Annotated in this window: 56 protein-coding genes (1 of these 56 only partly in view); 27 read left to right on the top strand and 29 right to left on the bottom strand. The window is 71.9% G+C overall.

What is annotated here, in order from left to right; all coding sequences use genetic code 11:
• The 3 genes in view from AC07EG_RS12370 to AC07EG_RS12360 are tightly spaced (at most 29 nt apart) and all read right to left on the bottom strand, a layout consistent with a single transcriptional unit that may run on beyond the window.
• Positions 1 to 825 carry the 5' portion of an adenosylmethionine--8-amino-7-oxononanoate transaminase gene (locus tag AC07EG_RS12370; RefSeq protein ID WP_478253149.1) on the bottom strand. Its footprint begins 459 nt before the window's first position, so only the first 825 of its 1,284 coding nucleotides appear in the window; it begins with the start codon at positions 823 to 825; its stop codon lies off the left edge, out of view.
• 26 nt (positions 826 to 851) lie between these two features.
• Entirely contained in the window at positions 852 to 2,069 is a 1,218-nt protein-coding gene (locus tag AC07EG_RS12365) for a cytochrome P450 family protein (RefSeq protein ID WP_478253148.1), read from the bottom strand.
• A gap of 29 nt (positions 2,070 to 2,098) precedes the next feature.
• On the bottom strand, positions 2,099 to 2,581 hold the full coding sequence (locus AC07EG_RS12360; protein WP_478253147.1) for an HXXEE domain-containing protein: 483 nt from the start codon (positions 2,579 to 2,581) through the stop codon (positions 2,099 to 2,101).
• 59 nt (positions 2,582 to 2,640) lie between these two features.
• Between AC07EG_RS12360 and AC07EG_RS12355 the strand changes: the two genes are divergently transcribed.
• Genes AC07EG_RS12355 through AC07EG_RS12345 form a run of 3 tightly spaced genes read left to right on the top strand, consistent with a single transcriptional unit; the run spans position 2,641 to position 4,795 of the window.
• Positions 2,641 to 3,207: a TetR/AcrR family transcriptional regulator gene (locus AC07EG_RS12355; protein WP_478253146.1), complete on the top strand. Its 567-nt coding sequence runs from the start codon at positions 2,641 to 2,643 to the stop codon at positions 3,205 to 3,207.
• Entirely contained in the window at positions 3,200 to 3,826 is a 627-nt protein-coding gene (locus tag AC07EG_RS12350; protein ID WP_478253145.1) for a nucleoside/nucleotide kinase family protein, read from the top strand. The genes AC07EG_RS12355 and AC07EG_RS12350 overlap by 8 nt, the downstream gene beginning before the upstream one ends.
• A 39-nt stretch (positions 3,827 to 3,865) precedes the next feature.
• Complete coding sequence (locus AC07EG_RS12345) at positions 3,866 to 4,795, top strand: sigma-70 family RNA polymerase sigma factor (RefSeq protein WP_478253144.1); 930 nt, start codon at positions 3,866 to 3,868, stop codon at positions 4,793 to 4,795.
• On the opposite strand, the gene AC07EG_RS12340 is transcribed toward AC07EG_RS12345, so the two are convergent.
• Positions 4,713 to 5,858, bottom strand: a complete 1,146-nt coding sequence (locus AC07EG_RS12340) for a glycosyltransferase family 4 protein (protein ID WP_478253143.1) — start codon at positions 5,856 to 5,858, stop codon at positions 4,713 to 4,715. The genes AC07EG_RS12345 and AC07EG_RS12340 overlap by 83 nt on opposite strands.
• A 73-nt stretch (positions 5,859 to 5,931) precedes the next feature.
• On the bottom strand, positions 5,932 to 6,984 hold the full coding sequence (locus tag AC07EG_RS12335) for an NlpC/P60 family protein (RefSeq protein ID WP_478253142.1): 1,053 nt from the start codon (positions 6,982 to 6,984) through the stop codon (positions 5,932 to 5,934).
• A 517-nt stretch (positions 6,985 to 7,501) separates the two neighbouring features.
• On the opposite strand from AC07EG_RS12335, the gene AC07EG_RS12330 reads away from it, so the two are divergent.
• Positions 7,502 to 8,146, top strand: coding sequence for a maleylpyruvate isomerase N-terminal domain-containing protein (locus tag AC07EG_RS12330; protein ID WP_478253513.1), 645 nt, complete (start codon positions 7,502 to 7,504; stop codon positions 8,144 to 8,146).
• A 133-nt stretch (positions 8,147 to 8,279) separates the two neighbouring features.
• Here the strand turns inward: AC07EG_RS12330 and AC07EG_RS12325 are convergent, their stop codons facing one another.
• The 5 genes from AC07EG_RS12325 to AC07EG_RS12305 form a co-directional block, all read right to left on the bottom strand.
• The gene (locus AC07EG_RS12325; protein WP_478253141.1) at positions 8,280 to 10,061 is read right to left on the bottom strand and encodes an NlpC/P60 family protein; all 1,782 of its coding nucleotides are present in this window, start codon (positions 10,059 to 10,061) and stop codon (positions 8,280 to 8,282) included.
• Between the two features lie 129 nt (positions 10,062 to 10,190).
• On the bottom strand, positions 10,191 to 12,503 hold the full coding sequence (locus tag AC07EG_RS12320; RefSeq protein ID WP_478253140.1) for an FtsX-like permease family protein: 2,313 nt from the start codon (positions 12,501 to 12,503) through the stop codon (positions 10,191 to 10,193).
• Entirely contained in the window at positions 12,500 to 13,180 is a 681-nt protein-coding gene (locus tag AC07EG_RS12315; protein WP_478253139.1) for an ABC transporter ATP-binding protein, read from the bottom strand. The genes AC07EG_RS12320 and AC07EG_RS12315 overlap by 4 nt, the downstream gene beginning before the upstream one ends.
• A complete protein-coding gene (locus AC07EG_RS12310) occupies positions 13,177 to 13,701 on the bottom strand; it encodes a PadR family transcriptional regulator (protein WP_478253138.1) in 525 nt (174 codons plus the stop codon). Before AC07EG_RS12310 ends, AC07EG_RS12315 begins: the two co-directional genes overlap by 4 nt.
• 111 nt (positions 13,702 to 13,812) lie before the next feature.
• On the bottom strand, positions 13,813 to 15,186 hold the full coding sequence (locus AC07EG_RS12305; RefSeq protein ID WP_478253137.1) for an NYN domain-containing protein: 1,374 nt from the start codon (positions 15,184 to 15,186) through the stop codon (positions 13,813 to 13,815).
• 108 nt (positions 15,187 to 15,294) lie between these two features.
• On the opposite strand from AC07EG_RS12305, the gene AC07EG_RS12300 reads away from it, so the two are divergent.
• Both AC07EG_RS12300 and AC07EG_RS12295 read left to right on the top strand, forming a co-directional pair.
• Positions 15,295 to 17,013: a DEDD exonuclease domain-containing protein gene (locus tag AC07EG_RS12300; RefSeq protein WP_478253136.1), complete on the top strand. Its 1,719-nt coding sequence runs from the start codon at positions 15,295 to 15,297 to the stop codon at positions 17,011 to 17,013.
• A 57-nt stretch (positions 17,014 to 17,070) separates the two neighbouring features.
• A complete protein-coding gene (locus AC07EG_RS12295) occupies positions 17,071 to 17,349 on the top strand; it encodes an Lrp/AsnC family transcriptional regulator (RefSeq protein WP_478253135.1) in 279 nt (92 codons plus the stop codon).
• An 817-nt stretch (positions 17,350 to 18,166) separates the two neighbouring features.
• Here the strand turns inward: AC07EG_RS12295 and qcrB are convergent.
• From qcrB to ctaE, 4 genes are read right to left on the bottom strand one after another with little or no spacing between them, the layout of a single operon-like run.
• A complete protein-coding gene (gene qcrB / locus AC07EG_RS12290; protein WP_478253134.1) occupies positions 18,167 to 19,855 on the bottom strand; it encodes a cytochrome bc1 complex cytochrome b subunit in 1,689 nt (562 codons plus the stop codon).
• Positions 19,852 to 21,000 carry a cytochrome bc1 complex Rieske iron-sulfur subunit gene (gene qcrA / locus AC07EG_RS12285; protein WP_478253133.1) on the bottom strand — a complete coding sequence of 383 codons (1,149 nt, stop codon included), beginning with the start codon at positions 20,998 to 21,000 and terminating at the stop codon, positions 19,852 to 19,854. The genes qcrB and qcrA overlap by 4 nt, the downstream gene beginning before the upstream one ends.
• Before the next feature lie 3 nt (positions 21,001 to 21,003).
• On the bottom strand, positions 21,004 to 21,828 hold the full coding sequence (gene qcrC, locus AC07EG_RS12280; protein ID WP_478253132.1) for a cytochrome bc1 complex diheme cytochrome c subunit: 825 nt from the start codon (positions 21,826 to 21,828) through the stop codon (positions 21,004 to 21,006).
• A 44-nt stretch (positions 21,829 to 21,872) separates the two neighbouring features.
• Entirely contained in the window at positions 21,873 to 22,499 is a 627-nt protein-coding gene (gene ctaE / locus AC07EG_RS12275) for an aa3-type cytochrome oxidase subunit III (protein WP_478253131.1), read from the bottom strand.
• 153 nt (positions 22,500 to 22,652) lie between these two features.
• Here ctaE and AC07EG_RS12270 point away from each other — a divergent pair, with 153 nt between their 5' ends.
• Both AC07EG_RS12270 and trpD read left to right on the top strand, forming a co-directional pair.
• On the top strand, positions 22,653 to 23,069 hold the full coding sequence (locus tag AC07EG_RS12270; RefSeq protein WP_478253130.1) for a hypothetical protein: 417 nt from the start codon (positions 22,653 to 22,655) through the stop codon (positions 23,067 to 23,069).
• On the top strand, positions 23,069 to 24,118 hold the full coding sequence (gene trpD, locus AC07EG_RS12265; RefSeq protein ID WP_478253129.1) for an anthranilate phosphoribosyltransferase: 1,050 nt from the start codon (positions 23,069 to 23,071) through the stop codon (positions 24,116 to 24,118). Before AC07EG_RS12270 ends, trpD begins: the two co-directional genes overlap by 1 nt.
• A gap of 62 nt (positions 24,119 to 24,180) precedes the next feature.
• On the opposite strand, the gene AC07EG_RS12260 is transcribed toward trpD, so the two are convergent.
• Together AC07EG_RS12260 and ctaC are read right to left on the bottom strand one after the other, a co-directional pair.
• Positions 24,181 to 24,600: a cytochrome c oxidase subunit 4 gene (locus tag AC07EG_RS12260; RefSeq protein ID WP_478253128.1), complete on the bottom strand. Its 420-nt coding sequence runs from the start codon at positions 24,598 to 24,600 to the stop codon at positions 24,181 to 24,183.
• A 58-nt stretch (positions 24,601 to 24,658) separates the two neighbouring features.
• Positions 24,659 to 25,606: an aa3-type cytochrome oxidase subunit II gene (gene ctaC / locus AC07EG_RS12255; protein ID WP_478253127.1), complete on the bottom strand. Its 948-nt coding sequence runs from the start codon at positions 25,604 to 25,606 to the stop codon at positions 24,659 to 24,661.
• A 142-nt stretch (positions 25,607 to 25,748) separates the two neighbouring features.
• Between ctaC and asnB the strand changes: the two genes are divergently transcribed.
• On the top strand, positions 25,749 to 27,683 hold the full coding sequence (asnB, locus tag AC07EG_RS12250) for an asparagine synthase (glutamine-hydrolyzing) (RefSeq protein ID WP_478253126.1): 1,935 nt from the start codon (positions 25,749 to 25,751) through the stop codon (positions 27,681 to 27,683).
• 56 nt (positions 27,684 to 27,739) lie between these two features.
• On the opposite strand, the gene AC07EG_RS12245 is transcribed toward asnB, so the two are convergent.
• From AC07EG_RS12245 to AC07EG_RS12230, 4 genes are read right to left on the bottom strand one after another with little or no spacing between them, the layout of a single operon-like run.
• Complete coding sequence (locus tag AC07EG_RS12245; protein ID WP_478253125.1) at positions 27,740 to 28,762, bottom strand: ABC transporter substrate-binding protein; 1,023 nt, start codon at positions 28,760 to 28,762, stop codon at positions 27,740 to 27,742.
• Complete coding sequence (locus AC07EG_RS12240; RefSeq protein WP_478253124.1) at positions 28,759 to 29,568, bottom strand: ABC transporter permease; 810 nt, start codon at positions 29,566 to 29,568, stop codon at positions 28,759 to 28,761. The genes AC07EG_RS12245 and AC07EG_RS12240 overlap by 4 nt, the downstream gene beginning before the upstream one ends.
• Positions 29,543 to 30,358, bottom strand: coding sequence for an ABC transporter ATP-binding protein (locus tag AC07EG_RS12235; RefSeq protein WP_478253123.1), 816 nt, complete (start codon positions 30,356 to 30,358; stop codon positions 29,543 to 29,545). Before AC07EG_RS12235 ends, AC07EG_RS12240 begins: the two co-directional genes overlap by 26 nt.
• 31 nt (positions 30,359 to 30,389) lie before the next feature.
• Positions 30,390 to 31,178, bottom strand: coding sequence for an IclR family transcriptional regulator (locus AC07EG_RS12230; protein WP_478253122.1), 789 nt, complete (start codon positions 31,176 to 31,178; stop codon positions 30,390 to 30,392).
• A 385-nt stretch (positions 31,179 to 31,563) separates the two neighbouring features.
• Between AC07EG_RS12230 and AC07EG_RS12225 the strand changes: the two genes are divergently transcribed.
• Positions 31,564 to 32,211, top strand: a complete 648-nt coding sequence (locus tag AC07EG_RS12225) for an acyl-CoA reductase (protein WP_478253121.1) — start codon at positions 31,564 to 31,566, stop codon at positions 32,209 to 32,211.
• A gap of 65 nt (positions 32,212 to 32,276) precedes the next feature.
• On the opposite strand, the gene AC07EG_RS12220 is transcribed toward AC07EG_RS12225, so the two are convergent.
• On the bottom strand, positions 32,277 to 33,263 hold the full coding sequence (locus AC07EG_RS12220) for a carbohydrate kinase family protein (RefSeq protein WP_478253120.1): 987 nt from the start codon (positions 33,261 to 33,263) through the stop codon (positions 32,277 to 32,279).
• Between the two features lie 154 nt (positions 33,264 to 33,417).
• Between AC07EG_RS12220 and AC07EG_RS12215 the strand changes: the two genes are divergently transcribed.
• On the top strand, positions 33,418 to 33,591 hold the full coding sequence (locus AC07EG_RS12215) for a hypothetical protein (RefSeq protein WP_478253119.1): 174 nt from the start codon (positions 33,418 to 33,420) through the stop codon (positions 33,589 to 33,591).
• Between the two features lie 59 nt (positions 33,592 to 33,650).
• Here AC07EG_RS12215 and AC07EG_RS12210 read toward each other — a convergent pair whose 3' ends face one another.
• Positions 33,651 to 34,025 carry a HesB/IscA family protein gene (locus AC07EG_RS12210; RefSeq protein ID WP_153030464.1) on the bottom strand — a complete coding sequence of 125 codons (375 nt, stop codon included), beginning with the start codon at positions 34,023 to 34,025 and terminating at the stop codon, positions 33,651 to 33,653.
• A gap of 157 nt (positions 34,026 to 34,182) precedes the next feature.
• Here AC07EG_RS12210 and AC07EG_RS12205 point away from each other — a divergent pair, with 157 nt between their 5' ends.
• Together AC07EG_RS12205 and AC07EG_RS12200 are read left to right on the top strand one after the other, a co-directional pair.
• Positions 34,183 to 34,836 carry a DUF3043 domain-containing protein gene (locus tag AC07EG_RS12205; RefSeq protein ID WP_478253118.1) on the top strand — a complete coding sequence of 218 codons (654 nt, stop codon included), beginning with the start codon at positions 34,183 to 34,185 and terminating at the stop codon, positions 34,834 to 34,836.
• Between the two features lie 95 nt (positions 34,837 to 34,931).
• Positions 34,932 to 35,921 (top strand): aldo/keto reductase family protein, encoded by a 990-nt coding sequence (locus tag AC07EG_RS12200; protein ID WP_478253117.1) that lies wholly within the window; start codon positions 34,932 to 34,934, stop codon positions 35,919 to 35,921.
• A gap of 22 nt (positions 35,922 to 35,943) precedes the next feature.
• Here AC07EG_RS12200 and AC07EG_RS12195 read toward each other — a convergent pair whose 3' ends face one another.
• A complete protein-coding gene (locus AC07EG_RS12195; RefSeq protein ID WP_478253512.1) occupies positions 35,944 to 36,621 on the bottom strand; it encodes an IspD/TarI family cytidylyltransferase in 678 nt (225 codons plus the stop codon).
• Positions 36,622 to 36,672: 51 nt separating this feature from the next.
• On the opposite strand from AC07EG_RS12195, the gene cobT reads away from it, so the two are divergent.
• Positions 36,673 to 37,725, top strand: coding sequence for a nicotinate-nucleotide--dimethylbenzimidazole phosphoribosyltransferase (gene cobT / locus AC07EG_RS12190; RefSeq protein WP_478253116.1), 1,053 nt, complete (start codon positions 36,673 to 36,675; stop codon positions 37,723 to 37,725).
• Between the two features lie 45 nt (positions 37,726 to 37,770).
• Here cobT and AC07EG_RS12185 read toward each other — a convergent pair whose 3' ends face one another.
• Positions 37,771 to 38,874 (bottom strand): branched-chain amino acid aminotransferase, encoded by a 1,104-nt coding sequence (locus tag AC07EG_RS12185; protein ID WP_478253115.1) that lies wholly within the window; start codon positions 38,872 to 38,874, stop codon positions 37,771 to 37,773.
• A 73-nt stretch (positions 38,875 to 38,947) separates the two neighbouring features.
• Here AC07EG_RS12185 and AC07EG_RS12180 point away from each other — a divergent pair, with 73 nt between their 5' ends.
• On the top strand, positions 38,948 to 39,253 hold the full coding sequence (locus AC07EG_RS12180) for a hypothetical protein (protein WP_478253114.1): 306 nt from the start codon (positions 38,948 to 38,950) through the stop codon (positions 39,251 to 39,253).
• 9 nt (positions 39,254 to 39,262) lie between these two features.
• Here AC07EG_RS12180 and AC07EG_RS12175 read toward each other — a convergent pair whose 3' ends face one another.
• Together AC07EG_RS12175 and AC07EG_RS12170 are read right to left on the bottom strand one after the other, a co-directional pair.
• A complete protein-coding gene (locus tag AC07EG_RS12175; protein WP_478253113.1) occupies positions 39,263 to 39,868 on the bottom strand; it encodes a DUF402 domain-containing protein in 606 nt (201 codons plus the stop codon).
• On the bottom strand, positions 39,865 to 40,788 hold the full coding sequence (locus AC07EG_RS12170) for a hypothetical protein (protein ID WP_478253112.1): 924 nt from the start codon (positions 40,786 to 40,788) through the stop codon (positions 39,865 to 39,867). Before AC07EG_RS12170 ends, AC07EG_RS12175 begins: the two co-directional genes overlap by 4 nt.
• Before the next feature lie 96 nt (positions 40,789 to 40,884).
• Between AC07EG_RS12170 and AC07EG_RS12165 the strand changes: the two genes are divergently transcribed.
• Entirely contained in the window at positions 40,885 to 42,387 is a 1,503-nt protein-coding gene (locus AC07EG_RS12165) for a leucyl aminopeptidase (protein ID WP_478253111.1), read from the top strand.
• A gap of 30 nt (positions 42,388 to 42,417) precedes the next feature.
• Complete coding sequence (locus AC07EG_RS12160; RefSeq protein WP_478253110.1) at positions 42,418 to 43,419, top strand: SMI1/KNR4 family protein; 1,002 nt, start codon at positions 42,418 to 42,420, stop codon at positions 43,417 to 43,419.
• Positions 43,420 to 43,425: 6 nt separating this feature from the next.
• Here the strand turns inward: AC07EG_RS12160 and AC07EG_RS12155 are convergent, their stop codons facing one another.
• Complete coding sequence (locus AC07EG_RS12155) at positions 43,426 to 43,782, bottom strand: oxidoreductase (protein WP_478253109.1); 357 nt, start codon at positions 43,780 to 43,782, stop codon at positions 43,426 to 43,428.
• A 184-nt stretch (positions 43,783 to 43,966) separates the two neighbouring features.
• On the opposite strand from AC07EG_RS12155, the gene lpdA reads away from it, so the two are divergent.
• From lpdA to lipB, 7 genes are all read left to right on the top strand, one after another.
• The gene (gene lpdA, locus AC07EG_RS12150; protein WP_478253108.1) at positions 43,967 to 45,340 is read left to right on the top strand and encodes a dihydrolipoyl dehydrogenase; all 1,374 of its coding nucleotides are present in this window, start codon (positions 43,967 to 43,969) and stop codon (positions 45,338 to 45,340) included.
• Between the two features lie 61 nt (positions 45,341 to 45,401).
• Entirely contained in the window at positions 45,402 to 47,294 is a 1,893-nt protein-coding gene (sucB, locus tag AC07EG_RS12145) for a 2-oxoglutarate dehydrogenase, E2 component, dihydrolipoamide succinyltransferase (protein ID WP_478253107.1), read from the top strand.
• A 115-nt stretch (positions 47,295 to 47,409) separates the two neighbouring features.
• Positions 47,410 to 48,477, top strand: coding sequence for a serine hydrolase (locus AC07EG_RS12140; RefSeq protein ID WP_478253106.1), 1,068 nt, complete (start codon positions 47,410 to 47,412; stop codon positions 48,475 to 48,477).
• Positions 48,478 to 48,493: 16 nt separating this feature from the next.
• Complete coding sequence (locus tag AC07EG_RS12135; protein WP_478253105.1) at positions 48,494 to 48,961, top strand: ArsR/SmtB family transcription factor; 468 nt, start codon at positions 48,494 to 48,496, stop codon at positions 48,959 to 48,961.
• A gap of 38 nt (positions 48,962 to 48,999) precedes the next feature.
• On the top strand, positions 49,000 to 49,881 hold the full coding sequence (locus AC07EG_RS12130) for a TIGR01777 family oxidoreductase (RefSeq protein ID WP_478253104.1): 882 nt from the start codon (positions 49,000 to 49,002) through the stop codon (positions 49,879 to 49,881).
• Complete coding sequence (locus AC07EG_RS12125; protein ID WP_478253103.1) at positions 49,878 to 50,531, top strand: phosphatase PAP2 family protein; 654 nt, start codon at positions 49,878 to 49,880, stop codon at positions 50,529 to 50,531. Before AC07EG_RS12130 ends, AC07EG_RS12125 begins: the two co-directional genes overlap by 4 nt.
• Positions 50,532 to 50,540: 9 nt before the next feature.
• The gene (lipB, locus tag AC07EG_RS12120) at positions 50,541 to 51,281 is read left to right on the top strand and encodes a lipoyl(octanoyl) transferase LipB (protein WP_478253102.1); all 741 of its coding nucleotides are present in this window, start codon (positions 50,541 to 50,543) and stop codon (positions 51,279 to 51,281) included.
• Here lipB and AC07EG_RS12115 read toward each other — a convergent pair whose 3' ends face one another.
• Together AC07EG_RS12115 and AC07EG_RS12110 are read right to left on the bottom strand one after the other, a co-directional pair.
• The gene (locus AC07EG_RS12115) at positions 51,282 to 52,217 is read right to left on the bottom strand and encodes an LLM class F420-dependent oxidoreductase (protein ID WP_478253101.1); all 936 of its coding nucleotides are present in this window, start codon (positions 52,215 to 52,217) and stop codon (positions 51,282 to 51,284) included.
• Between the two features lie 11 nt (positions 52,218 to 52,228).
• Complete coding sequence (locus AC07EG_RS12110; RefSeq protein WP_478253100.1) at positions 52,229 to 52,831, bottom strand: TetR/AcrR family transcriptional regulator; 603 nt, start codon at positions 52,829 to 52,831, stop codon at positions 52,229 to 52,231.
• A 142-nt stretch (positions 52,832 to 52,973) separates the two neighbouring features.
• Here AC07EG_RS12110 and AC07EG_RS12105 point away from each other — a divergent pair, with 142 nt between their 5' ends.
• The 3 genes from AC07EG_RS12105 to AC07EG_RS12095 form a co-directional block, all read left to right on the top strand.
• Positions 52,974 to 53,450 carry a hypothetical protein gene (locus AC07EG_RS12105; protein WP_478253099.1) on the top strand — a complete coding sequence of 159 codons (477 nt, stop codon included), beginning with the start codon at positions 52,974 to 52,976 and terminating at the stop codon, positions 53,448 to 53,450.
• A gap of 160 nt (positions 53,451 to 53,610) precedes the next feature.
• On the top strand, positions 53,611 to 54,558 hold the full coding sequence (locus AC07EG_RS12100) for an oxidoreductase (RefSeq protein WP_478253098.1): 948 nt from the start codon (positions 53,611 to 53,613) through the stop codon (positions 54,556 to 54,558).
• A 36-nt stretch (positions 54,559 to 54,594) separates the two neighbouring features.
• Positions 54,595 to 55,206: lipoyl synthase (locus tag AC07EG_RS12095; RefSeq protein WP_478253097.1), on the top strand; the 612-nt coding region annotated here is incomplete at its 3' end.

Genomic DNA, 55,206 nt, shown 5'->3' with positions numbered 1-55,206 from the left:
GAGGCAGAGCACGTCGGGGGTGATCCCGGCGTGCTCCGCGGCGAACAGCGCTCCGGACCGGCCGAATCCGGTGGCGATTTCGTCGAGGATGAGCAGCACGCCGTTTTCCGCGGTGATTTCGCGGAGCGCGCGGACGTAGGCGGGGTTGTGGAAACGCATTCCACCGGCGCCCTGCACCACCGGCTCCACGACCACCGCGGCCAGCTCGTGCGCGTGCGCCGCGATCCGCTCGGCCAGCATGTCCACATAGGACTGGACGACCGGGGCGCCGAAGCCGCCCGGCGGTTCCGGCACGAAGACCTGCTCGGCCAGCGTGCCCTTCCACAGCGAGTGCATGCCGCCGTCGGGGTCGCAGACGCTCATCGGCTGGAAGGTGTCGCCGTGGTAGCCGCCGCGCCAGGTGAGCAGCCGTCGCTTGACCGGTTGCCCGGTCGACTGCCAGTACTGCATGCACATCTTGACCGCGACCTCGATGGAGACCGAGCCGGAGTCGCAGAGGAAGACGTGCTCGAGGCCGTCCGGGGTGATCTCGACCAGGGTGCGGGCGAGCGAGATGGCCGGTTCGTGGGTGAGGCCGCCGAACATCACGTGGCTCATCCGCCCGGCCTGCTCGGCCAGCGCCGCGTCCAGCACCGGGTGCCGGTACCCGTGCACGGCGGCCCACCACGAGGACATGCCGTCCACCAGTTCCCGGCCGTCGGCCAGCCGGAGCCGCACCCCTTCGGCCTCGCGCACCAGCAACGGCGGCACGGTGCCCGGCATCGGCCCGTAGGGGTGCCACACGTGCCGCGCGTCGAGCGCGAGCAGTTCCTCCTGGCTCGTCATGCTGGCACCCTACGGGCCCCGGTGATTCACCCCAGGCGGACCGGCAGCTTCTCCAGGCCGTGCATCAGGGTGCTCGCCCGCCACCGCAGCTGTTCCGGGGTGCCGGCCAGCTCCAGTCCCTCGAAGCGCGCCAGCAGCCGTCCGATGGCGATCTCCGCTTCGACCCTGGCCAGCGGGGCGCCGACGCAGTAGTGGATGCCGTGGCCGAAGGCGAGGTGGCCGCCGGTGGGGCGGGTCAGGTCGAGCCGGTGCGGGTCCTCGAAGCGCTCGCCGTCGCGGTTGGCCGCGAGCAGTGAGATCAGCACGAACTCGCCTTCGCCGATCTCGGTGTCGCCGACGCGCACCGGTTCGGTGGTGAACCGCAGCGTGGCCAGGTTCACCGGGCCGTCGATGCGCAGGAACTCCTCGACCGCCCCGGGCAGCAGCGACGGGTCGGCCCGCAGCGCGGCCAGCTGCTCCGGGTTGCGCAGCAGCGCCAGCACACCGTTGCCGATCAGGTTGACCGTGGTCTCGTGCCCGGCGACCAGCAGCAGGAACACCATCGGGGCCAGCTCGTGCTCGGCGAGGCGGTCGCCGTCCTCGGAGAGGTGCACCAGGTCCGAGAGCAGGTCCGGCCCCGGTTCGGCGCGCTTGCGCGCGATCAGCTCGCCCAGGTAGGCCGCCAGCTCACCGGCGGCCTGCTCGATCGGCGCCGCCGGGTCCGCCGAGACCAGCGTGTTCGACCAGTCGCGGAACCGGTCGCGGTCGGCCTCCGGCACACCGAGCAGCTCGCAGATCACCGTGATCGGCAGCGGGAAGGCGAACGACTCCAGCAGGTCGACCTCGCCGCGCGCGGCCATCTCGGCCAGCAGCGCGTCGGTGATCTGCTCGATCCGCGGCCGCAGCCGCTCCACCGACTTCGGCGTGAACGCCCGGTTCACCAGCTTCCGCAACCGCGTGTGCTGGGGCGGGTCGGAGTTGAGCATGTGCGCGGTCAGCGCGGCGGCGAACGGCCGCGACCCGCCCTGGTCGTCGGGGTGGACCTGGGTTTCGAACAACGCGGAGATGCGCTCGGCGTCCTTGCTCAGCCGCGGGTCGGCGAGCAGCGCCCGCGCCTCCTGGTAACCGGTGATCACCCAGCCGCGCAGCCCGCGCGGCATGACCACCCGCCGCGCCGGGCCTTCGCGGCGGAACACCTCGGCCATCGCGTGCGGATCCTGCATGAACGCGTCGTCGAGCCGGACCGGTTCCACGACTGCCGCCATCTTGGGCCCCCTGTTCCGTAACAGTGTTGTCAATCGGTCAACGCCGCGGGAACCGGTTTGGTGCCCCGCGTCACCAGAAAAGCCCAACCGTGCACCGCGCCGAGCAGCACCGGCAGGAGCGCCAGGCTCCGCCACGACGTCTCCGGCTCGATACCCGCCGCGCGCAAGCGCTTGCGCGCCCAGGCGGCGAACGGAAGCACCACCAGCGGGGAGGTCACCACACCCGGCGAGTACCCCCGGGTGGCCGCCGAAGCGGCCAGGTGCGCCCAGCCGTGCCAGCCGAACCCGGCCAGGGCCGCCTGGTAGAACCGGCTCCGGCCACCGGTGCGGGCCCCGGCCACCGACGCCGCCGCGACCACCCCGCCCATCAATCCGATCGCCACCGCCGCGTGCCTGCGCGACACCCCGGCCCAGGCCGGCATGGTGGCCAGTTCCTCCAGGTCGTGCACCAGCCACGCACCGAACAACCCCAGCGTCGCCGCCTTCGGCACCTCGGCCATCGCCACCCCCATCCATAAACGCAACGCACCGTTGCGTTGCTATATTAGCCACGACGAGCAGGAGGAAGTCAATGCCGGAAGCACGCGGGCCACGGCGCGCGCAGGAGATCTTCGCCGCGACCCTGGAACTGTTCGCCGAACTCGGCTACGACGGGCTGACCGTGGAGGGCGTCGCCGCGCGGTCCGGGGTGAACAAGACCACGCTCTACCGGTGGTGGGCCTCGAAGGACGCGCTGCTCGGCGCGGCACTGCTGGACACGCGCATGTTCGAACTATCCATTCCGGACACCGGATCGCTGCGCGGTGACCTGGAAGCCCTGCTGCGCCAGGTGAACCGCCTGCTCACCGGGCCGAAGACCTGCGCGATCGCTTCGGCCGCGCTCAGCGCCGCCCTGCACCGCCCGGAACTCCGGGCGGTGCTGACCACCTTCTTCGGCGACCGCCTCAGCCGCGAACTGCCCGTCTTCGAGCGCGCCCGCGAACGCGGTGAGCTGCCCGCGGACGCCGATCCCGTGCTGCTGATGGACCTGCTCGGCGGTGCGCTGTGGATGCGCGCGCTGATCCGGCAGGAGAGCCCGCACCCCGCCTTCGTCAAGGAGATCGTCGACGTGGTGCTGCGAGGCGCTTCGAATGCCTGATCGCCGCTACCGCCCCATCTCGCCGGACCTGCTCGCCCGCGAAATCGCCGAGCGCATCGCCACCTCACCCGTCTCCCGGGTGGCCTTCGACGGTGCCGGTGCGGCCCCCGGCGAACTCGCCGACCACGTGGCCGAACTGCTCCGCCCGCTCGGCAGGGAGAACCTTCGTGTGTCCACAAAGGACTTCCAGCGGGCGGCGTCGCTGCGGTTCGAGCGCGGCAAGCGCGACCCCGACGCCCGCTACGACGACTGGCTCGACGTCGGCGGCCTGCGCCGCGAGGTGCTCGATCCGCTCGGTCCCGGTGGCTCCGGCCTCGCGCTGCCCGCGCTGTGGGACGCCGAACGCGACCGCGCCACCCGGCTCGACCGGGTCCGGCTGCCACCGGGAGCCGTGGTGCTGGTGGACGGCGAACTGCTGCTGGGGCACGGCCTGCCGTTCGACTTCACCGTGCACCTCCTGCTCTCCCCCGGGGCACTGGCCCGGCGGCTGCCCGAGGACGAGCACTGGGCGCTGCCCGCCTTCGACCGGTACGCCCGCGAGGTCGATCCCGGCGCGTTCGCCGACGTGGTGGTCCGCGTGGACGACCCGCGGCACCCCGCGCTGGTCGAACGGGGCTGACCCGTGTCACCTCCGCCGCCGCCGGATCGTCATCCTGACGTGCTGGCGGAACAGTTCGAGGCGCAGCGGGACCACCTGCGCGCGGTGGCGCACCGGATGCTGGGTTCGGCCGCCGAGGCCGAGGACGCGGTGCAGGAGACCTGGTTGCGGCTGAGCCGCGTCGAGGGGGCGGTGGACAACCTCGGCGGCTGGTTGCGCACCGTGCTCACCCGCATCTGCCTGGACGTGCTGCGAGCCCGGCGGGTCCGCCGCGAAGAACCGCTGGGCGACCTGCCCGAGCCCGGCTGGGCCGGCGAGGACCCGGAAACCGAGGCCGTGCTGGCCGATTCGGTGGGCCGCGCGCTGCTGGTCGTGCTGGACACCCTCGCGCCGGCCGAGCGGATCGCGTTCGTGCTGCACGACCTGTTCGCCGTGCCGTTCGACCAGATCGCCCCGGTGCTGGACCGCACACCGACCGCGGCGAAGAAGCTGGCGAGCCGGGCGCGGCAGCGGCTGCGCGGCAATCCGGCGGCACCGGCCGGGGAACTCGCCCGGCAGCGGAAGGTGGTCGAGGCGTTCCTGGCCGCCGCCCGCGACGGCGACCTCGACGCGCTGCTCACCGTGCTCGCGCCCGACGTGGTCCGCCGCGCCGATCCGGCCTTGCTGCCCCCGGGTGCGCCCGCTGAGGAACGCGGGGCGCGGGCGGTCGCCGAAGGCGTGCTCCGGTTCGGACGGCCGTCGCGGTTCGCCGAGGTGGCGCTGGTCGACGGCCGGATCGGCGTGGTGGTGGCCCCAGGCGGACGGCTGGCGCTGGTGCTCACCTTCGCCTTCAGCGAGAACACCGAGCGGATCACCGCCTACGAGGTGCTCGCCTCCCCGGCGCGGCTGGCCCGGCTCGACCTCGCGCTCAGCGCACCGCCGCCATCGGCCTGCCGTCCAGCATGGTGGACAGCCGCCGCGCCAGCGCGTCCCAGCGCCAGTTCGCGCTGACCCACTCCCGGCCCGCCTCACCCATGCGCCGGGCCCTGGCCGGGTCGCCGAGCAGCGAAGCGAGGGTGTCGATCAGCTGCATCAGGTCGCGGCCGTCGACCACGTGCCCGGTCACCTCGTCGAGCACGGTTTCCGGGGCACCGCCCGAGCGCCCGGCGACCACCGGCAGCCCGGTCGCCGACGCCTCCAGGTAGACGATCCCGAGGCCCTCCACGTCGAGCCCCTTGCCGCGGGTCCGCGCCGGCATGGCGAACACGTCACCGGCGGCGTAGTGCGCGGGCAGTTCCTCCCACGGCACCGACCCGGTGAGCACCACGTCGTCGCCGAAGCCGAGCGAGTCCACCAGGCCGGCCAGCTTCTTGCGGTACGGGCCGCCGCCGACCAGCAGCAGCGCCGCGTCCGGCACCCGCTTGCGCAGTTCCGGCATCGCGAGCACGAGCATGTCCTGGCCCTTGCGGGGCACCAGCCGCGACACGCACACCACGGTCGGCCGGTCGCCGAGCCCGTACCGCTTGCGCATCGCTTCGCGGGCCCCGGGGTCCGGGCGGAACAGCTCCGGGTCCACTCCGGACGGCAGGTGCTCCAGCCCGGCCATCGGCCCGAACGCGGCGGCGAACCGGCTTCGGGTGTACTCGCTGACGAAGGTGACCACGTCGGCGGTGTCGCCGATCCGCCGCAGCGCCTGCCGCGAAGCGGGCAGCATCGACCAGCCGACCTCGTGCCCGTGCGTGCTGGCCAGCACCCGCTGCGCCCCGGCCGGCCGCAGCGGGTGGCCCAGCAGCGCCAGCGGTGCCGCCGCGCCGAACCACACCGCCTCGCACTCCCGCGCCCGCATGATCTCCTTCGCCCGCCGCAGCACCCCGGGGGTCGGCAGCATCAGCGAGGTCGGGTGCCGCACCACCTCGAACGGCGCGGCGGCGTCGAATTCCGCGGCCCCGCGCCACTCCGGGGCGTAGACCACCAGGTCGTCGGACGGCACCCGGGTGGCCAGTGAGTGCAAATAGGACTGGATGCCACCGGGGCGGGGCGGGAAGTCGTTGGTCACCAGCAGCGTTCGGCGCACCAGGCGAGGCTAGCGAAAAGCCCGAAGGCCGCCTTCCCCGGGAGGAAAGCGGCCTTCGGCGAGGTGGACCGGATCAGGCGACCCGGCGCGCACCCACGTAGTTCTTCTGCAGCGGCGCGACCTTGACCACGTCACCGGTGGTCGGTGCGTGCACCATGTTGCCGCCGCCGATGTAGATGCCCACGTGCGACACCGGCGAGTTGTAGAACACCAGGTCACCCGGCTGCAGCTGGTCCCGCGGGATCGCCTTGCCGAAGGTGGACTGCGCCTTCGAGGTGCGCGGGAGGCTGATCCCGGCCTGCTTGTAGGCCCAGCCGGTCAGGCCGGAGCAGTCGAAGGAGTTCGGGCCGGTGGCACCCCAGGAGTAGGGCTTGCCGCGCTTGCCCATGGCCGCGTTGACCGCGGTCTGGGCGGCGGCACCGGGGGCCTTGATCGGGCCGACGTCTTCGCCGATGTCCTTCTGCGCGGCCTTGTCGGCCGAGCTGAGGTTGCCGTAGGCGTCCTCGAGCTTGTCCATCTGCTCGTCGAGCGACTTCTTGCGCTGCTCGATGTCGGACTTGAGGCGGGAGGCCTCGTCCTTGGCGGCCTGCGCCCGGCCCTGGGCGTCGGCGGCCAGCTGCCGGGCGTCGGCGGCCTGCTTGAGCGAGCCGGCGTAACCCTGCAGCACGTTGTTCTGGTCCGCGGCCAGCACGTCCAGCGCCGACGAGCGGTCCAGGAAGTCCTGCGCCGAGTTGCCGGTCAGCAACGCGGACATCTTGTTCAGCTGCGCACCGCTGGTGAACGAGGCGCCGGCGAACTTGTCCACGTCGACCCGGAAGCGCTCGATGTCGGCGCTGGCCGTGGTCTCGGTCTGCTTGGCCGTCTCGAGGTCCTGGTTCGCCTTGTCGAGTTCGCCCTGCTTGGCTTTCTCGTCTTCGACGGCGTTGAGGTGGTCCTCGTTGAGCTTCTCGGCCTGAGAGGCGAGGTCGCGGTACTGCTTGAGCGCCTCGGACTCGCTGCTCGGGGGTTGCTGGGGGGCGAGGATGGGGGTGGCGTTGGCGGGGGCCTGGACCAGCGTCACGGCCGCGATCACGGCGGTGGCTGCCAGTGCGCCTGAAACCACGCGCTTTACCGGATGCGACTGCACGTCGCGCGTGTCTCCTTTGCGTTCGGCCGCCTCACCGGGACACCTGCGGAACGAGGTCGGGGGCCCTCGTCCCTGGCCGGTCGGGCGGACACTGCACCCGTTCCGGCCGGTGTTCGGCACCGCGCGCGCCACCGCACCTGGTTAGGCCAGCGGAGCCCGCAGTTCTTCCGGTCCAGCTCCCCGACAAAGCTGCCACGGCGGCAATCCCGTGTCGCCGTCCCTTGTGCGACGGCTACCGGCCACGAGATCTCGGCCAGGTTACGAAATAGGGGGCGGTGCGTCCACCATCCCGGAGGTAAAAACTCTCCGTAGCGAGATGAATCACCAAATGGACCAGCTTTGCCACGATAGATGTGACCAGTGCAACAGTTCACTACGCTGCGGCGAGAATGCCGTTCACCTGATGGCAGCGACCGCTCGGCGCGTACGGGCGACGTGACGTTGATCACGTACGCCGTCCGGCGAACCTCCGGTACCGCGTGGCGATCGGGTGTCACACCTCTACGATGCCGCCGTGATGATCACCGCGGAAGACGTCGAGACGGCCGTCGGCCTGGCACTGGCCGCACTGGCCGGCGCACCGGCCGAGAAGTGGCAGCACCCGGCCGGAACACTGACGTGGACCTGCTGGGAAACGGCAGAACACCTGGCGGACGACCTGTTCGCCTACGCCGCCCAACTCGGCCTGCGACGGCCGCCGGTGGACCGGTACGTGCCCTTCGAACTGCGCGGCAGGCGCGCCGAAGGCCCGCCGGGGGTGATCTTCGCCGATCCCGAGCACGGCCCGGAGGGCCTGCTCCAGGTGCTGGAGACGGCCGGTGCGCTGCTGGCCGCGATGGTGCGCACGGCGCCGCCGTCGGCCCGCGGCTACCACTCCCTCGGCACCGCCGACCCGGCGGGCACCGCCGCGATGGGCATCGTGGAAACCCTGGTGCACACGCACGACCTGGCCGCCGGCCTCGGCCTGCCGTGGACCCCACCCGCCGACCTGTGCGACCGCGTGCTGCGGCGCCTCTTCCCCAACGCCCCCACCTCCACCGACCGCTGGCCGACGCTGCTCTGGGCCACCGGCCGGGGTGAGCTGTCCGGTCACCCCCGCCTCACCTCGTGGCGCTGGGACAGCTCCGTCCGAGCCGTCGACCCCGACTCCACCGGAAGCTGACACCTGCCCGCACACCCCACTCGGCCCCAGGGCCAAGCCGGGCACCCGGTCCAGGCAGCGGCATCGCCCCCGAGGCTGCTGCGCCTCGGCGCAGGACGCCGCTGAAAGCCGACCTCCCGCCCGCGATCGCCGCTCAACGCCCGGCGAACTCCCAGTGCCACGGCTCCTCCCGGCCCCGCCCCGGCTGGGCCCAGCCGGGGTTGACCCAGCCGAACGACCGCGCGTTCGCCGCCAGCCAGCCGTGTTCCGGGGTGCCGAACGACTGCACCCCACCGCACAGGTCCACCGCCAGCCCCCAGCCGTGGTTGCTGGTGCCGGGCACCGCCGCCAGCGACGGCTTCCGGCGGTACAGGTCGACCTGCCCGGCGAAGGTGCGGTACGAGTCGGTGACGCACAGCGGCCTGCCGAACGCACCCGCGAACGCCTCCGAAAGCGCGGCGAAGGTCTGCGCCGCGTCGCAGCGCAGCACGTGCGACCCGATGCCGATGGGGCACAGCGAACCCGCCGGGATCAACCCGTTCGGGAAACCGCCCCAGGCGCCGGCGGCCTGGTCGGCGCCCGGGGCGGCGGGCGGCACCTCCACCCCGCCGCACCGCCAGGTCAGCTCGTTCCCGCCGCGCTGGGGGACCGCCTCGGGCGGTCGCGCGCCCAGTGCGGGCCTGGACACGCCGAGCACGCTGTCCCCGGCGGGCAGGTCGGCGACCACCACCCCCGCCAGCCGGGCGTCCGCGGCCAGCATGGTGCGGCCGTCGAGCACCACGCCCACCGACTGCACCCCGTACTTCGCCGGGCCGATGAACACCAGGTCGCCGGGTTGCGCGTCGGCGAGCGGTACCGGCCTGCCCACCGCCATCTGCTCCCCCGCCGAAGCGGGCAACGGCAGGCCCGCCCCCGAGAACGCCGAGCGCACCAGCCCGTCGCACGAATACGCGACCGGCCCCTCCCCACCGTCCTCCGGCACGTACGGCTTGCCCAGCGCACCGATGCCCGCGGTCACCGCGTCGATGGTCTCCTCCGGCAGCACCAGGATCCGCTGGCCGTCCACACTGGACTCAGCCACCCCCGCCTGCGGTCCGCCGGAACCGGCCAGCGGGCGCAGCCCGGCAGGCAACCTCGCCGGATCGGCCAGCGCCGCGGCCGGTGGCGGCTCGATCCCGGCCGCCGCGAGGCGATCGGTGTAGGCCTTCCAGTTCGACGCCGTCCGCGTGTTGCGGTCCCGCTGCGCCTTCTGCTGCTCGACCACCGCCGCGTTGGCGGCGTCGATCGGGCCGCGCAGTTCCGAGCTGACCGCGTCCGCCCGGTTGGTCGCGTCGCCGTTGCGGCGGTCGAGTTCGGCCCGCCGCTCGGCGGCCGTCTTCTCCGCCCCCGCCGCGGCGCCCTCGGCTTCCACCGCCCGGCGCTGGCGGTCCAGCGCGCTGTGCAGCCGGGCGTCCTGTTCGGACCGCAGGTGGTCCACCATGGACTTGCCGTTGAGCAGATCGCTGGCGTTGGTGGCGCTGAGCAGCAGGCGCACGTTGTCCGGGCGCCCCAGCGAGGTGAACACCGACCTGGTGAACCCGTCGGCCTCCCCGCGCACCGCGTTCAGCTGCGCCTCGGCCTCCAGCCGCTCGGCGGTGGCGTGCTGCAGCTGCGCGGTCGCCGTGCCGAGATCGGCTTCGGCGGCCTCGATCCGGCCCGCCAGCTCACCCAGTTCCCGCTGCACGTCGGTGGCGGTCCGCTGGAGTTCGGCGACCTTCGGATCGGCGAACGCCTCCCCCGGCCGCGGGTCCCCGGCCGCGGTACCGGGCGCCACCCCGGCCTCCACGCGCAGATCACCGGGATCCGACGGCACCCCCTGCTGGGCACCCGCGACCGGGGCCACCAGCAGCGCGCCCACCATCACCAACGGCAGTGCCAGGCCGGCTCTGGCCCCCATCCACGACCTCCACCCGCGACGACAACCGGACAAACGCTTGTTGTCCTACCGTCATCAACGGACGAAGGCCAATCGGGTCACTCTTCGGGAGGGTTGCGGTTCGGCATCGGGCCCGATGCCGAACCGCCTTCACTCCGCCCGCAGCCCGTCCAGCCGGGTCACCTGCCGCAGCAGCGGCCAGGTCAGCGCGGTGGTCACCAGCACGGCCAGCACCGCCGCCCCGGCCATGGTGAGCAGCAGCCCCACGTCGAGCGTGAACGGCAACCCGGCGTACCGCACCGTGGGCAGGGTCAGCCCGAGCCCGGCCACGATCGCCAGCCCCACCCCGATCAGCACCGGAATGGCGTTCTGCCACAGCGACCCGCGGGTCAGCACGGACAACGGCACCCCGGCGGCCGACAGCGCCGCCAGCGGCCGCCGCCGCTCGACGATCTGCTCGATGGACAGCATCAGCAGGCTGAGCGCGGCCACCGAGAGCACGAACCCGGACGCCACCATCAACGCCGCGCGGAAGGTCCCCGTGCGCTCGTCGAGGCTCGCGGCGACGGCCGCGGCATTCGTCACACCCTGCACGGTGGCGTCCCAGGCCACTTCCCGCAGCGCGATCGACGCCCGGTCCATCACGGCGTCGGACCCACCCGGCCCGGTCAGGGAGAAGATGATCGCGTTCGACGGCGGCCGGACCGAACCCAGCGCTCCCGGGGTGATCAGCATGGTCCCCGTCGCCCCCGGCACGGCCCGCTCCCCCGGCACCGTCCGGATCTGCGCCGGCACCGTCCACACCGGACCAGGCACCGGTTCACCGTTCACGTATTGGATGAACCGCGCCTCCCCCATCGGCGCCTCGCGGGCGCGCTGCCGGGAATCGGCCGGAACGCCGACCAGGAACACGTCGCCGTCGGCGCACGCGGGCAGTTCCGCCCTGGTCCGCAGCGTCGCGCAGTCCCCGATCTCCACCATGATCCGCCGCTGGGCGTCCGCCTGGCGCAGGTTGGCTTGCGTCACCTCGTGCACCCCGGTCAGCCCGGGCACCCCGGCCAGGCGCTGCCGCACCTCGTCGGCGTGCGCCGAGTCCGTCCACACCTCGGCCGCCGGCATCTCGGCTGGCTGCCAGCCGGGCGCCCCCTCGCCCTCCTGGCCGATCGAGACCATCAGCGTCTGGATCAGGATGGTGCCTGCCAGCACGACCACGAGCCCGGACACCACCCGGCTCGCGGTCCCCCCGTCCACCTGCAGCCGGCGCACCGCGAACTGCAACGCCGGTGTACCGCCACGCAGCCCGCGCACCACCTTCTCCACCGCCCACGGCAACAGCACCGCGACCCCGACCAGCAGCAGCGCGCTGCCCGCGCCCAGTGCCAGGCCGACGCTTTCGGCGTTGTCCCGTTCCTCGGCGAACAGGGTGAGGCCCATCAACAGCGCCCCCACCCCGGTGATGCCCCAGCGCCACCACATCCGGCGCCGGATCGGCTTGCTCTGCCGCACCACGCCCAGCGGTTCGACGATCGTCCGGCGCAGCCCGAAGATCGCCGCGCCGATCGCCAGTGCGGGCACCCCCAGCGCGATCAGCAGCACCAGCTGCCACGACGGCACGAAGTCTTCGGCGAAGAACCGCGTGCCGAACAGGTCGATCTCCCCGATCAGCGGGCGCAGCGCGAAGAACAGCGCACCCCCCACCACGAGCCCGGCGACCGCGCCGAGCAGCGATTCGGCCGCGGCGATCCGGCGCACCTGCCGCGCGTCCACGCCCAGCAACCGCAGCGCGGCCAGCCGCCGTTCGCGTTGCGCCGCACCCATCCGCGACGCCGTGGTGACGAAGATGAGCAGCGGCAGCAGCAACGCCACCACGATCGGCGCCATCAGCAGGGTGGTGGTCGCGTCCAGCATGAAGCCCTCTCCCGGACCACCGAACCCGGTGACCAGGCTGACGTCCTCGGTCTGGCTCAACCGCTCCACCGTGCTGCCGAGGTAGACCCGCGCATCGCTGGCATCGGTCAGCCCCGCCTTGCCGATCTCCCCGACCACCGTGCCGGGTATGCGCGCCCGCACCGAATCGCCCTGCGGCCCGGCGAGCAGCTCCGCCACCGCGGGCGAGACGACCAGCTCCCCCGGGCCGGGGATCCGGTCGAGCCCCGGTGGCACCGGCGAAGTCGGTCCGCCGGCCGCGACCACGGTGGCGGCCACGTATTCGTCGTTCAGCTCGGCGAACCAGCTGTAGCTGTAGAGCGGGTCGACGCCCGGCCGCGGTTCCAGCACCTCGGTCCTCGCCGCCTCCCGCGCGTCGCGGGCGGAGATCATGCTGCCGATCGAGGCGGCGGGCAGCAGGACGGCCACCACCAGCGCCACCCCGATGGTGGTCATCACCAGCCGCAACAGCGCCTGCCCGGAGATCCGGCCGCCCCCGACGGCCAGCCGGAGCCCGAGCAGCAGGTCCCGGCTCACGAGACCAGCTCGCGGTCGCTCGCCTTGCCGTCGCGCACCACGACCTCGCGGTCGGAGTAGGCGGCGACCCGGGGTTCGTGCGTCACCAGCACCACGGCGGCCTGGGTGGTCCGCGCGGCGTCGGTGAGCATGCGCATCACCTTTTCGCCGTTGAGCGAGTCCAGCGCCCCGGTCGGCTCGTCGGCGAAGACCACCTTCGGCCCGGTCACCAGCGCCCTGGCCACCGCCACCCGCTGCCCCTGCCCGCCGGAGACGTCCCCGGGACGGCGCCCGCCCAGCTCACCGACCTCCAGCCGGTCCAGCCACTCGCGGGCCTTCGCTTCGGCCGCCGACCGCTTGACCCCGGTCAGCCGCAGCGGCAGCGCCACGTTCTCCAGGCAGGTCAGCTCCGGCACGAGCTGGCCGAACTGGAAGACGAAGCCGAACTCGGTGCGCCGCAGCGCGCTGCGCTCCTTGTCGCTCATCCCGATCAGGTCGCGGCCCTGGTACTCGATCGTCCCGGAATCCGGGGTGACGATGCCGGCCAGGCAGTGCAGCAGCGTCGACTTGCCGGACCCGGACGGCCCCATCACGGCGAGCACCTCACCGGCGCGCACCGACACGTCGGCCCCGCGCAGCGCGGTGGTCTGGCCGAACGACTTGTGCAGGTCACGGGCCCGCAGCAGGGGCTGGTTCACCGGCTCACCACCTCCGCCAGCGCGTCCAGCCTGGCCGCGGTCAGCTCCAGCCAGCGGAGGTCGGCCTCCAGGTGGAACAACGCGTGGTCGCAGATCAGCTGGTCGGCCAGGTCCCCGCCGCTCTTGCGCCTGGTCAGCTCCCGCATCACCGTCAGGTGCGCGGCGCGCTGGCTGTCCAGCACGTCGGTGGCGCTGCGCCCGGACAGCAGCGCGAGCACGACCTTCGTGTAGAGCGTGTTCTGCAGGTACGGCTCCGGGCTCTCCGGCGTCGCCAGCCACGCTTCGACGTCGGTCACGCCGGCGTCGGTGATGGTGTAGCGCTTGCGGTCCGGCCCGTCCCCCTGTTCGACGCCCGCTTCGACGACCAGGCCGTTGCGCAACAGGCGGGACAGCGTGGAGTACACCTGCCCGTAGGCGAGCGGGCGCCCCTGGGCGAACTGCTCGTCGTAGGACTTCTTCAGGTCGTAGCCGTGGCGCGGGCCCGTTTCCAGCAGGGCGAGCAGTGTGCGCGATACCGACATGCGACCTCCTTCCTCAGTGATCTGCCAACTGGCGTGGAGGACTATACACGGAAGGTATACACCCGAGGTATACACCGGCAGAATAATGCGCAAGCGCTGGTCAGGGGGAGGTCAGACCCGGCCGAGGCGGGTGAGCAGCACCGCGGACGGCACCGGGTGCGCCCCGCGGGCACGGACCGAATCGGCGACGGCCCGGTCCGAGGTGGCCACCACCAGCGGACGGCCGGCCGGTTCGGCCGCGACGAGCGTGCGGATCACGTCGTCGGCGAGCACGCCCTTGTCGGAGAAGAGCACCCGGACCCCGCGTGCCGCCGCGGCCGGCACGGAGATCACCCCGGCGCCGTCGAACACCACGGTGATCTCGGCGCTGGTCCGCGCGGAGAGCGCACCGAGCTGCTGGGCCAGCCGGTCGCGCTGGTCGGCCAGCGACAGCTCGGGGTAGCCGGTCTTGGACACGTTGTAACCGTCGACGATCAGGTGCACCCCGGGCAACGCGAGCAGCCGGTCGAGCGCGGCCGGGTCCTGGACCTTGCCACCGCCGTCGGCGCGGGTGCTCGCCCCGCGCACCACGTCGGCGGGCCGCGGTCCGGCGTGGCCGAGCGACAGCTCCCGGCGCAGCCCCTTGGCCGCGCCCTCGATGGTGTCGATGAGCAACGCCAGGCGGACCTCGTCGGCCTCCCGCGCCTCCCTGGCCGACTGGCGGGCGACGTCGGCTTCGGCGACCGCGCTGTCGGCCCTGGCGCGCTCGGCGGCCACGCGCTGGCGTTCCCGTTCGAGCTGGGCGGTCAGCGCGGCGACCTCCTCTTCCCGGATCCCGCCCGCCTCGGCGGCCGCGGCCCTGGCTTCCTCGGCGGCGTCCTTGGCCTGGCGCAGCTTCACCCCCTGCTCACGCAGGCGGCCACGCAGCCGGTCCAGCTCGGCCTCACGATCGGCGCGGGCGCTTTCCACCACCCGCCGGGCCTCGGCCAATTCCGCCTGGACCCGCTCCAGCTCGCCTTCGAGCCGGTGCACCCTGGCCAGCGCGGCGTCGCGCTCGGCCCGCAGGCTGGTCTCCTCGGCGTTCTTGGCGACCAGGCGGACGCGGGAGTCCGCGCTCGCCTCGCCGAGCAGCACCGCGGCGGTGGCCGCGGCGACCGAATCCAGGGCGTTCGGATCGAGCACGTCCGCGCGGTGCTCGCGCAGCCACTCCAGCACCGCGGTGCGGAACCGGCTGGACTCGCCGAGCGTGCTGAGCAGCGCGGACCCACCCAGCTTGGCGCGCTTGGCCGGGGCGAACCGCGCCACCGGGCGCAGCTGGCGCGGGATGTCGGCGACCGGGAGCTTGCCCAGCGCGGCCGCGGCCAGCTCGGCGATCCGCTCGCGGATGGCTTCGGGCAGCTCCGTCCAGTTCACCGGCCGGGCCGGGTGCTCGGGCACCGCGCTCGCCTGCGGCGCCGGTGGCACGCCGGTGGCGTGCTCCGGTTCCGGGTGCGCGGAGGCGGTCATCTGCCCAGGGTAGACCCGGCACCACAGCGCGGCAGGACGTGTCCGCACCCCCGGTACGTGTTGTGACCAACCGAAGATTGTCGGTGGCGTTGCTTAGGGTGCGAACCCATGACGGTGGCACGCGGTGCGGGGTCGGCCCAGCTCGCCTTCGACGAACTGGGCACCCCGCTGCGGGACACCACCTTCGTGGTGTTCGACCTGGAAACCACCGGTACCAAGCCCGGTCCGGACGGCATCACCGAGATCGGCGCGGTGAAGGTGCGTGGCGGTGAGGTGCTCGGCGAGTTCGCCACGCTGGTCGACCCGGGCGTGCCGATCCCGCCGCAGGTCGTCTCGATCACCGGGATCACCCAGGCCATGGTCTACGACGCGCCGCGGATCGACCGGGTGCTCCCGGCGTTCCTGGAGTTCATCTCCGGCGCCGTGCTGGTCGCGCACAACGCCTCCTTCGACGTCGGCTTCCTGCGTGCGGCCTGCCAGGGCCACGGCTACCCGGTGCCGAAACCGGCCGTGGTCTGCACGGTCCGGCTGGCGCGCCGGGTGCTCGCCCGCGGTGAGACGCCGAGCCACCGGCTCGGTGCGCTGGCCACGCTGTTCAACTCCGGCACGGTGCCGAACCACCGGGCCCTGCAGGATGCCCGCGCCACCGTGGACGTGCTGCACGGCCTGCTCGAACGCGTCGGCTCGCTGGGGGTGCAGTCGCTAGAGGAGCTGCTCGACTACCTGCCGGAGGTCACCCCGCAGCAGCGCCGCAAACGCGGCATGGCGGCGCACCTGCCCAGCACGCCGGGGGTCTACTTCTTCCGCGGGCCCGGCGACGAGGTGCTCTACATCGGCACGGCGGCCAACCTGCGGCGGCGGGTGCGGCAGTACTTCACCGGGTCGGAGGGCCGGGGCCGCATCCGCGAGATGGTCGCGCTGGCCACCGGCGTCGAAGCCATCGAGTGCGCGCACCCGCTGGAAGCCGAGGTCCGTGAGCTGCGGTTGATCGCCGCGCACCGGCCCGCCTACAACCGGCGGTCGAAGAACCCGCACAACTCGTGGTGGGTCACGCTGACCGAGGAGGCGTTCCCGCGGTTGTCGGTGGTCCGGCTGCCCAAGGACGGCGCGCTGGGCCCGTTCCGCAGCCAGTCCGACGCCAAGGTCGCCGCCGACACCCTGGCCGGGGCCGCCCGGTTGCGCACCTGCACCCAGCGCATCTCGGCGCGGGCGCCGTCCGGGAAGCCGTGCGTGCTGGCGGAGCTGGGGCGCTGCGGGGCGCCGTGCGCCGGCCACCAGAGCCCCGGCGAGTACCAGCCGGGGGTGCTCGCCGTCGCCGACCTGATCGCCGGCCGGGGCGACGAGCCGCTGCGGGCCGCGGCCCAGCAGCTGGACCTGCTGGCCGAGGCGCGGCACTTCGAGCAGGCCGCCCGGCGCCGGGACGAGCTGGCCCTGCTGGTGCGCTCGGTCGACCGCGCCCACCGGCTGGCCGCCCTGGCCGCCATTCCCGAGCTGGTCGCGGCCAATCCCGACGGCGAGGGTGGCTGGGAGTTCGCGGTGATCCGCCACGGCCGCCTCGCCTCGGCGGGGGTGGCCCGGCGGGGCGTCCGGCCGATGCCGGTGGTGGAGGCGCTGGTGGCTTCGGCGGAAACCGTGCTGCCCGGCCCCGGCCCGCTGCACGGCGGTTCACGGGAGGAGGTCGGTGTCCTGCTGCGGTGGCTGTGCCGCCCGGGGGTGCGGCTGGTGCGCACCGCCCAGCCGTGGGCCGAACCGGCGCGGGGTGCCGGGCCGTGGCGGCCGTGGCTGGACCTGGTGAGCAGCGCGACGGCGCTGGAGCGCACGAACTGAGGCCGCCCGGCTACGATCGCGACGAGACCGACCCCAGACAGCCAGGAGGGCATCCCGGTGATCACCGCGATCGTGCTGATTCACGCCGCAGCGGACAGCATCCCCGAAACCGCGCAGGCGATCGCGGACATCGACGGCGTCGCCGAGGTCTACTCCTGCGCCGGTGACGTGGACCTGGTGGCCATCGTCCGGGTCGGCGCCCACGAGGACCTGGCCGACCTGATCCCGGCGAAGATCGGCAAGATCCCCGGTGTGCACAACACCGACACGCACATCGCCTTCCGCTCCTACTCCCGAGCCGACACCGAATCCGCCTTCTCCATCGGCGTCGACTGACTCTTCGGCCTGGCCTCCGCCGAGGCGCGGGCACTCACGGCCGCTGCTTCAGCCTCCTTCCCGGGAGCCGGACCAGCCGAGACTTCAACGGCCGAACCAGCCCGCTCAGCGAGCTGGACCGCGCCAGCCACCCCCGCCCGCTCAGCGGGCCAGGCCCATCCGGAAACCGGCAACTGGCAACCGGTCCAGCAAACAGGCCCACTCAGCGACCCGGACTGCCTCAGCCACCGGGCCCATTCAGGCACCCAGGCCAACCAGACCGCCCCGGCGATCCAGCTCACCCGGTAAACCGGAGGGCCCCGCAGGCCAGGACCCTCAACGGACCAGGCTCACCCAGCGAGCGGGCCCCCGCCAACCGGACCGACCCAGCTATCGGATCCCAGCAACCGGCGCGCCCAGTGAGCTGGACCAACCCGGCAAACCAGGCCGCCCCAGCGAACCAGCCCAGCCGCCGAGCGGGCCACCCAGCCACCCGGGCCGTCCCACCCAACCAGGCCACCCAGCAAACCAAGCCACCCCAGCGAACCAGGTCACGAGCCAACCGGCCCAACCCAACCAACCGGCCCCAACTCACCAACCCAACCCACCCCCCTCCCCTCCCAACCGGCGCCCGGCAACGCGACAGCCAGACCACCCACACCCCCCTCCCCACCCCGGTCCACAGCCAAAAACACGGCGGGGATGGCCTTGTCAAGGCATCTTTCCCGCCTTGACAAGGCCATCCCCGCCGTAGTCACACTGAAAAACCGGGGGTGGACCCCGAACAAACGAATTCGGGCCGCACCCCAAGAGGATGCGGCCCGAATCCAACAACCCGTCAATGCCCGCTGGTGATCTCCGTGCTCTCCTTGGTGGCGCCTTCGCCCACCGCGGAGGAGTCCACGTCACCGGGGCCGTGCCCGTTGCCGCCGTGGCCGTTGGACCGGGCCCGGTCCAGTGCGGCGGTCTCCTCCGGCGGGTCGGCCACCAGCCAGCCACCGGGCACCGCGCGCCCGGCCGAGCCCAGCTTGTTCATCTTCTTCGGCACCGACGCGCCCTGGTACTCCAGCGGCAGCGGGTGACCGTGGTCGTCCACCGGGCCGAGCGGCTGGTGGATCTCGATGAACTCACCGTGCGGCAGGCGCTTGATGATGCCCGTCTCGATCCCGTGCTCCAGCACCTCGCGGTCGCCGCGCTGCAGGCCGACGCAGATCCGGTAGGTGAGGTAGTACGCCACCGGCGGCGCCAGCAGGATGCCGATCCGGCCGGCCCAGGTGGTCACGTTCAGCGAGATGTCGAAGGTGAACGCGATGATGTCGTTGAAGCCGGACAGCATCAGCACCATGAAGAAGGTCAGCGACATCACGCCGATGCTGGTGCGGACCGGGTTGTCCCGCGGCCGCTGCAGCAGGTTGTGGTGCGCGGTGTCACCCGAGAGCTTCCGCTCGATCCACGGGTACGCCAGCAGCAACCCGATCAGGATCGGCATGCCCAGCGCGCCGACGAAGAACACCGGCGGGATCGTGTAGTTCCCGAGGTAGACCTCCCAGGCGGGCCAGATCCGCAGCATGCCGTCGGCCCAGGCCATGTACCAGTCCGGCTGGGAACCCGCGGAGACCTGCGACGGGTTGTACGGGCCGATGTTCCAGATCGCGTTGATCTGGAAGATGCCCGACATCGCCGCCAGCACGCCGGTGACCAGGGCGAAGAACGCCCCGCCCTTGAGCGCGAACACCGGCATGATGCGCACGCCGACGACGTTGGTCTCCTTGCGCCGCGGCCCGGGGAACTGGGTGTGCTTCTGGTACCAGACCAGCGCCAGGTGCGCGCCGACCAGCGCCAGCATGATGCCGGGGATGAGCAGGATGTGCAGCGTGTACAGGCGCGGGATGATCTCCGTGCCGGGGAACTCGCCGCCGAACAGGGCCCAGTGCACCCAGGTGCCCATCACCGGCACCGACAGCACGATGCCGGACAGGGTGGCGCGGATACCGGTACCGGAGAGCAGGTCGTCCGGCAGGGAGTAGCCGAAGAAGCCCTCGAACATGCCCAGCACCAGCAGCAGCGCGCCGATCACCCAGTTCGCCTCACGCGGGCGCCGGAACGCACCGGTGAAGAAGATCCGGAACATGTGCACGAACATCGCCGCGACGAAGATCAGCGCGGCCCAGTGGTGCAGCTGGCGGACGAACAACCCGCCGCGGACCTCGAAGGTGATGTCCAGCGTGCTCGCGAACGCCTTGGACATCTCGACGCCCTGCAGGTTCTGGTAGGCGCCGTCGTAGATGACCTCCTGCATGGAGGGGTCGAAGAACAGCGTCAGGTAGACCCCGGACAGGATCAGGATGATGAAGCTGTAGAGCGCGATCTCGCCGAGCAGGAAGGACCAGTGGGTGGGGAACACCTTGTTCAGCTGGTGCCGCATGCCCTTGGCCAGGTGGTACCGGTCGTCGGCCCAGGTGGCCGCGGCACCCGCGGCCTTCTCGGCCGGGTTCGTCCCCTTGGTGGGGGTGGTCAGTGAACTCATGACTTGCGCTCCCAAAACCCAGGACCGACTGCCTCGATGAAGTCACCTCTCGCAACGAAGTAGCCCTCTTCGTTCACGGTAATGGGCAACTGGGCGAGTGCGCGAGTCGCCGGCCCGAAAACCGGCTTCGCGTAGTGCAGTGCGTCGAACTGCGACTGGTGGCACGGGCAGAGGATCCGGTTGGTCCGCTGCTCGTACAGCGAGGTGGGGCAGCCCACGTGGCTGCAGATCTTCGTGTAGGCGTAGAAGTCGCCGAAGTTGAAGTCCTCCTGGCCCGCCCGCTTCACCACGCGCGCGGCGTCGGCCGGGCGCAGGCGGATCAGCATGACCGGGTTGTCGGACCGCTTCAGCGCCTTGGCCAGCAGCTCGTGGTTGCCGCGCTCGGACTCGCGGAACGGGAACACCGTCTCCATCGCGCCCGCCTCGAGGTCCTCCGGGCGCACCAGCGAGGGCTCCTCGGGCTCGTGGCCGAGGTGCGCGGTGTGCCGGCGCAGGTAGACGACCTCACCGGGGTAGTTCGGCTGCCAGCCGGTGTGCCACAGGGAGTCGCGGTTCTCGGTGTCCTTCCACGGGTCGCGGATGAACGACGCGAGCGGCAGCGCCACGGTGGCCAGGCCCAGCGCACCGGCGCCGAGGCCGGCCGTGCGCTTGATCGCCGAGCGGCGCGCGATGGTGCTGCGGTTGCCGGAATCAGCCAACTGGGCGACGATCGTCGCCTTGTCGACCTCCTTGGACCCGCCGTCGCCGCGCTCCTGCACCGCGATCTCGTCCGGGATGAACTTCTTGGTGTAGAGCAGCACGCCGATGGCCAGCGCGAGCACCGCGAGGCCGAGCGTGACGCCCAGCATCGGGGTGTACAGCGAGTACCAGAAGTGCCCGTTCTCGTCGGTCGGCGACTTGTACTGCCACGGCCACCAGATCATCGAGACCACGAAGCCGATGCCGGACAGCGCGGAGATCAGGAACCAGATCGCCACCGAGCGCTCGGCGCGCTTCTCCGCCTTGGTGCCCTTGACCGGCCACTTGTCCTCGTAGTGGACCAGCTCGACGCCGTCCAGGTTGGTGCCCAGCTTGACCAGCTGGTCGCGGTCCATGTCCGCCAGTTCCGCCTCGGTGGGCGGCTTCGGCTCTTCGCCGCTACTCATGCGCTAAGCCCTCGATCCAATCCAGAGGGTCACACCGACCAGCGCGGCGATCCCCACGATCCACGCCACCACGCCCTCCGAGGCCGGCCCGAACCCGTTGAGGCCGTTGCCGCCCGGGTTGTTGTTGCCGTCCGAAACGGACTTGACGTAGGCGATGATGTCCTTCTTCTCCTCCGGCGTGAGCTGCCGGTCGGAGAACTTCGGCATGTTCTGCGGGCCGGAGAGCATCGCGGTGTACAGCTGCTCCTCGGTGGCCGGGGCCAGCGGCGGGGCGTACTTGCCCTCCGAGAGCGCCCCACCGGCACCGGTGAAGTTGTGGCACGACGCGCAGTTCAGCCGGAACAGCTCCCCACCACGGGCCGGGCTCTGACCACGCAGTTCCTCACCCTTCTCCGCCGGCCGCTGCGGACCGCCGCCGTTCGCCTGGATGTAGGCGCCGAGCGCGTCGATCTGCTCGGCGGACAGCTTCGGCGGCTTGCGGCCGACCTGCGCCTCCTGGCGCACCGCGGGCATCCGGCCGGAGGAGGTCTGGAAGTACACCGCGGCCTCGCCGATGCCGACCAGGCTCGGGCCCCGGTCCTCCACGCCCTCCAGGTTCGCCCCGTGGCAGGTGCTGCAGGTGTTGTTGTAGATCTCCTCACCCTTGCGCAGCAGCGTCGGGTCGACCTGCGCCTGCGCGGTCTGCGGCTCGGGGGCGAACAGGGCGTACAGCCCGCCCGCGCTCAGCAGCGCGACGAAAAGCGCCAGCAGGCCGGCTACCCGCCGCTGGAACTTCGTGCGGCGACGCCGTGGCTTCGTCGCCGAGGCGGGTTTCTCACTGGTGGTCATCTCTGCGGCAACCCTTGCTGTCAGTTCGGCCGGAACGGCTGGTCTCAGGGAACGATGTAGATCACCGCGAACAGCCCGATCCACACGATGTCGACGAAGTGCCAGTAGTAGGACACGACGATCGCCGAGGTGGCCTGGGCCGGGGTGAACTTGCTCAGCCGGGTGCGGATGAGCAGGTACACGAACGCGATGAGCCCGCCGATCACGTGCAGGCCGTGGAAGCCGGTGGTCAGGTAGAAGGCCGTGCCGAACGCACCGGACGGGATGGTCACGCCCTCGTCGATCAGCTGCAGGTACTCGTAGCCCTGGCCACCGACGAAGATCGCCCCCATCAGCAGGGTGATCAGGTACCACCGGCGCAGCCCGTAGACGTCGCCCTTCTCCGCCGCGAACACGCCGAGCTGGCAGGTGAACGACGACGCCACCAGGATGATGGTGAAGGGCAGCGCGAACGGGAGGTTCAGGTGGATCGGTTCGCCGGTCGACTCCAGGATCGGCGGCCAGTGGCCGCTCGAGTTCTGTGCCTTGACCGTGAAGAAGATCGCGAACAGCCCAGCGAAGAACATGAGCTCGCTGGACAGCCAGACGATGGTGCCCACGCTGACCATGTTCGGGCGGTTCAGCGAGTGCACGCGCTGGCTGATGGTGGGAGCCGTTGTCACGAGTCGCATTATGTCTCCTCGTGACCACGGCCCGCCCGCCGGGTCTCCGGCGCGTCGCGGCCGACTGGATCACACCCGCGCCCGCCCTGGTGCTGGGCGCGGCGCCGGCGGGCGGATAGCATCGGCCCATCCCGCTCCACTACCTGGCCGGAGGCAATTTCCATGACCGAGGCAAACCCGGCGAAGAAGATCCTGGTGTTCAGCCACCGCGCCGAGGTGCGCGAGTCGATCACCTCGGCGGTCGGCCGCCGCCCGGCCACCGACCTCGGCCGGGTGGACTACACCGAGGCGGGCACCGTGGCCGAGGTGCTGATGGCGATGGACGCGGGTGAGGTGGATCTCGCCATCCTCGACGGTGAGGCGCAGCCCACCGGCGGCATCGGCCTGACCCGCCAGCTGAAGAACGAGATCACCGACTGCCCCCCGATCGTGGTGGCGGTCCGGCGCAAGGACGACCGCTGGCTGGCCACCTGGTCGCAGGCGGACGCCGTGCTGGTGCACCCGCTCGACCCGCTGACCGCCGCCGAAACCGTCGCCGAGGTCCTGCGTTCGGCGCCGGTCCCGGCCGTCCGCGGCTGATGCCCGCCGTGGCCGAGCACAGCTGGCCCGCACTGCTCAACCAGCTCATCGCCGGTGCCGATCTGTCCGCGCAGGACACCGCGTGGGCGATGGACCAGGTGATGTCCGGTTCCGCGACCGACGCCCAGGTGGCCGGGTTCGCCGTCGCGCTGCGCGCCAAGGGCGAGACCTCCGCCGAGATCTCCGGCTTCGCCGAGGCGATGCTGGCGCACGCCCGCCGCGTGCACGTGGACGTGGCCGCGGTGGACATCGTCGGCACCGGCGGGGACCGCTCCGGTTCGGTGAACATCTCCACGATGACCTCGCTGGTGGTGGCCGCCGCCGGCGCGCCGGTGGTCAAGCACGGCAACCGCGCGGCCTCGTCCAAGTCCGGGGCGGCCGACGTGCTGGAGTCGCTCGGCGTCGCCATCGACCTGCCGCCCGCCGGGGTGGAGCGCTGCGTGGCCGAACTCGGCATCGGGTTCTGCTTCGCGCCGATCTTCCACCCGGGTTTCCGGCACGCCGGTCCGACGCGGCAGCAGCTCGGTGTGCCCACCACGTTCAACCTGCTCGGCCCGCTGACCAATCCGGCCCAGCCGTCGTCGGCGCTGATCGGCTGCGCCTACCCGGACAAGACCGCGGTGCTGGCCGAGGTCTTCGCCCGCCGCGGCGCCTCGGTGCTGCTGGTCCGCGGGGACGACGGGCTGGACGAGATCACCACCACGACCACCACCTCGGCGTGGGTGGTCTCCGGTGGCGTGGTGCGCGAGGAGACCATCGACCCGGCCGCCTGGGACGTCCCCCGCGCCACCGCTGAGGACCTGCGCGGCGGGACCGCGGCGGTCAACGCCGAGGTGGTGCGCGAACTCGTCTCCGGCAAAGCTGGGCCGGTGCGGGACGCGGTGCTGGTGAACGCGGCCGGTGCGCTGGCCGCGCACGCCGGCTTCTCCGGTTCGCTGACCGAGGACATCGGGGCCGGCCTGGCCAAGGCCGCCGAGGCGATCGACTCCGGGGCCGCCGCCGACCTGCTCACCCGCTGGGCCGCCCTGTCCACCTCGCTCAAGTCCTGAGCGGACGCGAAAAAGGGCCCGCCCCCGGAACTCCGGGAGCGGGCCCTTTTTCGCGGGTGGGCTCAGTCGTGGTTGGGACCGGTGTGGTACTCGAACACCAGGCCGCCGATGGTGACCAGCAGCATCACGATGGCGGTGATCAGCAGCCAGATCTCGAAGAAGGCCATCGCCACGCCCGCGGTCGCGGCGGAGGCGGCCAGCCCGATCGGCCAGTAGCTCCCGGGGCTGAAGAAGCCCAGCTCACCGGCGCCGTCGCTGATCTCGGCGTCCTCCCGGTCCTCCGGCCGCGGCTCGATGCGGCGGGCGACGAACCGGAGGTAGCTGCCCGCCAGCAGCGTCAGCCCGCCGGTGAGGATCAACGCCACCAGGCCGATCGGCTCGACGCCGTAGGGGCTCAGCCACCCGGTCATCAGGCCGTAGACGACCGCGACCAGGAACGCGAAGAGGGTGACGATGTCGAAGATCCTGGCTTCGACCTTCATGGGGCTTTCCTCACTCTGAGCTGCGGACAACGAACGGCGACGCGGGCGGCCGCGGCACTCAGCCGGTCGCGGTCCTGGCGGTGCGGTCGGTGTTGAACGGCTGCGTGGTGGTCGCCTGCGGTGCGCACAGCTCACCACAGTTCAGCGCGCTCAGCGCCTCGGCGGTGGTGTTCGGCTTGCCGGTGGCCGGGTTGACCTGGGTGCGCAGCCGGATGAACTGGTCGTACTTGTCCGGCGAGAGCGCCCGCACCTCGAAGTTCATCACCGCGTGGTAGGTGCCGCACAGCTCGGCGCAGCGGCCGACGAAGGCCCCTTCGCGATCGATGGTGTTCTCGAACGACCAGTCCTGGTTGTTCTTCTCCGGGTGCGGCATCACGTCGCGCTTGAAGTGGAACTCCGGCACCCAGAACGAGTGGATCACGTCGGTGGAGCGCAGGTTGTACCTGATCGTGCGATCGGTCGGGAGCACCAGGATCGGGATCTCGGCCGAGCTGCCGACGGTGCTGATCGTCTGCGCCTCGGCGTCACGCGACTCGCTCGGGTAGCGGAACTCCCAGTTCCACTGGAAGGCGATCACGTCGACGGTGACGTCCGGGTCCTCGGTCTTGCCCAGCACCTTCGACTCGGTGGTCGCGGTGAAGAAGAACAGCACGCAGACCATGATCACCGGCACGACCACGCAGAACAGCTCGAGCGGCACGTTGTACTGGAACTGCCTCGGCAGTTCCTCCTCGGCCCCGGCCACGGCCTTCTTCTTGCGGTGGAAGGCGACCGACCAGAAGATCAGCGCCCACACGATGACGCCGACCACCAGCGCGGCGATCACCGACCAGGTCCACAGGTTCCGCATGCTCTCGGCCTGCGGGGTGACGCCCTCGGGCCAGCCGAAGCGCAGGACCTCATCGCCGGAACACCCGGTCGCCGTGACGGCGACGAGCGCGGCCACCAGGGTCACCTTGCCGACCTTCGACCGCCTGGCGGCCGGGGTGCGCTCTGCAACGCCCACTGCGGGATTCCTCCTAGCGCGATCCATTTGACCTCCGGAGCCTAGCCGAGCAACCGGGCGGTCCCACCCAAGGGGTAATCGTTCGTGTCGTCCATACTTGGCCACTCGACTTACGGCTACGACCAGAGGTGTGTGAAGACACGTGTGCGGCCTGCTCGGACTGGTGTGCGCCACTGAAGAAGACGCGGTGAAGGCCCGTGACGCGGTCGGCGCGGCCCTGCGCTGCCAGCGGCATCGCGGTCCCGACGAGACCGACACCTGGGCGGACGCCGAGGTGGTCTACGGGTTCAACCGGCTCGCCTTCATCGACCTCGAGCACTCCCACCAGCCCCTGACCTGGGGCCCGCCGGAGGCGCCGAACCGGTACACGATGAACTTCAACGGCGAGATCTACAACTACCGCGAACTGCGTGAGACGCTCGCCACCGAGCACGGCGCGAAGTTCAACACCGAGGGTGACGGCGAGGCCATCGTGGCCGCCTACCACTTCCTCGGCCCGGACGCGGTCAAGAAGCTGCGCGGCATGTTCGCCTTCCTGATCTGGGACTCGCAGGAGAAGCTGGTCTACGGCGCCCGCGACCCGTTCGGCATCAAGCCGCTGTTCTACTCCGAGGGTCCCGGCGGCGTCGCCTTCTCCAGCGAGAAGAAGAGCCTGCTGGAGCTGTCGGACACGCTCGGCGTCAAGCAGCAGCTGGACCAGGTCGCGCTGCAGCACTACCTGACCCTGCAGTACGTGCCGGAGCCCGAGTCGCTGCACGCCGGCGTGCGCCGGATCGAGTCGGGCACCTCGTTCACCGTCTCCCCCGGCGGCCAGGTCAAGACCGAGCGCTACTTCTTCCCGGAGTTCACCGCGAAGCCGGTGTCCGGGTCGAAGGGCTCCGAGGAGCTGTACGAGCGCATCTCGCAGGTCATGCAGGACTCGGTGGCCAAGCACATGATCGCCGACCCGGACGTGACCGTCGGCGCCTTCCTCTCCGGCGGCATCGACTCCACCGCCACCGCGGCGCTGGCCAAGCGGCACAACCCCAACCTGATCGCGTTCACCACCGGGTTCGAGCGCGAGGGCTACTCCGAGGTGGACGTGGCCGCCGAGTCGGCCGAGGCGATCGGGGTCAAGCACGTCGTCCGCACCGTCTCCAGCGAGGAGATGATGGAGGCGCTGCCGCTGATCGTCTGGTACCTCGACGACCCGGTGGCCGACCCGGCGCTGGTGCCGCTGTGGTTCATCGCGCGCGAGGCCCGCAAGCACGTCAAGGCGGTGCTCTCCGGTGAGGGCTCGGACGAGCTGTTCGGCGGGTACACCATCTACCGCGAGCCGCTGTCGCTGGCGCGCTTCGAGAAGATGCCCGGTGCGGTGAAGACCCTGCTCGGGAAGGTGTCCAGCAAGATCCCGGAGGGCACGCGGGGCAAGGACCTGCTGCGCCGGGGCTCGCTGTCGCTGGAGGAGCGCTACTACGGCAACGCGCGCATCTTCCGCGAGGACCAGCTGCGTGGTGTGCTGCGCAACTTCACCGACGGCGTCGGCCACCAGGACGTCACCGAACCGTGGTACCGCATCTCCCGCGACTGGGACCCGGTGGCGCGGATGCAGCACGTGGACCTGTTCACCTGGCTGCGGGGCGACATCCTGGTCAAGGCGGACAAGGTGACCATGGCGAACTCGCTGGAACTGCGCGTGCCGTTCCTCGACGCCGAGGTGTTCAAGGTGGCCGCGAGCATCCCGCTCGAGGAGAAGATCACCCGCGAGACCACCAAGTACGCGCTGCGCCGGGCGCTGGACGGCATCGTGCCCGCCCACGTGCTCAACCGGCGCAAGCTGGGCTTCCCGGTGCCGATCCGGCACTGGCTGCGCACCGACATGTACGACTGGGCCCGGGGCATCGTCTCGGACTCCAAGACCGACGAGCTGTTCGACAAGGCCGCCGTGCTGCGCATGCTCGACGAGCACAAGGCGGGCACGCTCGACCACAGCCGCCGGATCTGGGCGCTGGTCGTCTTCATGATCTGGCACGGCATCTTCGTGGAGAACCGGATCAAGCCGGAGATCCCGGAACCGGTCTACCCGGTCAAGCTCTGATCGCTCCGGAGCGGGGCCTCCCCGGTGCGGAGGCCCCGCTCCGCGATGTCACGGTGTCACTGGGGCAGGTAGTCGTTCGAGTACGTCTTCGACAGGTCCATCGGGGCGTTCGCGATCTCGGCATCGAACTGCGAGAGCACCTTGAGCACCGCCTCCGCGCCTTCAGCGGGCATGGTGCCGTCCCGTGAGAACGACTCCTTCGCCCGGCCGATCGCCTGCACGTAGACCTCCCGGTTCCCGTGGGCGTACTCGGCGGGCATGCGCGCGGCGATCTCGTCCGGCGAGTGCTGTTCGATCCAGCGCAGCGTCTTCACGATCGCGTTGGCCAGTTTCCGCGCGGTGTCGCCGTTGTCGGCCAGCCACTCGGCCGAGGAGTACAGCACCGCGGCCGGGTAGGCGGGCACCCCGAAGTCCTCCTGCACGCCCTGCGCGGTGCGGGTGTCGGTGAGGATCCTCACCTTCTCCACGCCCACCCGGGTCTGCAGCACCGACACCGCCGGGTCGATCATCACCGCGGCGTCCACCCGGCCCTGCTCCATCGCGGCCACCGCACCGGCGTCCCCGCCGATGCCCTGCACCTTCGCCGCCCCCGGGTCGAGGCCGTGCTTGCCGAGCAGGTACTTGAGGAAGAAGTCGGTCGACGAACCGGGAGCGGTCACCCCGACGTTGGCCCCGGCCAGGTCGTCGATGGAGTCGATCGGCCTGCTGGCCTTCGGCGAGACCGCCAGCACGATCGACGGGTACCGCAGCATGGTGACGAACGACTTCACCTCCTTCTTCTTGGCCTGCATCTGGATGGTGTGGTCGTAGTAACCGCTGACCACGTCCACGCTGCCGCCCTGCATGGCCTGCAACGCCTTCGAGCCGCCCTGCAGGTCCTCCAGCTCGACCTCGAGGCCCTCCTCCTCGTAGTAGCCGAGCCGCTGCGCCAGCGTGGTCGGCAGGTACACCAGCAACGGCTGCCCGCCCACCCCGATGGTCACCGCGCCCCCCTCGGCGCCTTCCCCCGGTTCCGCCTGGCAGGCGGTCACCGCCAGCACCGCCACCAGCAGCAGCGCGCCCACCCTCGCCCGCTTCATCGTTGTCCTCCCAACTCGATGCCGCGGCGGGGCTTCCACCGCAGCAGGTGGCGCTCGACGCGGTCGACTCCCGCATCGACGACGAGCACCACCACCGAAAGCACGACCATGCCGGTGAACACCCCGGTGGTGTCGAAGGTCCCCTCCGCCTGCGAGATCAGGTAACCCACCCCGGCCGAGGAGCCGAGGTACTCGCCGACCACCGCGCCGACGATGGCGAACCCGACGCTGATGTGCAGGCTGGAGAAGATCCAGGTGAGCGCGCTCGGCAGCAGCACGTGCCGGACCAGCTGCCCCTCCCCCGCGCCGAGCACGCGCGCGTTGTCGATCAGCACCCGGTCCACCTCGCGCACGCCCTGGTAGGTGTTGAAGAACACGATGAAGAACACCAGCGTGATACCGAAGGCCACCTTGGACCAGATGCCGAGGCCGAACCACAGCAGGAAGATCGGCGCCAGCACCACGCGCGGCAGCGAGTTCAGCACCTTGAGGAACGGGTCGAACACGGCCGCGGCGAACTCCACCCGGGCCAGCAGGAAACCGAGCCCCAGGCCCAGCAGGCCGCCGAGCACCAGCGCCAGCGCGGCTTCGAGCAGCGTGGTGCCGAGGTGCTCCCAGAGGTAGCCGGTGGCGAACCACTCGACGGCGCGCGCCGCGATGTCCGACGGCTTGGAGAAGAAGAACTCGTCCACCGCCCCGGTGCGCGAGCCGAATTCCCAGCCGGCCACCAGCAGCACGGCGAGCACGAGCCGCGTGACGACCACGGCCGGGCGCCGGGTCCTACGCTTCGGTGCGGTCGCGGTCATAGGCCGCCATCACCTCGTCCCGCAGATCCGCCCAGATCGCCCGGTAGACCTCGGTGAACTCGGGCCGGGTCCGCAGGTCGAGCAGGTCGCGCGGGCGCGGCAGGTCCACCGGGTAGCTGCCGACCACCCGGCTCCCCGGGCCCGCCGAGAGCAGCACCACTTCGTCCGAAAGGGACACCGCCTCGTCCAGGTCGTGGGTGACGAACAGCACGGTCTTCTCCGTGCCGGTCCACAGGCCCAGCAGTTCGTTCTCCATCACCTGGCGGGTCTGCACGTCCAGCGCGCCGAACGGCTCGTCCATCAGCAGCAGCTCCGGATCGCCGATCCAGGTCTGGGCCACCGCGGTCCGCTTGCGCATACCGCCGGAAAGCTGGTGCGGGTAGGCGTTCTCGAACCCGGCCAGGCCGACGCGGCGCACCCAGTCGCGGGCGCGGTCGAGGCGTTCCGCCTTGCCGACACCGCGGAGTTCCAGCCCGAACGCGACGTTGCCGAGCACGGTTTTCCACGGCAGCAGGGCATCCTGCTGGAACAGGTAGCCGGCCCGGCGGTTGGTCCCGGTCAACGGCTCACCGTGGACGAGCACCCGGCCCGACGACGGCGCGAGCAGCCCCGCCACCGCGTTCAGCACGGTGGACTTGCCGCAGCCGGTCGGCCCGACCACGGCGACGAACCGGCCCCGCGCCACCGTCAGGTCCACTTCGGACACCGCGAGGTGGGTACCGCCCGCGGTTTCGTACGCGATCGTCACCGATTCCAGTGCCACGGCCGGTGCGCTGCCGTTGCCCGCCACCCCTGTTCACCTCCGGCTCGCCCGCCGACGCTCAGCCCGTGTGCCCCATCGCCGCCGACAACCGTCTCGCCGCGGTGACCACCGCTTCGGCCCACCTCGCCCGGTTGGCGCCGGTGAAGCGCTGCTCGGGCACGCCGATGCCGAGCACCGCGGCGAGTTCACCGGTGTGGTCGTGCACGGGTGCGCTGATCGAGGCGGTGCCGTGGTCGCGTTCGGCGACGCTGTCGGCCCAGCCGCACGCCTGGATGCCGACCAGTTCGGCTCGCAGCCGTTCGGCGTCGACGATGGTGCCGGGGGTGTAGGCGGTGAGTTCGCCGAAGTCGAGCACGCGGTCGCGGACCTCGTCCTCGTAGGCCAGGAAGACCTTGCCCGCCGAACCGGCGTGCAGCGGCATCACCTGGCCGATGCCGATCAGCCGCACCACCTCGTGGCGGGTCTCGGCGAGGCCGACCAGCACGCGCTGGTCCCCGTGGCGCACGAACAGCACGGCCGTCTCGCCGGTGGCGTCGCGCAGCGCGTCCAGTTCCGGCTGGGCCAGCAGGGTCAGCCGCGACTCGACGCGGCGGCTGCGCGCCCAGCGCAGCACCCCGAGGCCGACCAGGTACCGGCCGGCGATCACGTCCAGGAAGCCTTCGGCGACCAGGTTCTGCAGCAGCCGCACGGTGGTGCTGACCGGCAGCCCGGTGGCGCGCTGCACCTGCCGCCAGGTCAGGCCGGCCGGATCGGCGGCCACCACGTCGATCACCCGGCGCGACTTGGCCAGCACCAGGATCGGCTGACTCGGCTGGCGGACCCCGGCCCGAGCGTCCCCGACGACCATTGGCACCGCTCCCCGCACTGCCCGTGCTCCCACCACATCGTGGAAGGCGTTCCGGAATGTGGTTCGACCTTAGCCCATCTGTGATCTGGGCAACACCATCTTTCCCAGATCACGGGAGCAGCGGTCCATTTTTTTCGGGAAATCACTCGGAATTCGTAGGTCACGTTGCTGCATTCGGGGCGCGGCGTGCGTGATCCCACTCACCGGTGAACCCGATTTCCGCAGTTCGCCACGAGTTCGGCGGATTAACGCTTGTACAAGACCGAGTAAGGTCACCAGCGGCTGATCAAGGGCCTGATCTGCCCATCCCAGCGGGAAATCCACCGGCCGCGCCACCCGCGCACGCCGGTCGTTCGCGCGCGCCCAGGAAGCTCCAGGAGGCACGGTGCAACTCGAACAGCGACTGGACCCGACCGGCTGCCGGGTCGACCGCCACTACTGGCGGGGCGCCTGGCTCGACGAAGACGAAGTGGACAGACGCATCGCCGGGCTCGGCCACGCCGCCCGGCGGGTGCTGGCCGGGCCGCGGCTCAACCCGCTGGTGGTGGCCGCCGCCTGCGGCAGGCTGCGGGCCGCGCTGACCGGCCGGAACTCCGAACTGCGCGGCAGGCTGACCGATCGGCTGCGGGCGCGGAACGTGGCGGGCCCGAAGATCGACCAGGTCTTCGCGTCGCTGCTGGAGATCCTGCCGCTGCTCACCCGCGCCGGATTCCGTTCGCGGGCACGGGAAGCCGGGCTGCACACGCACATCGTCACCGGCGGCGAGCCGGCCGTCGGCGCCTTGAGCGCCGTGGAAGGGCTGCTCTCCGGGCACTTCAACGTGGTGAAGACCAGCAGGCACGACTCGCTGTTCACCGCCGAACTGCTGGCCGCGCTCGCCGCGCTGGACGCCACCGGCCAACTCGGCACGCGCCTGGTCGTCCTGCGCTTCTCGGCCGCCACCCGGCGGACCTGGATGGAGCACATCTGCACCCCGGCCGACACCGTCGCCGTCCGCGGCCCCAGCCTCTCCTACCCCATCAGTCCACAATAGACAGAAAACGGGGCACCGCCCGCCCGGTGCCGGACCGGCGCGTGCGATGCCCCACCGAGCGGGGCTCAGGGCAGGACGGCGGCGATCTCCTGGCCCGCCTCCGGGCCGAACGCCTCCGAGATGCGCGCCAGCGCGCTTTCCTTCTCGAACGTCCATTCCTGCGTACCCACGGTCTCCAGCACCAGCACCGCGATCAGCGAGCCGAGCTGCGCCGCGCGCTCCAGGCCCAGTCCGCCGTGCAGGGCGGCGAGGAAGCCGGAGCGGAACCCGTCGCCGACCCCGGTCGGATCGGCCTTCCGCAGCTCGGGGACTGCCGGGACCTGCAGGTTCGTCCCGTCCGCGCCGACGATCTCGACGCCCTTCTCCCCGAGCGTGGTGATCCGCAGGCCGACGCGGGCGAGCACGTCCGCCTCGGTCCAGCCGGTCTTCTGCAGCAGCAGTTCCCATTCGTAGTCATTGCTGAACAGGTACTTCGCGCCGTCGACGAAGGCGCGGGCCTGCGCCCCCTCCATCCGCGCCAGCTGCTGCGAGGGGTCCACCGCGAACGGGTAACCCCGCTGGCGGCACTCCTCGGCGTGCCGCAGCATGCCGTCCGGGTCGTCCGGGCTGAGCAGGGTCAGCGAGAGGCCGCCGACGCGGTCGGAGATCGGGCTGAGCTCGATGTTGCGCGACTCCGCCATCGCGCCCGCGTAGAACGTGGCGATCTGGCACAGGTCGTCGTCGGTGGTGCAGACGAAGCGGGCCGTGTGCGCGACCTCGGACACGTGCACCCCGGCGGTGTCCACGCCGTGCCGCTCCAGCCACGACCGGTAGTCGGCGAAGTCCGCGCCGACCGAGCCGATCAGCACCGGCCGCACCCCCAGCACGCCGAGGCCGAACGCGATGTTCGCGCCGATCCCGCCGCGCCGGACGATCAGGTCGTCGGCGAGGAAGCTCAGGGAGACCCGGTGCAGTTGCTCGGCCACGAGCTGCTCGGCGAACCTCCCCGGGAAGTGCATCAAATGGTCGGTTGCGATACTGCCGGATACCGCGATCCGCGCCGTGGCTGCCACCGGTTCTCCTTGCTCGGGTCGTCATGGCGACGTCAGGGTGAGTACCCGAAGTTACCGCCCGGTCATGCCCCATCCGGGTGCTTCAGGCACGCCCGGCCGAGATTACCGCCAAGTACCGGTGTCCGGATCCACCGAGCGCGCATACGTTCGGCCCGTGAGCACAATCATCGAACCCGAAACCCTCGGCGAGCTGATCGCCGACTGCGCCGACCTCCCGGAAGAACTGCACGCCTGCGTGAGCGCGCCCGCCGCGCCGAAGGCGGCGCCGGACTGGTCGGTCGACGAGCGCTGCCACGCCCAGGTCGCCGAACTGGACGCCTACGTGTGAGCTGAGACACAAAAGCGGGGCCGGAAGCAATCCGGCCCCGCTTTTCGCTGACTGGGGAGTCAGTGGAACGAGTCACCACACGCGCAGGAACCGGTGGCCTGCGGGTTGTCGATGGTGAAGCCCTGCTTCTCGATGCTGTCGACGAAGTCGATCACGGCCTCGGAGACGTACGGTGCGCTCATCCGGTCCACCGCCACGCGGAGACCGCCGAAGTCGCGGAAGAGGTCGCCGTCGAGGGTGCGCTCGTCGAAGAACAGCTGGTAGCGCAGGCCGGCGCAGCCACCGGGCTGCACGGCGATGCGCAGGTGCATGTCATCGCGGCCCTCCTGCTCGAGCAGGGCTTTGGCCTTGGCGGCCGCGGCGTCGGTCAGGGTCACGCCGTGGGTGGCCTCGGCGGCCTCCGTCTGGCCACCGGTCTGCTCAGCGGTCGTCATGACTCTCCCTCGTGGTGTTGCGGTGGGCATGAGTACCCCGTTACCGGGGACAACAACTCCGCTGCCCGTTCTGTTCCACGCCCTCGGCGCACCTCCATGGTGACACATCCCGCGACCGGCTGAACGGGTGCGGGCGGGCCTGGAATACCCTGACGAGGTGAGGTTCCTGCGCCGCAACAGCACCACCACCACCGCCGATACCCCGGACGAGGAGGCATCGGCGGTGACCGAGGTCTCCGAGCAGACCAAGGGGTACACCCCGGGCAAGGGCCGAGCCACGCCCAAGCGCCGGGAGGCGGAGGCCAAGAAACGCGGTCCGGTGGCGCCCCCGCCGAAGACCATGCGCGAGGCGATGAAGCGCAACAAGGAACTCCGCAAGCAGAACCCGGTCACCAAGGAGGACCGGCGCGCCGCCGCCAAGGAGCGCCGCGACCGGATGAACGCCGGGGACGACCGGTACCTGCTGCCGCGCGACCGCGGGCCGGTCAAGGCGTACGTGCGGGACCTGGTCGACGCCAAGCGCAACCTGCTCGGCCTGTTCATGCCGCTGGCGCTGCTGGTGTTCGTCGCGCTGCTGGTGCCGAACGTGGACATCCAGCGGTACGCCACCCTGCTGTGCACGGTGATGCTGCTCGGCATGGTGGTCGAGGGCTACTTCAACGGCCGCCGGGTGGCGAAGGCGGTGCGGGAGAAGTTCCCGAAGGAAGACATCAAGGGCCGCTCGGTCGGCTGGTACGCCTTCATCCGCGCCAGCCAGATCCGCAAGCTGCGCGTGCCCAAGCCGCGGGTCCGCCCCGGCGACACCGTCTGATTCGCCCGCCCCGGCCGGGGCGGAGCACCACCCGCCCGCTGGAGCGGACTCCAGGTAGTTAGCTAGGCGAACGATAACCGACTAGGCTCGGCACCATGGAGTTTCGACGCCTCGGCCGCAGTGGCCTCAACATCAGCGAGATCTCGTACGGCAACTGGATCACCCACGGCTCCCAGGTCGAGGAGGAGCAGGCGCAGGCGTGCATCAAAGCCGCGCTGGACGCCGGCATCACCACCTTCGACACGGCCGACGTCTACGCGAACACCCTCGCCGAGTCGGTGCTCGGCCGCGGTCTCGCCGGGCAGCGCCGCGAGAGCCTGGAGATCTTCACCAAGGTCTTCTGGCCGACCGGGCCGAAGGGGCCCAACGACAAGGGCCTCGGCCGCAAGCACATCATGGAGTCGGCGAACGCGTCGCTGAAGCGGCTCGGCACCGACTACATCGACCTCTACCAGGCGCACCGGTTCGACCGCACGGTGCCGCTGGAGGAGACCTTCCTCGCCTTCGCCGACCTGGTCCGCCAGGGCAAGGTGCTCTACGTCGGCGTCTCGGAGTGGACCGCCGAGGAGATCACCCGCGGCGCCGCCATCGCGCGTGAGCTGCGGGTGCCGTTCATCTCGAACCAGCCGCAGTACAACGCCATCTGGCGGGTGATCGAGGAGCAGGTGGTGCCCGCCTCCGTGCGGGAGGGGATCAGCCAGATCGTCTGGTCGCCGATCGCGCAGGGCGTGCTGACCGGCAAGTACAAGCCGGGCCAGCCGCTGCCGGAGGGCTCGCGCGCCACCGACGAGAAGGGCGGCGCGAACTTCGTCCAGCGCTACCTGAACGACGACGTGCTGACCCGCGTGCAGCAGCTCGAGCCGCTGGCCGCCGACGCCGGGCTGTCGCTGGCCCAGCTGGCCGTGGCGTGGGTGCTGCAGAACCCGAACGTGTCCTCGGCGATCATCGGCGCTTCGCGGCCGGAGCAGGTGCACGAGAACGTGAAGGCCGCGGGCGTGAAGCTCGACGCGGACCTGATGAGCAAGATCGACGAGATCCTCGACGGCGTGATCGAGCGCGACCCGTCGCTGACCAAGTCGCCGTGAGCCGGTGGGGGGCCGGTGCGGTTCACCCCGCGCCGGTCTCCCGCAGCAGGTGCTCCACCACCCGCAGGTCGTGCGGGTAGGTCACCTTGAGGTTGCGCTCCTCCCCCGGCACCCAGTGCACCGGCAGCGACGCGAACCGCTCCACGCAGGACGCGGTGTCGGTGCCGGCGAAGCCTTCGCGGTCCGCCTGTTCGTAGGCCGCCAGCAGCGGCCCGGCGCGGAACCCCTGCGGTGTCTGCACGCGGACGGCACCGTCGAGCACCCCCGCGAAGCCGGTGCCGTCCTCGGTGGCGATGACCACGTCGTCGGCGGCCAGTCCGGGCACCGCGCCGCCGAACTCCCGCGCCGACGCCAGCACCGCGGTGATCAGGGCGGCCGACGCCAGCGGGCGGGCGGCGTCGTGGATCAGCACCGTGTCGATCTCACCGCCGTCGATGCGCGCCGAGAGGTGCCGCAGCGCCCGCAGCTCCGATTCCTGCCTGCTGGCGCCGCCGTGCACCAGTTCCACGTCCAGCTCGCCGACCACCTCGCGGGCGAACTCCTCGTCCTGCGGGCGGATCACCAGCACCAGCGCGCCGAACTCCGGCAGCCCGGCGAAGGTGTCGAGCGACCAGCACGCCAGCCGCCGCCCCGCCATCGGCAGGTACACCTTGTTCAGCTCGGCGCCGACGCGGCTGCCCGAGCCGCTCGCCAGCACCACTCCCGCCGCGGTCGTCACGGCGGAGAGTTTAGGGGCGGTAGCGTAACCGCCGTGGACGCCGTCGACTTCCCCGAACTCCCCCTCCCGGATGAAATCGCCCGCGCGGAGGCCCAGCGCCTGACCGGCACCCTGATCACCCCGAACGGCTCGCTCGGCAGGCTCGAGGAGCTGGCCGCCTGGATCGCCGCCTGCCAGGGCCAGGCCCCGCCGCGCCCGTTCACCCGGCCGCGCGTGGTGGTCTTCGCCGGTGACCACGGCATCGCCGCGAACGGCGTCTCGGCGTACCCGGCCGAGGTGACCGGGCAGCTCGTCGGCGCGACGCTGACCGGTGGCGCCCCGCTCAACGTGCTGGCTTCGGCCGCCGGGGCGACCGTGCGCGTGGTGGACGTGGCCGTGGACCGCGAGGGCTCCGCCACCCCGGAGGCCACCGAGCTGAAGGTGCGCCGCGGCTCGGGCTCGATCGCCACCGAGGACGCGCTGACCGACGAGGAGGTGCGGGCCGCGATCCAGGCGGGCCGCACCATCGCCGACGCCGAAGTGGACGGCGGCGCCGATCTGCTCGTCGCCGGGGAGATCGGGGTGGCGAGCAGCACCCCGGCGTCGGTGCTGGTGGCGGCGTTGACCGGAGCCGAACCGGTGGCCGTGGTCGGCCGCGGCTCCGGGATCGACGACAACGCGTGGATGCGCAAGGCGGTCGCCATCCGCGACGGCCTGCGCCGGGCGCGTGCCGTGCTGGCGGACCCGGTGGCGTTGCTGCGCACCACCGCGGGCGCGGACATCGCCGCGGTGACCGGGTTCCTCGCCCAGGCCGCCGTCCGCCGCACGCCGGTGCTGCTGGACGGCCTGGTGGTCGGCTCGGCCGCGCTGGTCGCCGAGGAGCTGGTGCCGGGCGCGCGGAACTGGTGGGTGGCCGCGCACCGGTCGAGCGAACCGGCGCACGCGCTGGTGCTGGAGCACCTCGACCTGGAGCCGCTGCTGGACCTGAACCTGCGCGTCGGCGGCGGCAGCGGGGCGGCCACCGCGCTGCCCCTGCTCACCGTGGCGGCCCGGCTGCTGGCCGAGACCAGCACCTACGAGCAGGCGGGCGTCACCCCGCCGAAGTGATCCCGGGCGGTGGCTTCCCGGCGGGGAAGCCACTGCCGGTTCGGGTCAGCGCAGCCGCTGCATCCAGCCGTGCGGGTCGGGGCGCTGCCCCTCCTGGATGCCGGTCAGCTGCTCGCGCAGCTTCATCGTCAGCTCGCCGGGCGCACCGTCGCCCATGACGAACTCGCCGCCGTCGTACTTCACCCGGCCGACCGGCGTGATCACCGCGGCCGTGCCGCAGGCGAACACCTCGGTCAGCTCGCCGGCGGCCGCCGCCTCCTCCCACTCCCCGGTGGAGATGCGGCGTTCCTCGACCTTGAGCCCGTTGTCCTCGGCGAGCCGCAGCAGCGACGCGCGGGTCACGCCCGGCAGCAGCGCACCGGACAGCTCCGGCGTCACCACCTTGGCGTCCGCCCCGGAGCCGAAGACGAAGAACAGGTTCATCCCGCCCATCTCCTCGACCCACCGGTGCTCCACCGCGTCCAGCCAGACCACCTGGTCACAGCCCTGGGCCACGGCCTGCGCCTGCGCCACGAACGACGCCGCGTAGTTGCCGGCGCACTTGGCGAACCCGGTCCCGCCGGGGGCCGCGCGCACGTACTCGGTGGACAACCACACGCTCACCGGCTTCACCCCGCCGGCGAAGTAGGACCCGGCGGGCGAGGCGATGACGCTGTAGAGGTACTCGCTGGCCGGTGCGTTCACGCCCAGCCCGACCGAGGTGGAGATCATGAACGGCCGCAGGTACAGCGACTCGCCCGCCTTCGTCGGCACCCAGCGCTCGTCCACCGCCACCAGCTCGCGCAGCGACTCCAGGAACAGCTCCTCCGGCAGCTCCGGCATCGCCATGCGCACGGCGGACCGGCGGAACCGGGCGGCGTTGGCGTCGGGCCGGAACGAGGCGATGGAGCCGTCCGGCTGGCGGTAGGCCTTGAGCCCTTCGAAGATCGCCTGCCCGTAGTGCAGCACCGAGGTGGCCGGGTCCAGGCCGATCGGCCGGTACGGGCCGACCTCGCCCTCGTGCCAGCCGTGCTGGGCGTCGTGGCGCAGGGTGACCATGTGGTCGGTGAAATGCGTCCCGAAGCCCGGCTTGGCCAATACCTCGGCGACCCGCTGGGAGCTGGCCGCGTCCGGGTTCGGGGTATGGGTGAAGGGCGTCGTGGTCGTCATGCGAAGACGATAACTCTTGGTTGGACGTCAGAGTATTCCGCGGCCGGGGCCGGGCCCCGCTAGGCTTTCCACCGTGACCTACTCCGCGCAGCCCGCTCCCCAGGGCAACAGTGTGTCCGCCGGCGGGGCCTCCGACGTGAAGACCTTCTTCGCCGCCGCGCTGCTGCCGTTCTCCGCCGGCCTGCTGGTGCTCGTCGGCGCGCTGCTGATCGGCGTGTTCGGCGGCATCCTCGGCGTGGTCGCCGCGATCTTCGGAGCCGTCTGGTGGCGCAGCCTCAACGGCAAGAAGTTCTTCCCGCGCGACATCGCCAAGGGCCCGATGATCGGGCTGTCGGTGGCGTCGTTGCTGCTGGTGCTGCTCGTCGTGCTGATGGTCTGAGGTCGCCGGTCACAGCTCCGGCCGCGGCCACGCCGGGTCCGGCCGGAACGCGGTCCAGGTGCCGTCGAACGGGTAGCTGCCCGCTTCGACCAGCCGGAGCACCCGCTCGCCCTCGGCGCGCAGCCGCTCCAGCTGCGCCGGGGTGAGCCGTCCGGCGGCCACCGCGGCCGCCGCCTCGTCCTCGTCCTTCCACGCCCAGCTGCGGTCCGGGGCGACGGCCAGGTCGAGCACGCCGTCGATCCGGTCCACGCCGTCGGCCGTGCGGCCCAGCGGGATCTCCAGGTTCACGTACCAGCCGGTGAAGCGCAGGTCCTCGTCGAAGAACCACCACACCGAGGACCACTCGCCGTCCGCCACCCGCCGCACGTTCGACGTGCCGTGCCAGGTGGTGGGATACCGCTCGCGCGGCAGGCGGAACCGCTCGGCCAGCGGCGCGTCCCGCATCGTCCGGCCGTCGGCCAGCCGGGTGCCCAGGATCCGCGTGCCGGCGGGCAGCCAGCCCACCAGTTCGGCGCCGTCGTCGGCGAGCACCCGCAGCGGGTGCACCTGCCCGGCGCTGCCGTCCGGCCGGTGGAAGCGGTACCGCACCGTCGATCCCGGCGCAAAGCCCATCATGGCCACACCGTACCGAGCATGATCAGCAGCACCCCGGAGACGAGGACCACCACCGACCCGCGGGCGGTGCTCGCGGACCGGCCGAGCACCCCGGCGGCGAACAGCTCGACCAGCGTCAGCACGGCGGCGATCCGCAGCGCCTGCACCGGGTCGAGCACCGTCGCCAGCACCGCGGCGAGCAGCCCGCCGCCGAGCACCGGCCAGCGCCCCGCCTCCTCCTGAGCCGTCGCGAGCGAGGTGAGGCCCGCCGAGACGGTGGCCAGCGCGGCCACCGCGGCGAGCATGGTGGCCAGCGCGGGCGCGTCGGCGGCGGCGAGCAGGTCGCGCAGCGAGGTCGGCGACAACCCCAGCCGGAACGGTCCCAGCTGGTACAGCGCGGCGGCCGAGAGCACCAGCAGCACGGCCACCGGGCCGGCAGGCCACCAGCGCGGGCGGTCCGGCACCTGGCACGACGCCGCCTTGAACAGCGGGAGCACCAGCACCGCGGCGAGCAGCACCCCGCCCACGCCCGGCTGCCGACCGGGTTGCGCCTGCTCGACCGGTGCGATGGCCAGGCACAGCACGACCAGCGCGAGCCCGGCGGCCAGCAGCACCCCGGTGAGCCAGCGGGCGGTGAACGCCGAGGGCTTCAGGCCGAGCGCCTGCGCGAGCGCGAGCACCGCGACCACCACCCCGGCCACCCACGACGGCGCGCCGGGCACCACGTAGGCGGCGAAGGCCGAGCCGAACAGCGGCAGCAGCCCGATCCCGGCCGCCGCGCGGGTGCCGGCGGCCAGCCGGCCGCCCGCGTGCGGCAGTCCGGCGGCCAGCCAGGCGAGCGCTCCGGCGAGCACGATCCCGGCGGGGAGCCACCACCCGGCCGCCGCGGCACCCGCCGCGAGCACCACCAGGGACCCGGCCCCGACCAGCACCTCGGCCACCTACCTCTCGCCCGAACCCGAGTTGTCATTAGCATGGCTCACGATCAGTCCGGGCACCCGCCCGGTACCCGCCCACGCGAACGCCTGAGGACGAAGATGACCGTGCCGAAGCTCACCCTGTCCGAGAACACCGAGGCCGCGCTGGGGAAGACCCGGGCCGAGGTGATCGTCGTCGGCACCGTGCAGGGTGAGGACGGGCTCATCCTCGCCCCCGGCGCCGAGGCCGCCGACGCCGCCTTCGACGGCAAGCTGGCCGAGGTGCTCGGCACGCTCGGCGCCTCGGGCAAGGCCGAAGAGGTGGTCAAGGTACCGACGCTGGGCCGCACCGGTGCCGGCGTGGTGCTCGCCGTCGGCCTCGGCAAGGCCGCCGACGGCGGGCTGACCGCCGAGCAGGTCCGCCGCGCCTCCGGTGCCGCCGCGCGCGCACTGGCCGGCACCGCCCGCGCCTTCACCACGCTGTCCGCTGTGGACCTCCAGGCCGCCGTCGAGGGCACCGTGCTCGGCGCGTACCGCTTCACCGAGTACAAGTCCGAGCCCGGTGACGCCCCGCTGTCCACTGTGGACGTCGCGAGCCCGGCCGACGGCGGTGCCCGCGAGCACCGCGCCACGCTGAAGGCGGCCACCGCGATCGCCGAGGCGGTCACCGTCGCCCGCGACCTGATCAACACCCCGCCGAACGACCTGTTCCCGGCCTCCTTCGCCGACCGCGCGAAGAAGCTGGCCGACGCGAACAAGCTGGACATCGAGGTGCTCGACGAGAAGGCGCTCAAGCGCAAGGGCTTCGGCGGCATCCTCGGCGTCGGCGGCGGCTCCGCGCGCCAGCCGCGCCTGCTGCGCATCGCCTACACGCCGGCCAAGGCGAAGAAGAAGATCGCGCTGGTCGGCAAGGGCATCACCTTCGACTCGGGCGGCATCTCGATCAAGCCCGCGGCGAACATGGACCACATGACCTCGGACATGTCCGGGGCGGCGGCCGTGCTCGCGTCGGTGGTGCTGGCGGCGAAGCTGAAGTACCCGCTCGAGGTGGTCGCGCACATCCCGCTCGCGGAGAACCTGCCGTCCGCCACCTCCTACCGGCCCGGTGACGTGCTGCGGATGTACGGCGGCAAGACCGTCGAGGTGCTCAACACCGACGCCGAGGGCCGCCTGGTGCTGGCCGACGCCATCGTGCGCGCGGGCGAGGAGAACCCGGACTACCTGATCGAGACCTCCACGCTGACCGGTGCGCAGCTGGTGGCGCTGGGCAACCGGACCGCCGGGATCATGGGCTCGGACGAGTTCCGCGACCGCGTGGCCGAGATCGCCAGGGCCACCGGCGAGGGCGGCTGGGCCATGCCGCTGCCCGACGAACTGCGTGCCGACCTCGACTCGCGCCTGGCCGACCTGGCCAACGTCACCGGCCACCGCTGGGGCGGCATGCTCGCCGCGGGCATCTTCCTGCGCGAGTTCGTCACCGACGGCCTGCCGTGGGCGCACATCGACATCGCGGGCCCGTCGTTCAACACCGGCGGCCCGTGGGGTTACACCGGCAAGGGCGGCACCGGGGTCCCGGTGCGCACCATCGCCGCGGTGCTGGCGGACATCGCCGACCGCGGCTGAGCGCCGTTGCACGAGCAGCTCGAACCGGCCGTGAGCGCGGTGCTCACGGCCGGTGCCCCGCAGGCCGACCGCGCCGTCGCGGACACCGCGCTGCTGCTGGCGGGCAGCGGCTTCCCCGGTGAGGCGGACCGGCTGGTGCGCACCTGGCGGTCGGCCACCGAACGGCCGATCACCGCGCTGGTGGCGCATCCGGTGCACGCCAGGGCGTGGGCGGTGCTGTTCGAAGCGCTCGGGGAGCGTCCGGACTGGGCCGACGCGCTGCTCCCGCTCGACCTCGACGCCGAGGAAGCGGCGCACCGCGCGTACCTGGCCCGCCCGGTCCCGTCGCTGCCGACCGGCCTGCTCGGCGACTCCACCGCGGGCCGGATCGCCTCCGGGCTCGCCGAACACCTGCACGGGGGTGCCGAAGACCCCGCCAAGGCGGCCCTGCTGCGGGCCGAGGACCTCGCCCGCGACGGCGACCGGGACGCGGCCCGCCGGGCATTGGCGGAATGGGCCGCCCGGCGCCCGTCGATGCCCGACGCGCTCGCCTGCCGCCACCTCGCGCCGCTGCTGGTGGCCGGCGCCGATCCGCTCGAACTCGGCGAGGACCGCGCCACCGCGCTGGCCGCCGAGCTGATCGCCGCGCTGCGCACGCGGTACGCCACCCACTCCGGTTCGCTGGACTGGCCGTCGCTGCTCGCGCGGATCCTCGAACTGCGCGAGGCGAGCGGCCGCGCACCGGCGTCCACAACGGACATAACCGCCGCGGAAATCCGGCTGGGCCGGGAATTACCGGCCGACTACCGGGATTTCCTGCGCACCACCAACGGCCTGCCCGCCGACGTCACCTTCCCGCGCCTGCTCGCCGCGGCCGAACTGACCGCGCACGGCGGTGTGGTGCCGATCAGCGAACGCGGTGAGGGCATGATCCTGCTCTCACCGGTGCCGTCTGGCTGGGTGGTGGTGCAGACCGATCCGGTGCTCGGCACCAGCACCCACCGCAGCTTCCGCGCCCTGCTCGAAGAGCACCTGCGGCTGCTGGAAAGCTGAGAAAACTCAGGAAGGACGCCGTTTCTGGCGCTCGGTGTACTCACGCATGCGCTTGGGGTAGCCCACTTTGGCCACTTCGTAGACCGGGATCGAGCGCTTGCGGCCGAACCGCTGCGCGGCGTCCAGGCTGCCGATCCGGCGCCGGGTCCACTCGCCGTCGTGCGCGATCAGCACCACGGTGGTCTCGGTGACCGTGGTCCGCGGCTCCACATAGGCTTCCACACCGGTGCGCTCGGCAGCCCACTCGTCCAGGTGGCGGGTGTCGTCCGGGGTGGATCCGCGCAGCGTGCCGGGCTTGCCGGCCCCCTTCCCGCCGCCCTTGCCGCGCCTGCGCAGCGAGTCGAACAGACCCACACCGACCACCCTCTCTCGAAGCCGCTGACCCGTCCATTATCGCCCTGGTCCAGGGGGTGTGTCGGCACACACCCGGCTAGGTCGCAAGCGTGCCGGACGAGGTGACAAGATGAGGTGTGTTCCGCGCGCGCGAGGCAACCCGCGCGCGGGCGGACGAGCATCATCGCCGAAGCTCTTGCTAGGAGTTATCAACGTGACCGACACCTCCGCTGACCTGGTGATCCTCGGTGGCGGATCGGGCGGGTACGCCGCGGCATTCCGCGCGGCCGAGCTCGGCCTTTCCGTCATCCTGATCGAGAAGGACAAGCTGGGTGGGACCTGCCTGCACCGCGGGTGCATCCCGACCAAGGCCCTGCTGCACGCGGCGGAGGTAGCCGACTCGGCCCGCGAAAGCGAGCAGTTCGGCGTGAAGGCCACCCTGGAGGGCGTCGACATCGCCGGGGTGAACAAGTACAAGGATTCGATCATCTCGCGGCTCTACAAGGGGCTGCAGGGACTGGCCAAGGCCCACAAGGTCACCCTGGTCGAGGGCAGCGGCACCTTCGTCGGCGGCACCAGCGTCGAGGTGGAGGGCACCCGGTACACCGGCAAGAACGTCATCCTGGCCACCGGCTCCTACTCGAGGACGCTGCCGGGGCTGGAGCTGGGCGGCCGGATCATCGCCAGCGAGCAGGCGCTGTCGCTGGACTTCATCCCGGAGAAGGCCGTGGTGCTCGGCGGCGGCGTGATCGGCGTGGAGTTCGCCAGCGTGTGGGCCTCCTTCGGCACCGAGGTGACCATCGTCGAGGCGCTGCCGCGGCTGGTCCCCAACGAGGACGAGTTCGCCTCCAAGCAGCTCGAGCGGGCGTTCCGCCGCCGCAAGATCGGCTTCAAGACCGGGGTGAAGTTCACCGGCGCCAAGCAGGACGACGACGGCGTGAGCGTGTCGCTGGAGTCCGGCGAGACCATCGAAGCCGACCTGCTGCTGGTCGCGGTCGGCCGCGGGCCCAACTCCGCCGGGCACGGCTACGAGGAGGCCGGGGTCACCATGGAGCGCGGTTTCGTGCTCACCGACGACCGCCTCCGCACCAACCTGCCGAACGTCTACGCGGTCGGTGACATCGTGCCGGGCCTGCAGCTCGCGCACCGCGGTTTCCAGCAGGGCATCTTCGTGGCCGAGGAGATCGCCGGCCTGGACCCGCGCCCGGTGGACGAGGCGGGCATCCCGCGGGTGACCTACTCGCACCCCGAGGTCGCCTCGGTCGGCCTCACCGAAGCGCAGGCCAAGGAACGCTACGGTGCTGACGTGGTCACCTTCACCTACGACCTCGGCGGCAACGGCAAGAGCCAGATCCTGAAGACCTCCGGTGCGGTCAAGCTGATCAAGGCGCCGGACGGGCCGGTGGTCGGCCTGCACCTGGTCGGGGACCGCGTCGGCGAACTGATCGGCGAGGCGCAGCTGATCTACAACTGGGAGGCGTTCCCGGAGGACATCGCCCCGCTCATCCACGCCCACCCCACCCAGTCCGAAGCCCTCGGCGAAGCACACCTGGCCCTGGCAGGCAAGCCACTGCACGTGCACAGCTGACGACCGCAGTACCGAACCCAAGACCGCACCAGAACCATTTCATCAAGGGAGTCAGCAGAAAATGGCCTACTCCGTCACATTGCCGGAGCTCGGGGAGAGCGTCACGGAGGGCACCGTCACCCGGTGGCTCAAGCAGGAGGGTGACCGGGTCGAGGTCGACGAGCCGTTGCTCGAGATCTCCACCGACAAGGTGGACACCGAGGTGCCCTCCCCGGTGGCGGGCACCGTGCAGCGCATCGTGGCCGCCGAGGACGAGACCGTCGAGGTCGGCGGCGAGCTGGCGGTGATCGACGACGGCTCCGGCGGCGGCGAGTCCGCGCCCGCCGAGTCCTCGGCCCCCGCCCAGGAGCAGGCGCCCGCGCAGGAGGAGTCCCAGCCCGAACCGGAGCCGGAGCCCGAACCCGAGCCCGAGCAGCAGCAGTCCGCTCCCCCGGCGCAGCCCGCGCCGTCGGGCGGGTCCGGCCAGGGCACCCCGGTGACCCTGCCGGAACTCGGCGAAAGCGTCACCGAGGGCACCGTGACCCGCTGGCTCAAGCAGGTCGGCGACACCGTCGAGGTGGACGAGCCGCTGCTCGAGATCTCCACCGACAAGGTGGACACCGAGGTGCCGTCGCCGGTGGCGGGCACCGTGCTGGAGATCAGCGTCGGTGAGGACGAGACCGTCGAGGTCGGCGGCCAGCTGGCCGTGGTCGGCGACGCCGGTGCCGCGCCGCAGCAGCAGTCCGCGCCGGAGCGCGAGCCGGAGCCGAAGGAAGAGCCGAAGCAGGAGCAGCCCAAGCAGGAAGCCCCCAAGCAGGAGGCCCCGAAGCAGGAGGCTCCCCAGCAGCAGGCCCCGAAGCAGGAGGCTCCCCAGCAGCAGGCCCCGAAGCAGGAGGCCCCGCAGCAGGAGGCTCCCAAGCAGCAGGCGCCCCAGCAGTCGGCCCCGCAGCAGCAGGCGCCGAAGCAGGACGCGCCGAGCAAGCCCGCGGCCGACTCGAACGGTGGTTCCTCGCCGTACGTCACGCCGCTGGTGCGCAAGCTGGCTTCGGAGAACGGCATCGACCTCGCCTCGCTGACCGGCAGCGGCGTCGGTGGCCGCATCCGCAAGCAGGACGTGCTGGCCGCGGTCGAGCAGAAGCAGAAGCAGCAGCAGGCCGCCGCTCCGGCGCCCGCCGCGCAGGAAGCCCCCTCGGCTCCGGCGCCCGCCGCTTCGAGCCCGGCTCCGGCCGGTGGTGGCCAGGACAAGTCGGCGCTGCGCGGCACCGTGCAGAAGGCCAACCGGATCCGCCAGATCACCGCCACCAAGACCAAGGAATCGCTGCAGGTCTCCGCGCAGCTGACCCAGGTGCACGAGGTCGACGTGACCAAGATCGCCCGGCTGCGGCAGCGGGCGAAGGCGGCGTTCAAGGAGCGCGAGGGCATCAACCTCACCTTCCTGCCGTTCTTCGCCAAGGCCACGGTCGAGGCGCTCAAGCAGCACCCGAACGTGAACGCGTCGTACAACGAGGAGACCAAGGAGATCACCTACCACGGTGCGGTCCACCTCGGCATCGCCGTGGACACCGAGAAGGGTCTGCTGTCGGTGGTCATCCACGACGCCGGTGAGCTGAACCTGGCCGGGCTCGCGCACAAGATCGCCGACCTGGCGAACCGCGCGCGGACCAACAAGATCAAGCCGGACGAGCTGACCGGTGGCACCTTCACGGTGACCAACATCGGCAGCAACGGCGCGCTGTTCGACACGCCGATCATCGTGCAGCCGCAGTCGGGCATGCTCGGTACCGGCGCGGTGGTGAAGCGTCCGGTGGTGCTCACCGACGCCGACGGCAACGACACCATCGCCGTGCGGTCGATGGCCTTCCTGCCGCTGACCTACGACCACCGCCTGATCGACGGCGCGGACGCGGGCCGGTTCGTCACCACCATCAAGCAGCGCCTCGAAGAGGGCAACTTCGAGGACGAGCTGGGCCTGTAAGCGGTTCGGCGAAACGGGGCACCACCCGCCGAGGTGGTGCCCCGTTCTGCTGTCCGGGGACGGCTTGACCTCTCCTCTATTATTCTAGAATTCCGTAATTCTAGAGGAGGGCGTCATGCTGAACCGCCGGAAGTTGCTCGTCTCGGCCGCCGCCGCCGGTTCGGTGGCGTTGCTGCCGCCGCTGCGGGCCGGGGCCGCCGGGTCCCCGGCCGCGGAATGGCTCGACTGGATGGCCGCGCACCGGGGCAACGTGGGCGCGGTGGCCGACGACGGCGCCGGCCGCACGCTGGCGCACCGGGCCGGGGAGCCGATGGTGCTGGCGTCGGCGGTGAAGGTGGTGCACCTGACCGCGTACGCGCGAGCCGTGGCCGAAGGCAGGCTCGACCCGGCGGAACCGGTCCGCGTCGGTGACTGGGACCTCCGCCACCCGTGGGTCAGCGACGGCGGGGCGCACCGGAACGCGTTGACCGCCCTCGGCATCCCGTGCGACGAGTACGGCATCGCCACCGACCCGGAGCGGCGGGTCACCCTCGACCAGATCGCCGGCGCGATGATCCTGTTCAGCGACAACGCCGCCCCGGACTACCTGCGGCACCGGCTCGGCGCGCGGGCGCTGGCCGAAGCGGCCGCCAGCGGTGGCTGGCACCGGCCCGACGTCCGCTCGTTCCAGGGCGAAACGCTCCAGCTGATCATGCCGGAGCTGACCGGGCCGACCCCCGCCGCCCGCCGCGCGATCGGCGACCTGCTCGCGGCGAAGTTCATCGGCAGCGAACAGTTCCGCCAGTACACGGCCGGGCGCATCCCGGCCATGCCCGCCACCACCGAGGCGCAGTGGCCGTGGACCAGGGGGCACGCGCGGGGCACCGCCGCCGAACTGGCCGGGCTGCACCGGGTGGTGGCCACCACCGGCGGACCGGCCCGCGACCACCTCGAACGGCCGCTGGCGTCGATGGTGCCCGAGGGCGCGGTGGCGGTCGGCTTCAAGGGCGGCAACCTGCCCAAGACGATCACCATGGGGCTGACCGTGCGGTGGCCGGGCGGCCGGGTCGGCTCGCTCGCCCTGCTGCTGACCGGGGTCAGCGACGAGCAGCAGGCGCGGGCCGGCGGCTTCCTCGCCGCCGGCCTCGAGGCGCTGAGCACACCGGCGGGCTTCGACGGGTTGGCGCGAGCGCTCGGGGCGTAGGGAGCATGCTGGTGGGATGAGCGCCGAGTTGAGCGAGCGGGTCGAGGAACTGGAACGGCGGGTGGCCGCGCTGGAAGGGCGGCGGCCACCGGCCGAAGAGGTCCCGGACGACGGCGGGGTGATCACCTACGCCGGTCAGCTCACCCGGCCCGGTGAGCTGGCGTGGCAGATCACCCTGCCCGCGTCCCGGGTGCTGGCGCTGGCGGACCAGCCGCGGATCGAGGTGCTCGCGGCACTGGCGCACCCGGCGCGGGTGGCGATCGTGCGGCGGCTCGCCGAGCACGGTTCGCAGTCCGGCGCGGCCCTGCAGGAGGCCGCCGAACTCGGCTCGGCCGGGCAGTTCTACCACCACCTCAAGGCGCTGACCGGAGCCGGGATCGTCGAGCAGGACAAGCGCGGCAGCTACCGGCTCAACCCCCGCGCGGCGATCCCGGCACTGGTGCTGCTGGCGGCCTCGGCCGACATCGCGGAGCAGTTGCGGTAGGCCAGCCGGTTCCACTGGGTGATGGCAGGATCGACGGTATGCGAGTTCTCATCGCCGGTTCCAGCGGCCTGATCGGCAACGCCCTCACCGCCCGGCTGCGCGCCGAGGGCCACGAAGTCGTCCGGCTCGTCCGCCGCGAGACCCGCAGGGCGGACGAGTACAGCTGGGACCCGCCCGCCGGGCGGGTCGGCGACGGCGCCTTCGACGGCACGGACGCGGTGGTCAACCTGTGCGGGGCACCGCTGCTGCCGCAGCGCTGGAGCGCCGCCCGCAAGCAGGTCATCTTCGACAGCCGGATCGAGCCGACCGAGGTGCTCGCCGAAGCGGTCGCCGAGCACGGGATCCCGGTGCTGCTCAACGCTTCCGCGGTCGGCTACTACGGGGACGCCGGTCCGGCCGTGCTGGACGAGTCGGCGCCCAACGGCTCGGGCTTTCTCGCGGAGCTCTGCGCCGCTTGGGAAAACGCCACCTCCGCCGCGGGTGACGCGCGGGTGGTGCGGTTGCGCACGGGCTTGGTGCTCTCCGGCGAAGGCGGGCTGCTCGGCCCGTTGAAGCCGCTGTTCTCCTTGGCACTGGGCGGAAAACTCGGGGACGGCGGGCAGTACATGCCGTGGATCGCCGAGGCCGACCACATCTCCGCATTGGTGTTCGCGCTGACCAGCGAGCAGCTCTCCGGGCCGGTGAACGTCTGCGGCCCGGCACCGGTGACCAACGCCGAGTTCACCCGCGAACTCGGGCGCGCACTGCACCGCCCGGCGCCGTGGTGGGTGCCCGCCCCGGCGTTGAAGCTGGCGCTCGGGCAGGCCGCGGAGGAGATGGCGCTGGTCAGCCAGCGGGCCGTGCCGCGGGCGCTGGAGGACGCCGGGTTCGAGTTCGAGTTCGGGACGGTCGGTGACGCCCTCGCCGCCGCCGTGCGATGACCGCCGGGCTGACCCGCGCGCTGCGCGTGCGCTGGGGCCTGTTCGGCGGGCTGCTGCTGGTGGCGTTCACCGTGCTGGGCCTGGCCGTGCGCGACCGGCCGTGGGGCCTCGACCTGGCGCTCGTGCTGGCCCTGCACGGTGAATGGCTGGACGCGCCGGGCCTGGTGGCCGGGCTGCTCAGCCACCTCTTCGGCCCGGTGCTGCCGGTGGCGCTCGGGCTCGGCCTGGTCTTCGCCGCGGTGCTCGCCTTCCGCCGCGGTGACCCCGCGACCGGTGGCCTGCTCGTCCGGATCACCGTGGTGCTGGTGCTGTGCCGGTTGACCAGCTTCGTGTTCAAGCCGCTGTTCGAGCGCGACCGTCCGCGCGAGTACCCGGACCTGAGCTTTCCCAGCGGGCACGTGGTTTCCGTGGCCAGCACCGGGTTCACCGCGGTGCTGCTGTGCGCGTGGCTGGTGCCGCGGCTGCTGCGCCGCGTCACGGTGCTGGCCATCGCCGCGACCGCCGTGGCGGCGGCCTGCCGCGTGGTGCTTTCGGTGCACTGGTTCACCGACACGCTCGGCGCGGTGCTCGCCGTCGGCGGTGTGGGCCTGGTCTCAGCGGTGGCGCTGCGGCTGCTGCCCGTCTTATCGAACCGGGGTCCGGCGGCGTAGCGTGGCGGGGTGACCACCTCCTCCTGCCGCGCCGCCCGCGAGCCCGTCGACATCCGCCTGCTCGGCACGATCGACTACCTCGAAGCCTGGGAACTGCAACGCACGACCGCGACGGCCCGCGCCGACGGCGAGGGCCCGGACACGATGTTCCTGCTGGAACACCCGTCGGTCTACACCGCGGGCAAGCGCACCGAACCGGGCGACCGGCCGGTCGACGACACCCCGGTGATCGACGTGGACCGCGGCGGGAAGATCACCTGGCACGGGCCGGGGCAGCTGGTCGGCTACCCGATCGTGAAGCTGGCCGACCCGATCGACGTGGTGCAGTACGTGCGGCGGCTGGAAGAGGGCCTGATCGCGGTGTGCGAGGGCTTCGGCGTGCACGCCGGCCGGGTGGAGGGCCGCAGCGGGGTGTGGATCCCCGCCGACGACCGCGGCCCCGAGCGCAAGATCGCCGCGATCGGCATCCGCGTGCAGCGCGGGGTGACCATGCACGGCTTCGAGCTGAACTGCAACGCCGACCTGGCGGCCTTCGACAAGATCGTGCCGTGCGGCATCCGCGACGCCGGGGTCACCTCGCTGTCGCAGGAGGTGGGGCACGAGGTGACCGTCACCGAGGCGCTGGCGCCCACGCGCGACGCGGTGCTGGCGGCGCTGGAGGGCGGCCTCCCGGTCCGCGAGGACCGCTGGCTGCCGCGTCCGGCCGCCCCCAGCGCCGACGGTGTCACCTTCGTGCTGCAGAACTCCTGATCAGCCGAGCTGGCGCGCCACCTCGGCGGCGATCAGCTCCAGGTGGTCGAGGTCGGACAGGTCGAGCACCTGCAGGTAGAGCCGGGTGATCCCGGTCTTCTCCACCCAGGCGCCGATCTTGTCCACGGCCTCGGCCGGGGTGCCCGCGATGCCGTTCTGCCGGAGCTCGGCAGGCTCCCGGCCGATCGCCGCGGCCCGCCGGGTGAACTCGGCCTCGTCGCGGCCGATGGCCACCACCTGCGCGGCCGAGCGCACGATCTCCTCGGGGTCGCGGCCGATCTCGGCGGCGGCCGCCTCGACCCGCTGGAACTGCGCGAGCGCGGTGTCGGCGTCGGTGAACGGCAGGTTGAACTCGTCGGCGTAGCGCGCGGCGAGCTGCGGCGTGCGCTTCTTGCCCGCACCGCCGATGATCACCGGCGGCCGCGGGCGCTGCACCGGCTTCGGCAGCCCGGGCGCCTCGGCCAGCTGGTAGTGCTCCCCGTCGAAGGAGAAGGTCTCCCCCTCCGGGGTCTCCCACAGCCCGGTGAGCACGGCGAGCTGCTCGCTGTAGATGTCGAAGCGTTCCTTGATCGCGGGCATCGGGATGCCGTACGCGGTGTGCTCGGCGTCGTACCAGCCGGAGCCGAGGCCGAACTCGACCCGGCCGCCGGACATCTGGTCCACCTGCGCCACCGAGATCGCCAGCACCGACGGGTGCCGGAAGGTGGCCGCGGTGACCAGCGTGCCGAGCCGGATGCGCTGGGTCTCGCGGGCGAGCGCACCGAGCGTCACCCAGGCGTCGGTGGGGCCGGGCAGGCCGGAGGCCGAGCCCATCTTGAGGAAGTGGTCGGAGCGGAAGAACGCGTCGTAGCCCAGGTCCTCGGTGGCTTTCGCGACACGCAGCTGGTCGTCGTAGCTGGCCCCCTGCTGGGGCTCGGTGAAGATCCTTAGTTCCACGGCTACCGAATCTACGCGTGCTCCGGCGTGACCCTGATCCGGCTCAGCAAGGTGATCACCACGGCTTCCACCTCGGCACCGGCCCGCTCCGGGTCCGCCGAACCGGCGATCACCATGGCCGCCGAGGACAGCGCGCCGAACAGCAGCCGCGAGGTGGTGTCCACCGGTACCTGTTCGAGTTCACCGGCGGCGACCAGTTCCTCGATGCTGTCGCGGACCAGCCCGAAGCTGAAGTGCTCCTCGGCTTCGCGCCAGCGTTCCCAGCCCATCACCACCGGCGCCTCGTGCACCACCAGCCGCTGGTACTCCGGTTCCAGGCAGCACCGGAGGAAGGTGCGCAGGCATTCGGTGGCCCGGTCCCACGGCGGCTCGGGACCGCTGCGCACCCGGCGCAGCCGGTCCAGCACCCCGCTCTCCACCGCGTCGAAAGCGGCTTCGAACAACGCCTGTTTTCCGCTGAAGTGGTGGTAGAGCGCGCCCTTGGTGACACGGGCCCGGCGGGCGACTTCGTCGAGCGAGGTACCGGCGTATCCACGCTTGGTGAACAGCTCGACCGCGCTGGTGACCAGGGCCGATCGAGTCGACTCGGAGTAGTCGAGCCGGCGGGACCTCATTTCGACCACTTTGTCAGCACGGCCACAACCTTACGTCAGCGGCGACGGAACATACCCGTGGTACGGTACCGGCAGTCAGGACCGTACCGGGAGTATGCCGCAAACCCGCGGTATGTCCCGCTCACGGCAAGGGGGCTCCACCATGAGCTGGCACGACCACTACCGCCGCCGCGACGCCATCGACGCCGTGCTGCGGCAGGCGAAACGCGACCCCGCCGGACCGCTGCCGCGGACCGAGGTCTTCGGTTCGGACCGCGAGCTGGTGCTCGCCCTGCAGTACAAGTGGTCGCTGACCCTCAGCGGGCACCTGCGGGTCCAGCTGTGCGAGACCGACGGGGACGAGCTGGACGCGGTCACCCGCGCCTGGCGGGCCACCGCTTCCGCGCAGCCGACCCTGCGTGCCGTGCTCGACGCCCACCTCCCCCGCTTCCCGGAGACCGCGCCGGTCCGCGAGGCCGAGCTGCGGATGCTGGCCGAGGCGGCGGGTTTGGCCGAGCCGGGTGATTCGGCCGAGCAGGTGACGCGGGTGGGCCTGGCGCTGGAAAGCCTGCTGCTCGGCGCGCCGTCGAAGGCACGCACCGGCTGCGCCGTCCGGCGTCTCCTCCTGCCGAGCGCATAGCCCACCCGTCTCCCCCCACCACCCTCAACGGAGCGCTCCGCGCCGTCCTGCCCACCCGTCGCCCACCACCACCCTCAACGGAGCGCTCCGCGCCGTCCTGCCCACCCGTCGCCCACCACCACCCTCAACGGAGCGCTCCGCGCCGCTTTAGCCTCTTCCCATGAACTGGACTGAGGCAGACATCCCGGCCCAGGACGGCCGCACCGTGGTGATCACCGGCGCCAACTCCGGCCTCGGCCTGCGCAGTGCGCTCGTGCTGGCGGAGAAGGGCGCGCGGGTGCTGCTCGCCTGCCGGTCGGTGGAGCGCGGGCAGCGGGCGCTCGCCGAGGTGGCCGAGGTCGCCACCGGCGCGGCACCCGAACTGGTCCGCCTGGACCTGGCTTCGCTGGCCTCGGTCCGCGAAGCCGCCGCCGAGATCCGCAAGTCCACCGGCGATTCGATCGACGTCCTGCTGAACAACGCCGGGCTGATGGCGCCGCCGAAGGGGCACACGGTCGACGGTTTCGAGACGCAGTTCGGCACCAACCACCTCGGCCACGCCGTGCTGACCTGGCTGCTGATGCCCGCCTTGCGCGCCACCGAGGGGGTCTCGCGCGTGGTGACCGTGTCGAGCGTGGTCGCCGCCATCGGCCGGATCGACCTGGCCGATCCGAACTTCGAGACCCGCGCCTACCTGTCCTACCCGGCCTACGGGCAGTCGAAGCTGGCCAACCAGGTGTTCGCCCTGGAGCTGGACCGGCGGCTGCGAGCGGCGGGCGAGCCGGTGCTCAGCGTCGCCGCGCACCCCGGGTACACCCGGTCGGGGCTCACCGCGGGCATGGCGGGTTCGCAGCGCAGCGCGGTGCTGCGGGCGGTCGTCGGCGCGGGTGGTGCGCTCAGCGACCGGCTGCTCGCGCAGAACACCCGGATGGGCGCCCTGCCGCAGCTGTACGCGGCCACCGCACCCGAGGTCGAAGGCGGCGCGTACTACGGCCCCGACGGCTTCGCCGGGGTGCGGGGTCACCCCACCCGCGTGCGCCCGCTCGGCCCCGCGCGGGACGAACCGCTCGGTGCCGGGCTGTGGCAGCTCACCGCGGAAATGACCGGCGTCACCCCTGACCCGGCTTGATCGGCCGCGCCCGGTTCCGGGCGTACGCTGGTCGGCGTGAGTGCTGCCCCAGATGGCCGGAAGTTGTTGCGGCTCGAGGTTCGCAACAGTCAGACGCCGATCGAGAAGAAGCCGTCGTGGATCAAGACGCGGGCGCGGATGGGTCCGGAGTTCACCGAGTTGAAGGGGTTGGTGCGCCGGGAGGGTCTGCACACCGTTTGTGAGGAGGCGGGGTGTCCCAACATCTACGAGTGCTGGGAGGACCGGGAGGCGACGTTCCTCATCGGGGGGGACCAGTGCACGCGGCGGTGTGATTTCTGCCAGATCGACACCGGTCGCCCGGTGGCGCTGGACCGGGCCGAGCCGCGCAAGGTGGCCGAGTCGGTGCAGGCGATGGGCTTGCGGTATTCCACGGTCACGGGGGTGGCGCGGGATGATCTGGCTGATGGTGGGGCGTGGTTGTACGCCGAGACGGTGCGCCAGATCCACGCGCTGAACCCGGGCACGGGGGTGGAGTTGCTGATCCCGGATTTCAACGCCGATCCGGAGCAGCTGGCGGAGGTGTTCGGGTCGGGGCCGGAGGTGCTGGCGCACAACGTGGAGACGGTGCCGCGGATTTTCAAGCGGATCCGCCCGGGTTTCCGCTACGCCCGTTCGCTGGCGGTGATC

The organism is Amycolatopsis sp. NPDC045836 (assembly GCF_056431745.1).
The sequence above is the reverse complement of the archived record's forward strand: the minus strand, read 5'-3'. Positions and strand labels throughout refer to the sequence as shown.

Bases quoted from the DNA above. Each gene is read 5' to 3' on its own strand.
- AC07EG_RS12230 (WP_478253122.1), bottom strand. From the start codon at position 31,178: ATGGTCGTCGGGGACGCTCGGGCCGGGGTCCGCCAGCCGAGTCAGCCG.
- AC07EG_RS12185 (WP_478253115.1), bottom strand. From the start codon at position 38,874: ATGACGACCACGACGCCCTTCACCCATACCCCGAACCCGGACGCGGCC.
- AC07EG_RS12105 (WP_478253099.1), top strand. From the start codon at position 52,974: ATGAGCTGGCACGACCACTACCGCCGCCGCGACGCCATCGACGCCGTG.
- AC07EG_RS12305 (WP_478253137.1), bottom strand. From the start codon at position 15,186: ATGACCGCCTCCGCGCACCCGGAACCGGAGCACGCCACCGGCGTGCCA.
- AC07EG_RS12360 (WP_478253147.1), bottom strand. From the start codon at position 2,581: ATGGGGGTGGCGATGGCCGAGGTGCCGAAGGCGGCGACGCTGGGGTTG.
- sucB (WP_478253107.1), top strand. From the start codon at position 45,402: ATGGCCTACTCCGTCACATTGCCGGAGCTCGGGGAGAGCGTCACGGAG.
- AC07EG_RS12245 (WP_478253125.1), bottom strand. From the start codon at position 28,762: ATGAAGCGGGCGAGGGTGGGCGCGCTGCTGCTGGTGGCGGTGCTGGCG.
- qcrB (WP_478253134.1), bottom strand. From the start codon at position 19,855: ATGAGTTCACTGACCACCCCCACCAAGGGGACGAACCCGGCCGAGAAG.
- AC07EG_RS12125 (WP_478253103.1), top strand. From the start codon at position 49,878: ATGACCGCCGGGCTGACCCGCGCGCTGCGCGTGCGCTGGGGCCTGTTC.
- AC07EG_RS12350 (WP_478253145.1), top strand. From the start codon at position 3,200: ATGCCTGATCGCCGCTACCGCCCCATCTCGCCGGACCTGCTCGCCCGC.
- trpD (WP_478253129.1), top strand. From the start codon at position 23,069: ATGCCCGCCGTGGCCGAGCACAGCTGGCCCGCACTGCTCAACCAGCTC.
- AC07EG_RS12110 (WP_478253100.1), bottom strand. From the start codon at position 52,831: ATGAGGTCCCGCCGGCTCGACTACTCCGAGTCGACTCGATCGGCCCTG.
- AC07EG_RS12270 (WP_478253130.1), top strand. From the start codon at position 22,653: ATGACCGAGGCAAACCCGGCGAAGAAGATCCTGGTGTTCAGCCACCGC.
- AC07EG_RS12330 (WP_478253513.1), top strand. From the start codon at position 7,502: ATGATCACCGCGGAAGACGTCGAGACGGCCGTCGGCCTGGCACTGGCC.
- AC07EG_RS12260 (WP_478253128.1), bottom strand. From the start codon at position 24,600: ATGAAGGTCGAAGCCAGGATCTTCGACATCGTCACCCTCTTCGCGTTC.
- AC07EG_RS12175 (WP_478253113.1), bottom strand. From the start codon at position 39,868: ATGATGGGCTTTGCGCCGGGATCGACGGTGCGGTACCGCTTCCACCGG.
- AC07EG_RS12135 (WP_478253105.1), top strand. From the start codon at position 48,494: ATGAGCGCCGAGTTGAGCGAGCGGGTCGAGGAACTGGAACGGCGGGTG.
- AC07EG_RS12210 (WP_153030464.1), bottom strand. From the start codon at position 34,025: ATGACGACCGCTGAGCAGACCGGTGGCCAGACGGAGGCCGCCGAGGCC.
- qcrC (WP_478253132.1), bottom strand. From the start codon at position 21,828: ATGACCACCAGTGAGAAACCCGCCTCGGCGACGAAGCCACGGCGTCGC.
- AC07EG_RS12325 (WP_478253141.1), bottom strand. From the start codon at position 10,061: ATGGGGGCCAGAGCCGGCCTGGCACTGCCGTTGGTGATGGTGGGCGCG.
- qcrA (WP_478253133.1), bottom strand. From the start codon at position 21,000: ATGAGTAGCGGCGAAGAGCCGAAGCCGCCCACCGAGGCGGAACTGGCG.
- AC07EG_RS12365 (WP_478253148.1), bottom strand. From the start codon at position 2,069: ATGGCGGCAGTCGTGGAACCGGTCCGGCTCGACGACGCGTTCATGCAG.
- AC07EG_RS12355 (WP_478253146.1), top strand. From the start codon at position 2,641: ATGCCGGAAGCACGCGGGCCACGGCGCGCGCAGGAGATCTTCGCCGCG.
- AC07EG_RS12140 (WP_478253106.1), top strand. From the start codon at position 47,410: ATGCTGAACCGCCGGAAGTTGCTCGTCTCGGCCGCCGCCGCCGGTTCG.
- AC07EG_RS12130 (WP_478253104.1), top strand. From the start codon at position 49,000: ATGCGAGTTCTCATCGCCGGTTCCAGCGGCCTGATCGGCAACGCCCTC.
- AC07EG_RS12100 (WP_478253098.1), top strand. From the start codon at position 53,611: ATGAACTGGACTGAGGCAGACATCCCGGCCCAGGACGGCCGCACCGTG.
- AC07EG_RS12200 (WP_478253117.1), top strand. From the start codon at position 34,932: ATGGAGTTTCGACGCCTCGGCCGCAGTGGCCTCAACATCAGCGAGATC.
- AC07EG_RS12300 (WP_478253136.1), top strand. From the start codon at position 15,295: ATGACGGTGGCACGCGGTGCGGGGTCGGCCCAGCTCGCCTTCGACGAA.
- ctaE (WP_478253131.1), bottom strand. From the start codon at position 22,499: ATGCGACTCGTGACAACGGCTCCCACCATCAGCCAGCGCGTGCACTCG.
- AC07EG_RS12240 (WP_478253124.1), bottom strand. From the start codon at position 29,568: ATGACCGCGACCGCACCGAAGCGTAGGACCCGGCGCCCGGCCGTGGTC.
- AC07EG_RS12165 (WP_478253111.1), top strand. From the start codon at position 40,885: ATGACCGTGCCGAAGCTCACCCTGTCCGAGAACACCGAGGCCGCGCTG.
- AC07EG_RS12310 (WP_478253138.1), bottom strand. From the start codon at position 13,701: ATGTCGGTATCGCGCACACTGCTCGCCCTGCTGGAAACGGGCCCGCGC.